The sequence below is a fragment of the Starkeya nomas genome, assembly GCF_902703545.1.
GTDB lineage: Bacteria > Pseudomonadota > Alphaproteobacteria > Rhizobiales > Xanthobacteraceae > Ancylobacter > Ancylobacter moscoviensis.
The window spans coordinates 3345394-3401641 of the sequence record NZ_CACSAS010000001.1; the positions used below are offsets into that span (position 1 = coordinate 3345394).

The following is a 56248-nucleotide window of genomic DNA, read 5'->3' on the forward strand; positions in this document are numbered from 1 at the left end:
GAGACCGAAGTCTCGAAACAAGGCCGAAGCCTCAATTCGCGCATCCGACCCGAAGACCGGACGTCAGGGACTTGCGCCCCTCACCCTATGGGTTACACCCTTAGGGCAACCGACACCTCTTCGTCCGGCGACTTGCCGGTCGCTTGAACGACCATCTCGTCGAGAAGAACATCAGAGGAGCGCCGAACCCGCCGTTGCGGTGGCGCCGCGTCGATGGGCGCACACCCTTAGGGCAACCGACACCTCTTCGTCCGGCGACTTGCCGGTCGCTTGAACGACCATCTCGTCGAGAAGAACATCAGAGGAGCGCCGAACCCGCCGTTGCGGTGGCGCCGCGTCGATGGGCGCTTTATAGGGGGAGCCCCTCGGATCTGTCAACGGGCTTTTTTCAGAAAAATGACAGATCGGCGACGCTGTTCATAACTCGGCCAAGAACGAGAATAATAACTTACCTATCAATAGGTTAGAAGCACTGACCCAATTTCCGGGCTCGTTCGGGCGGTCTCTTTTCGCCGGTCGCGGGCGACATTCCTGAGCCGCCCCGCATCCCCTCCCGGAAGGCCCCGCGAACCGCCCGAACGCCCCGAAACCCTTGCTCCCGCTCGCCTTACGGTCGCTCGTCCGTCAGTGGTCGGACAGCACCACCTCATCCGACCACTCGCCTTCCACCTCCTTCACGATGGCCTGGCCGCAGATCACACGCGCCTTGACCGGGTCGAAAGTGAGCGTCGGATCGCCGTGCAGCTGCCAGCCCTTGTTCAGTGCGGCCGACACCCGCTTGCAGAAGGACACGTCGTCCGGTCCGGTCAGATAACGATAGAGCTTCATCCGCGTTCTTCCTCTTCAACCACGCGCCGCGATCGCATCCGCGAGCGCCACCGTCCTGCGGGCGATGTCGGCATGCATGCGCTCGACCATCCGCCCCTCGATCTGCACCACGCCCTTGCCGGCATTCTCCGGCCGGTCGAACAGCGCGATCAGCGCCCGCGCGGCCTCGACCTCCCCCGGGGGCGGCGTGAAAGCCGCGTTGCACGGCTCGATCTGGCCGGGATGGATCAGCGTCTTGCCGTCGAACCCCATCTCCGCTGCCTGCGCGCATTCGCGTGCGAAGCCGTCCAGGTCGCGGAACGCATTCCACACCGCGTCGAGCACCTCGACGCCGCCGGCCCGCGCCGCCAGCACGCAATGCGACAGCCATCCCATCATCGGCGCCCGCCCGGGCACGACACGCGCGCCAGTCTCCTTGGAGAGATCGTTCGTGCCGAGCACCAGCACCGCGAGCCGCGTCACCGGGTTGCGCGCGGCCAGCGCGATGTCGAGCGCCCGCAACACGGCGAGCGGCGTCTCGATCATCGCCCACACCCGGAGCGCGGGCGCGGCGCCGAGCGCATCGAGCCGCCGCCCGATCGTCACCAACGTCTCCGCGTCGCTCACCTTCGGGATCAGCACCGCGTCCGGGCCCGCGCCTTCCGCGCTCGCCCGCGCCACCACGGCGAGATCCTCCTCGAACCACGGCGTGTCGACCGCGTTGGTGCGCACCACCACCTCGCGCGGGGCGAATCCGCCGGCGCGCAACGTCGCCGCCACCTGCGCGCGCGCATCCGCCTTGGCGTCAGGGGCCACCGCGTCCTCGAGATCGATGACCACGCCGTCGGCCGGCAGCGTGCGCGCCTTCTCCAGCGCGCGGGCATTCGAGCCGGGCATGAACAGCACGCTGCGGCGCGGTCGGACGATTGTGGACATGATTCGCTCGGCTAATTGGCAGGAAAGGGCGATGAGCCTATCCCGCTGAAGGATGGGCTGCCAATCGGGCACGCGCGTCCCTCGGGGCGGCGCTTCAGCGTGGAAGAGATCATGGACGAGACTTTCGATGTGCTCATCGTCGGCGGGGCGATCATGGGCGCGACGGCGGCCTATTTCCTCACCCTCGATCCGGCCTTCCGCGGCCGCGTCGCCGTCGTCGAGCGCGACCCGACCTTCACCTACTCCTCCACAACCCTCTCCGCCGCCTCGCTGCGCCAGCAGTTCTCCATCCCCGAGAACATCCGCATGTCGCTGTTCGGGCTGGAGTTCCTGAAGAGCGCGAAGGAGCGCTTCGGCGACGTCGACCTCGCCTGGCACGAGGGTGGCTATCTCATCCTCGCATCCGAGGCCGGCCTGCCGGTGCTCCAGGCCAATCACCGCGTGCAGAAGGCCGAGGGGGCCGATATCGACCTGCTCGATCCCGCGGCGCTGAAGGCCACCTTCCCCTGGCTCAATGTCGAGGATCTCGCCGCCGGCGCCTATGGCCGCTCCGGCGAAGGCTGGTTCGACGCCCATGCGTTCCTGCAGGCCGTGCGCACGGCGGCGAAGGCGCAGGGCGCGCATTTCATCACCGGCGAAGTGGTGGCGATCACCCGCGAAGGGAATCGCGTCACCGGCGCCACGCTGGCGGACGGGCGGCGCATCGGCTGCGGTGTCCTCGTCAACGCCGCCGGCCCGCGCGGCGGCCGCGTCGCCGCCATGGCGGGGATCGAGCTGCCGGTGGAGGGGAAGAAGCGCTGCGTCTTCGTCGTGCATTGCCGCACACCGCTGCCGAAGCTGCCGCTGCTGGTCGACCCCAGCGGCTTCTACATCCGCCCCGAAGGCGCCTACCAGATCTGCGGCGCCCCGCCGGCGGAAGACAACGATCCCGACGCGGACGGGGATTTCGAGGTCGACTGGTCGATCTTCGAGGAAGGCATCTGGCCGCACCTCGCCCACCGCATCCCGGCGATGGAGGAACTCAAGGTCGTCCGCGCCTGGGCCGGGCATTACGAGATGAACCTCCTGGACCACAACGCGGTCATCGGCCCGCATCCCGAAGTGACGAACTTCTATTTCATGAACGGCTTCTCCGGCCACGGCCTGCAACAGGCCCCCGCCGCCGGCCGCGCCATCGCCGAATGGATCGTGCACGGCCGCTCCGTCTCGCTCGACCTCGGCGTGTTCTCCTATGAACGCATCGCCGCCGGCCGGCCGCATGCCGAACTCAACATCATCTGATCCCGCGTCCGTCACCGCCCCCCTGCGCGTCGCGGGCGTCGATGGCTGCAAAGGGGGCTGGGTGGCGGTGATCGTCGAGCCGGACGGCGCCATGCGTGCCGAACGGGTCGCCGCCATCGCGGCGCTGTTCGAGCGCCCCCTCGCCCCTGATATCGTTGCCGTCGACATGCCGATCGGCCTGCCCGAGCGCGTGGAGGCAAGAGGCCGCGCGCCGGAGCGACTGGTGCGCCCGCTGCTCGGCGGGCGGCAGTCGAGCGTCTTCTCCATCCCCTCGCGCGCGGCGGTGCATGCCGGCGTCGATGCGGCAATGCCCGAGGAGGAGCGCTATCGCCACGCCTGCGCGGTCGCGCGAGGGACCTCGCTGCCGCCCAAAGCCGTCGCCAAGCAGGCGTTCCACATCTTCCCGAAGATCGTCGAGATCGATCGGCTGCTGCGGGGCGATCCCGCGCTTCAGTCGCGCCTCTACGAGTGCCACCCCGAGGTAGCCTTTTGGGCGATGAACGGCCGGACCGCGCTGGACCAGCCGAAGAAGGTGAAGAACGCCCCTCACCCGCCTGGCCTCGCCCTGCGGCGCCGTCTGCTCGAAGACGCCGGCTTCCCGCCCGAGCTGATGTCGCCGTCCAGGGCGCGCGAGCTGCGGGTCGGCGAGGACGACCTGATCGACGCCTGCGCCGCCGCCTGGACGGCACGCCGCATCGCCGCTCACGCGGCGGTCAGCTTCCCCTCCCCGCCCGAGCGCGACGCCCACGGCCTGCCCATCGCCATCTGGGCGTAAGAATGAAATGGCCGGGACGAGCCCGGCCATGACGTCGTTCTGGGTGTGCAGGCGCGGTCAAAGCCCCGCGCCGTCCGCCACCGCCGTCTCCGGACGGTGGAACACGCCGGCCTGCGCCAGCATGGCCTCCAGCCGGTCGACGCCGGCCGCCGGGTCGAGCTTGTCGTTCTCGATCACCAGCTCCGGCGCAGAGGGCGCCTCATAGGGCGCGTCGACGCCGGTGAAGCCACGGATCTCGCCGGCCCGCGCCTTGGCGTAGAGCCCCTTGGGGTCGCGCGCCTCGCACACGTCGAGCGGCGTGGCGACGTGCACCTCGAAGAAACGGTCGCCGACGATGGCCCGCACCCGTGCCCGCGCCTGCGCCGAGGGCGACACCGCCGCCACCAGCACGATGTGCCCGAGCCCCTTCAGCAGGTTCGCCACCTCCGCCAGCCGGCGGTTGTTCTCCGCCCGGTCGGCATCCGAGAAGCCGAGATCGCTGTTGAGCCCGGCCCGCAGCGTGTCGCCGTCGAGCAGCGTCGCCATGCCGCCGCGATGGAACAGCCGCCGCTCCAGCGCCCGCGCCAGCGTCGACTTGCCCGAGCCGGAAAGCCCGGTCAGCCACACCACCGCGCCGTCATGGCCGAAGCGGCCGATGCGCTCCTCGCTGGTCATGGCGGAGGAGACCGGGGTGATGTTGCGCGCGGCCGGCGCCGGCCGCGCGGCCTCCTGGTCAAGCACCGAGATGACGAGGCCGCCGCCGGCGATGCGCCCGCCGACTTCCAGCGCCAGGCGCCCGGTCCGCGGGTTCACCCCCTGCGGGTCCACCGCGACCGGCCGCGACAGCACCAGTTCCACCTCGCCGACCTGGTTGCGGCCGATGCGGTTCTCCTGCGACGTCGAGAGATGGCCGGGGTCGACGACCTGATACACCGTGCCGACATGGGCCCGCGCCTCGGAGGTGGCGAGCCGCACGATCACCGGCGTTCCCGTCTCCAGCGGCTCGTCGGCCAGCCAGAAAAGCCGCACCCTCAGGCGCCGCGCCGCGTGCGGGCGCGAGGCCGGCGTCGAGATGATCTCGCCGCGCTCGACGAAGATCTCGCGGTCGAGCGTGATCGCCGCCGCCGCGCCGGCACGGAGCGCCGTCCGCTCCTGCCCGGCCGGAGGCACGGGCCAGCTTTCGATGGTCTTCACCACGGCCGTCTTGCCCGAAGGCTGGAAGACGATCTCCTCGCCGACCTTCAGGCTGCCGGTCTCGATGCGGCCGGCGACGATGCGCCGGTCGTCGAACTTGTAGACCGCCTGCACCGGCAGGCGCAGCGAGAGGTCGCCCGGCGCGCGCGCCGGATCGAAGCCGTCCAGCGCCTCCAGCACGGTCGGGCCGGCGTACCACGGGGTGCGGGCGCCGCGTTCCGACACGCCGTCGCCCTCGCGGGCGGAGATCGGGATCACCGCGCTCGCCCGGACGCCGAGATCGGCGAGATAGGCGGTGATCTCCGCCTCGATGGCGCGGAAGGCCGGCTCGGCAAAGTCGACCCGGTCCATCTTGTTCACCACCACCGCCACCTGCTTCACTCCCAGCAGGTGCAGGAGGTAGCCGTGCCGGCGCGTCTGGTCGCGCACGCCCTCGGCGGCGTCGATCAGCAGCAGCGCGGCGTCGGCCTGCGCCGCGCCGGTGATCATGTTGCGCAGGAACTCCGCATGGCCCGGCGCGTCGATCAGGACGATGTCGCGCGAGGCGGTGCGAAAGCGGATCTGGCTGGTGTCGATGGTGATGCCCTGGTCGCGCTCGGCCTGCAGGCTGTCGAGCAGGAAGGACCATTCGAAGGGCATGCCGCGCCGGGCGGAGATCGCCTTGAGCTGGTCGAGCTTCTGCTGGGGGATCCCACCGGTCTCGTGCAGCAGGCGGCCGATCAGGGTCGACTTGCCGTGGTCGACATGGCCGACGATGACGATGCGCACCAGCGGGCGGTCGGCGGCCGCCACCGGCAGCGGCGTGACGTTGGAGGCGGTCGCTATACTAAGAGACATGGCGCGCTCTCACAGATAGCCGGCGACGCGCAGTCGCTCGAAGGAATCCTCGGATTCATGGTCCATGGCGCGACCGGAGCGCTCCGGCACCTTTGTCGTCGCCAGTTCGACGAGGATGTCGTCGATCGTCGCCGCCTCGGACGTCACCGGGAAGGTGATGTCCTCGTCGCCCAGCGAGCGGTAGCGCTTGCCGTTCTTCGAGAAATACAGCGGAATGACGGGAATATTCTCGCGCTGGGTGTAGGCCCAGATGTCGAGCTCGGTCCAGTGCAGGATCGGGTGCACACGCAGATGCGCGCCCTGCGGCAGCGTCGCGTTGAAGTGATCCCAGAACTCGGGCGGCTGCTCGCGCACGTTCCAGTCGCCTTCCAGCCCGCGCGGGGAGAAGACGCGCTCCTTGGCGCGGGTGGCTTCCTCGTCGCGGCGGATGCCGGCGACCAGCGCGTCGAAGCCGTATTTCTCCAGCGCCAGCTTCAGCCCTTCCGTCTTGCGCGCCGCCGAGCGGGTGGCGGGCGGCAGGGTCGGGTCCATCTGCTCCAGCGGCGGGCACGGGTCGACCCGCAGATCCAGCCCCCACTCGACCGCGTAATGGTCGCGGAAGGCATACATTTCCTTGAACTTCTTGCCGGTGTCGACGTGAAGCACGGGGAAAGGTACATGGCCGAGGAACGCCTTCCTCGCCAGCCAGATCATGACGTTCGAATCCTTGCCCAGCGACCAGAGCAGCGCCATCCGCTTCATCCGCGCGAAGGCCTCGCGGAAGATGTAGATGCTCTGGGCCTCGAGCTCGTCGAGCCGTTCGTCGGCAGTGGACATTGGTGAGAGACCCGTTCTGACCTCCCCGAGTATCGTCCGGGGACTAATTACACGTCAAATCCGTGCATTTATTTCTTTTGCACGTTCTAAATTGGTGTTATGCAGGCTCAACCCATCCGTCAACAGGAATTTGAGGACCCATGGCGGCCCCCCAGCAGCAGAAACTGAAGGTCAACGGCCCCGTCGCCGTCACCGCCAACCGCTTGACGGACGGCGCGGTGGTGTGGCGCACCAGCGGCGAAGGCTGGTCGGTCGACCTCGCCGAAGCCGCCATCGTCACCACGGCGGATGACGCCATCGCCCTGCTGGCGGCGGCACAGAAACGTGATCTCGACGCCGTGGGCGCCTATGTCGCCCCGGTGGTGATCGAGGCCGACGGCTCGGTGAAGCCGGGAAACCTGCGCGAGCGCATCCGCGTCGCCGGCCCCACTTTCGAGCTGCCGCACTGAACTGACGACATACAAGGCCAAGTTCGACGATGTATGCCTACGATGAATTCGACCGTGCCTTCCTGGCCGAACGTGTCGACGAATTCCGCGACCAGGTGGTGCGACGCCTCTCCGGTGCCCTGACCGAGGACGAGTTCAAGCCGCTCCGGCTGATGAACGGCGTCTACCTGCAGCTGCACGCCTACATGCTGCGCATCGCCATTCCCTATGGCACGCTGAACGCCGATCAACTGCGCCGTATGGCCCATGTCGCGCGCACCTATGACCGCGGCTACGGCCATTTCACCACCCGGCAGAACATCCAGTTCAACTGGATCAAGCTGGAGGAACTGCCGGAGGCCATGGCCGCCCTCGCCGAGGTCGGCGTGCACGGCATCCAGACGTCGGGCAACTGCATCCGCAACGTCACCACCGACCAGTGGTCCGGCGCCACGCCGGAGGAATGCGACGACCCGCGCATCTGGGCGGAGATCCTGCGCCAGTACTCGACGCTGCACCCCGAATTCACCTACCTGCCGCGCAAGTTCAAGATCGCCATCACCGCCGCCGCGCACGACCGCGCCGCGACCAAGGTGCACGATGTCGGCCTGCGCCTGCACCGCAACGCGCAGGGCGAGCTGGGCTTCGAGGTGCTGGTCGGCGGCGGCCTCGGCCGCACGCCCTTCGTCGGCAAGTCGATCCGCCCCTTCCTGCCGGTGCGCGACCTGCTGAGCTACATCGAAGCCATCATGCGCGTGTACAATCAGTACGGGCGCCGCGACAACATCTACAAGGCGCGCATCAAGATCCTCGTCCACGAGATCGGCGCCGAGGCCTTCGCCAAGGCGGTGGAAGCCGAATGGGAAGCGATCCGCGGCGGTGCGCTGCACCTCACCGACGAGATGATCGCCGAGATCCGCGGCCGCTTCATCTATCCCGCCTTCCAGGCGCTGGAGGATGATCCGGCGGAACTCGTCGCGGCGCTGAAGGATGCGCGCTTCGCCACCTGGTACCGCAACTCCGTGCACAAGCATAAGGTACCCGGCCACTCCATCGTCACCATCTCGCTCAAGCCCGTCGGTGCCCCTCCGGGCGACGCGACGGCGGACCAGATGGACGTGGTCGCCGACCTCGCGGACGACTACGGCTTCGGCGAGATCCGCGTCGGCCACGAGCAGAATCTCTGCCTGCCCAACATCGCGCAGAAGGACCTGCCGGAACTCTGGCGGCGGCTCGACGCGGCCGGGCTCGCCACGCCCAACGTCAACCTCGTCAACGACATCATCGCCTGCCCCGGCCTCGACTATTGCGCGCTGGCCAATGCCCGCGCCATTCCGGTCGCGCAGGAGATCGCCAAGCGCTTCTCCGACCTCGACCGCGCCCGCGGCATCGGCCGGCTGCACATCAACATCTCCGGCTGCATCAATGCCTGCGGCCACCACCATGTGGGCCATATCGGCATTCTCGGCGTCGAGAAGAACGGCCAGGAATTCTACCAGATCACGCTGGGCGGACGCGCCGACGAGCATGCCCAGCTCGGCACCCTGCTCGGACCAGCCGTGTCCTACGAGCAGGTCCCGGGCCTCATCGAGGACGTGGTGGATACCTATATGGAACTGCGCGCCGGCCCGCATGAACTCTTCATCGACACCGTGGCCCGGCTTGGCGTCGAACCCTTCAAGGAGCGCGTCTATGCCGCTCATTGAGAACGGAAAGATCATCGAGGACCGCTTCGTCCGCGTCGGCGACGACGAGGCGCTGCCGGAAGGGGCGGCCGTGCTCATCGGCGTCGATCGCTTCCTCAGGGAAGCCGAGACGCTGAAGGGCCGTCAGGCGCCGGTCGGTGTGATCTGGCCGAACGACCGGCCGATCGCCGAGATCGCGCCCTATCTCGACCGCCTCTCGCTGATCGCGCTGGTGTTCCCGATCTTCCGCGACGGGCGCGCCTACAGCCAGGCGCGGCTGCTGCGCGAGCGGCTGGGCTGGCGCGGCCCGCTGCGCGCCACCGGCAATGTGCTGCGCGACCAGTTCCTTCTGATGGAGCGCTCCGGCTTCGACCAGATCGAGGCCGTCAAGGGGGCGGATGCCGACGCCTTCGACGAGGCGGTCCACCGCTACACCGTCTTCTACCAGCCGGCCACCGACGAGCGTCCGAGCCTGCTGCGCCAGCGTCTCGGCCGCACGGTCCGGGGAGTCTGACCATGACCATCGCCCAGCGCGCCGATACCGGCCCCACCCCCATCGTCCCCTGCACGGACGATGTGAGCGGGCTCGCCTGCGCGCTGGCGGATGCCGGCCCGACCGAGATCATCGCCGAGGCGGCCCGCTTCGTCGGTTCGGGCAAGCTGTGCGTCGTCTCCTCCTTCGGTACGGAATCGGCGGTGCTGCTGGCCTTCGCCGCCGAGGTCGACCGTTCCATCCCGGTCGTCTTCCTCGATACCGGCTGGCTGTTCGAGGAAACGCTCGCCTATCGCGACTCCCTCGCCGCCCATCTCGGCCTCACCGATGTGCGCACCATCCAGCCCGACGCCGCCCGTCTTGCCGCGCTCGATGCGGATCGCGACCTCTGGTTCTCCGATCCCGATGCCTGCTGCCGCATCCGCAAGGTGGAACCCCTCGCCCGCGCGCTGGCCGGCTTCGACGGCTGGCTGAACGGGCGCAAGCGCTACCAGGGCGGCCTCAGGGCCAATATCCCGGTGGTCGAACGCGACGGCGCGCGGCTGAAGTTCAACCCGCTCGCCAATCTCGATCTCGCCGAGGTCGAGGAGGCGCGCAGGCGCTTCGCCCTGCCCGACCATCCGCTGGTGGCGAAGGGGTTCAACTCGGTGGGCTGCATGCCCTGCACCAGCCGCGCCGCTCCCGAGGAAGGCGTGCGCGCCGGCCGCTGGCGCGGCAAGGCCAAGACCGAGTGCGGCATCCACACCCTGCTGAACACGATCGACCGCTAAGCCGGCGCGCACCGGATCGGGCCAGGCCCAAAGGCAGGCCCCATCGCCCCTCATCCACGCCGAGTCAACCGGTCGCCCCGCCGCATGCCCGTCGATCGAGCGCGGCGTCATGCCCGGCCCCGAACCGGGCCTCCAGGCCTTCTCCCGGCACCGAAGAAACGCGGATGAGTGGCGCAAGGCCCGCCGCAACGCCGTGCCGTGCCGCGCTCTGTGCCAGCCTGGAACCCCTGCGCCCTCATTCCACACGCCGATAATGTATCGAAACTCTATTTTCTATCTTTAATGTATTTTTATATTGACCACGACATATCGACGTGAAAACCTCCCTCCATGGAATTCATCGGCGCAGGAGCGCCGCCGGGGAGAAGTCGTCATGTCCTTCCATTTCAAACCTGCGGTCACGGCCGCGCTCATTGCCGCCCTCGCCGTGCCGGTCGGTCTGGCGCCCGTCGGCTTCACGCCGGCCGCCCGCGCCGCCGACGTCTCGCTGCTCAACGTGTCCTACGACCCGACCCGCGAGCTCTACCAGCAGTTCAACAAGCTCTTCGCCGACAAGTACAAGGCCGACACCGGCAAGACCATCGAGATCAAGACCTCGCATGGCGGCTCGGGCAAGCAGGCCCGCTCGGTGATCGACGGCCTCGAGGCCGATGTCGTCACGCTGGCGCTCGCCTATGACATCGACGCCATCGCCGACAAGGGCTTCCTCGCCCAGGACTGGCAGAAGCGCCTGCCGGACAACTCGTCGCCCTACACCTCGACCATCGTCTTCCTCGTGCGCAAGGGCAATCCGAAGGGCATCAAGGACTGGGGCGACCTCGTGAAGCCGGGCGTGCAGGTCATCACCCCGAACCCCAAGACCTCGGGCGGCGCGCGCTGGAACTACCTCGCGGCCTGGGCCTATGCACTGAAGAAGGAAGGCTCCGAGGAAAAGGCCAAGGACTTCGTCCGCAACCTCTTCAAGAACGTGCCCGTGCTCGACACCGGTGCGCGCGGCTCGACCGTCACCTTCACCGAGCGCGGCGTCGGCGACGTGCTGCTCGCCTGGGAGAACGAGGCCTTCCTGTCGAAGAAGGAATTCGGCGACGACAAGTTCGACATCGTCGTCCCCTCGCTCTCCATCCTCGCCGAACCGCCGGTCGCCATCGTCGACAAGAATGTCGAGCGCAAGGGCACCCGCGACGTGGCCGAGGCTTATCTCAAGCTGCTCTACAGCAAGGAAGGCCAGAAGCTCGCGGCCGAGAATTTCTACCGCCCGCGCGATCCCGAGGTCGCCAAGGAATATGAGAAGGTGTTCCCGAAGGTCGATCTCGTGACCATCGACGACGCGGCCTTCGGCGGCTGGCGCAAGGCCCAGAAGACCCACTTCTCCGACGGCGGCGTGTTCGACCAGATCTATTCGAACTGACCGCCCCGCCGGTCGCGCCACCCATCGACACTTCCCATCGACACCGCGCCGGGCCTTTCGCGAGGTCCGGCGCTCGCCGTAACATGACGTCTCCGGGAGCCGGGCCTTGAGCGATATGACCTTGGATCGAACCACGCTGGTGGGAGCCGCGCCGCCGACAGCCGCCAGGCGTCAGCACAGCGTCATTCCCGGTTTCGGGCTGACGCTCGGCCTCACCCTGCTGTGGCTCTCGCTCATCGTGCTGATCCCGCTCGCGGCGCTGTTCGTGAAGACCGCCGAACTGTCGCTGGAGCAGATCGCCGCCATCCTCACGGCCCAGCGCACGCTCAACGCGCTGAAGATCTCCTTCGGCCTGTCGCTGGCGGCCGCGGCGATCAACCTCGTCTTCGGCGCCGTCATCGTCTGGGCACTGGTGCGCTACGATTTTCCCGGCCGACGCATCCTCGACGGGCTGATCGACATTCCCTTCGCCCTGCCGACCGCCGTCGCCGGCATCGCCCTGACGACGCTCTACGCCGAAAACGGCTGGATCGGCTCGCTGCTGGCGCCGCTCGGCATCAAGGTGGCCTTCACGCCGCTCGGCATCCTCGTCGCCCTCGTCTTCATCGGCCTGCCCTTCGTGGTGCGTACCGTCCAGCCCGTGCTGGAGGACCTCGACCACGAACTGGAGGAGGCCGCCGCCACGCTCGGCGCCGGCCGCTGGACCACCATCCGCCGCGTCGTGCTGCCCGCCGTGCTGCCCGCCTTCCTCACCGGCTTCGCCCTCGCCTTCGCCCGTGCGGTGGGCGAATACGGCTCGGTGATCTTCATCGCCGGCAATCTGCCGAACATCTCGGAGATCGCGCCGCTGCTGATCGTGATCCGGCTGGAGGAGTTCCGCTACGCGGACGCCACCACCATCGCCGCCACCATGCTCGTCGCCTCCTTCATCTTGCTCTTTATCATCAATGGCTTGCAGCGTTGGTCGCAAAGCCGCACCGGGAGAACCGCATGAGCAACGCCTCGCCCGTGCGGGACGAGCCCGCCGCCGTCAAATGGACGGTCATCGGCCTTGCCATGCTCTTCATCGGCCTGTTCATCGTGCTGCCGCTGGTCAACGTCTTCGCCCAGGCCTTCGTGAAGGGCTGGCAGGCCTATCTCGACGCGCTGGTCGAGCCGGACGCGCTGGCGGCGATCCGCCTGACCCTGCTCGTCACCACCCTCTCGGTCACCGCCAACACGGTGATGGGCCTCGTGACGGCATGGGCGATCACCAAGTTCTCCTTCAAGGGCAAGAGCTTCCTCATCACCCTCATCGACCTGCCCTTCTCGGTGTCGCCGGTGGTCGCGGGCCTCATCTTCGTGCTGCTGTTCGGCGCGCAGGGCTATTTCGGGCCGTGGCTGATCGACAATGGCTGGAAGATCATCTTCGCCTGGCCGGGCATCACGCTGGCGACGGTCTTCGTCACCTTCCCCTTCGTCGCCCGCGAGCTCATTCCGCTGATGCAGGAGCAGGGAACGACGGAGGAGGAGGCGGCGGTCACGCTGGGCGCCGGCGGCTGGCGCGTCTTCTCCCGCGTCACCCTGCCCAACATCAAATGGGCGCTGCTCTACGGCGTGCTGCTCTGCAACGCCCGCGCGATGGGCGAGTTCGGCGCGGTCTCGGTGGTCTCCGGCCATGTGCGCGGCGAGACCAACACCATCCCGCTGCAGGTCGAGATACTCTACAACGAGTACCAGTTCCAGGCGTCCTTCGCGGTCGCCTCGCTGCTGGCCCTGCTCGCCATCGTCACCCTGCTGGCGAAGACCGCTCTGGAGGCCCGGCTGGTCAGCCGCAGCGGGCGGCACTGAGGCGCCCGTTCCTCAGAACAGATAGACCGCCGCGATGAAGCCGCCGACCAGCACGATGGCGAACACGGCGGTCACCAGACCCAGCCGCTCCTCGATGAAGCTTCGCGCCGACGGCCCGATCCAGTAGAGCAGGCCGGCGACCATGAAGAAGCGCAGGCCGCGCGTGATCAGCGACAGCACGACGAACCAGAACAGGCTGTAATGGGCGAAGCCCGAGGTGATCGTCACCACCTTGTAGGGAATCGGCGTCAGGCCCTTGATCAGGATGATCCAGTGTCCGTAGCGCTGATAGGCCTCGGTGAAAGCCTCGACCTTCGATCCGTAGCCATAGAGCTGGATCAGGAACTGCCCGACCGATTCGTACAGCAGCGCGCCGATCGCGTAGCCCGCGAGGCCGCCCACCACGGAAGCGAGGGTGCACAGCGTCGCGTACCACCAGGCGAGCTTGGGCCGCGCCAGGCACATCGGCACCAGCATCACATCCGGCGGTACGGGGAAGAAGGAGCTCTCGGCGAAGGAGACCCCCGCCAGCGCCCACGGCGCCGAGCGCCGCTCGGCAAGGTCGATCACCCATTGATAGAGGCGGCGCAGCATGATGGTCCGGTGGTTTGGTGGGAGATGAAAGGCGTAGCTTAGACAGGCCGATTGCGGCCGCTCAGCGGCGGCGGCCGGCGCCCTGGGCCTTGCCGGGGCTCCCGCCCGGGTCGGCCCCCTCGCGGCGGGCGACCGAAAGGAAATCGGCCGGCAGGTCGGTGTGCGACCGGCTGTCGCGCGAGCGGCTGTCCTGGAAGAGATCGCCGTTGAGGACGCCGGGGCCGTGCTTGCCGCCGCGCTTGGGCAGCTTCTCGGCCATGCCCATCAGTTCCTCGCGCCGGCGCATCTCCGCCCACACATCCTCCGGATCGATGTCCAGTTCCACCCACAGCACGACGAGATTGTAGAGAAGGTCCGCACTCTCGCGCACCGTGCCGGCCGTGTCGCCGGTCACCCCGTCGAGCGCGACCTCGACGGCCTCCTCGGCCACCTTCTTGGCGATGAACGACCGCCCCTTGGCAAACAGCCGCGCGGTCCGCGGCGAGGGGTTCCGACCTCGGCGCGTCGCGACCACGGCAGCATGGAGGCGGCGAATCGAATCACTCATGCTGCGATCTTAAATCCACATTCATGAAGAGCTTGTAGCGAAAGTCGCCCCCGCGCCCGTCCCCCGGAGGATGGGCCGGCGCGGCCTTCGGGAAGCCCTTCCGCACCGGTGGTATCCGGTGCCGGTGCGGGTATTACGGATGGCTTTGCCTTTTGCGCCGCCGGGGGGATCGGAGTAAGTAGGGAGGTGATGAGGGGGGCTCATCGCCGGCCCATGCTGGAAACGGATGCTCGAAGCGTGTTGAACCTTCCCCTGTTCCGCACCCGCAATTGCCTTGCCTGGCTTACCGCGGGTCTCGTTGCGACCGCCTTGCTGGTTCCCGCCGCGGCGCGGGCCACGCCGTCGCTCGTCATCGAGGTCGAAAGCGGCAAGGTTCTGCTGGCCGACGACGCCACCAAGCCGTGGTACCCGGCCTCCGTCACCAAGCTGATGACAGCCTATGTGACCTTCAAGGCGCTCCGCAGCGGCCGCCTCACGCCGCAGACTCTGATCACGGTGTCGGAGAACGCGGCGGCGCAGAAGCCCTCCAAGATGGGCTTCCGGGTCGGCACGCAGGTGACGGTCGACAACGCCCTCAAGATGATGCTGGTGAAGTCGGCCAACGACATGGCCGTGGTGCTCGCCGAGGGCGTCAGCGGCTCGCTGCCGGCCTTCATCGCGGAGATGAACGCCACCGCCGCCGAGCTCGGCATGACCGGCTCGCACTTCGCCAATCCCAACGGCCTGCCGGACCCGGACAACGTCTCCACCGCGCGCGACCTCGCGGTGCTCGCCCGGCACATCCTGCTCGACTTCCCCGATCAGTCCGACCTGTTCCGCATCCCGGCGATGAAGCTCGGGCCGTCGGTGATCCGCAGCTACAACAAGCTGATCGACCGCTATCCCGGCGCGGACGGCATGAAGACCGGCTTCATCTGCGCCTCCGGCTTCAACCTCGTCGCCAGCGCCAAGCGCGGCAACCGGCACCTCATCGCCGTGGTTCTGGGCACCAATTCCGGCCGCGACCGCACCGAGCAGGCCGCCCTGCTGCTGGAGCGCGGCTTCCAGCAGTCCTGGAACATTTTCGGCAACATGTCGCCGACGGTCGATTCGCTGCGCAACGAGGGCGGCGCCCCGGTCGACATGCGCAAGCTGGTCTGCGGCCCGCAGCGCAAGACGGTCGCCTCCGAGGCCGATGACGACAGCGGGCCCGCCGCGAGCGGCTATGTCGCCGCCGGCATGGCCAGCCTTGGCGACGGCGTGACCGGCGCCAGCCTGCTGCAGCAGCTTCCGCCCTCCATGGCCCCGGTCGAGGTCTGGGTCGGCCCGGTGCCGAGCGCCGAGGCGCTCGCCGCCGCCTATCCCCCGCCGCCGGAGAAGAAGAAGCCCGCCGGCACGAAGACGACGGTCAAGAAGAACGCCAAGGGGCAGACCACGGCGGTGATCGATCCGAACGATCCGGCGGCGAAGCCGACGCCGAAGCCTGCCGCCAAGCCGGCCAAGCCCGCCCAGAAGCCGGCCAAGCCGAGTGCCAAATCGGCGAGCGCGCAGCCCGCGCCATTGCCGAAGCCGGCTCCGGCGCCTAGCTATCCACTCGTTCCCCCGCCCCCGCAGTAGCGCCACCGGCGCGCGGCACGGCGACCATTCTCTCTCGCGCGGCACGGCTGTTCCGCGCGACGGCCAGGATTTCGACCATGAGCGAGGAGCCCCGCCTCCCGCCGGAGCCCATTCCGGTCACGCTGCTCACCGGCTTTCTCGGCGCCGGCAAGACGACGCTGTTGAACGAGCTGCTCCAGCAGCCCGGCCTCGCCGACACCGCCGTGCTGATCAACGAGTTCGGCGAGATCGGCCTCGACCATCTGCTGGTCCAGCATTTCGACGACGCCACCGTGCTGCTCGCCTCGGGCTGCCTGTGCTGCACGGTGCGGGGCGATCTGGTCGAGGGGCTGGAGCAGCTCCTGCGGCGCATGGACAACGGCGTCATTCCGCCCTTCCGCCGCGTGGTGATCGAGACCACCGGCCTGGCGGATCCCGCGCCGATCCTGCACGTGCTGATGATGCACCCCTATCTGGTGATGCGCTTCCGGCTGGACGGCGTGGTGACGGTGGTCGATGCGGTGAACGGCGCCGCGACGCTGGACGAGCATCCCGAATCCGTGCGCCAGGCGGCGATCGCCGACCGCATCGTGCTGACCAAGACCGATCTCGTCGACACGCCGGAGCGCCGGGCCGGACTCGATGCGCTGCTGGCGCGCCTCTCCCGCCTGGCCCCCGGCGCCCCGGTGCTCGACGCGGCGAAGGGCGAGGCCACGCCGGCCGCCCTGTTCGAGGCCGGGCTCTACGATCCCTCGACGAAGATCCCCGACGTCTCGCGCTGGCTGGCCGACGAGGCGGTGGCGGCGGCCGAGGAAGCCTCCCGCACCCACGCCCATGACGAGAACCGCCACGACGAGCGCATCCGCGCCTTCACCGTGGCGACGGACGCCCCGGTCTCCGCCGCGGCCATCGACATGTTCCTGGAGCTGGTGCGCGGCACCCATGGCTCCAAGCTGCTGCGCCTGAAGGGCATCGTGAAGCTCGCCGAGGACCCCGAGCACCCGCTCGTGCTGCACGGCGTCCAGCACGTCCTGCACCCGCCGAGCCAGCTTCCCGCCTGGCCGGACGACGACCGGCGCACCCGTCTGGTGATGATCGTGCGCGATGTCGAGCCGGCGGTGATCAAGCGCCTGTTCGACGCCTTCATGGGCCTGCCGGCCCCGGACCAGCCGGACGGCCGGGTGCTGGCCGACAACCCGCTGGCGCCAGCCACGATGCGGCGCTGAGACGCCGCCCGCGTGCCGCCGGCCGGGTCACTGGCCCGGCGCGGGCGCCCCGTTGATCAGCACCTGCGTCTCGCCGGAGGCGGGCGCTCCCGCCGGTGCGGCCGCGGTCGTCGAGGCCGCGGCCTCCGCCTTCGGGTCCGGCACGGCGAGCACCATCGCCCAGTAGACGCCGTACTTGCTGCGCGGCGCGCGCGCCGCCGCGATGCCGAGCCGGGTCGCGCCGGGCATCAGCATGTTCTTGTTGTGCGAGGGCGAATCCCGCCAGCCGGAGAAGGCTTCGGCCAGCGTGTGATAGCCGGCGCCGACATTCTCCGAGGCGCGCAGCCCGCTGAAGCCGGCCGCCTTCAGCCGCGCGGTCAGGCCGCGCCCGCCGATATTGTGGGAGAGCTGGTCGGCCGCCGCCATCGACTTCGCCTGCCGTTCCGCCACCGCCATCAATACCGGATCGATCGTCACCGCCGGCAGGCCGCGCCCGCGCCGGTAGTCGCTCAGCAGCGAGGCCGCCGCCTGCGGATCGAGCGCGCCGCCCTTCGCGATATTGGCATAGAAGGTCTCGTCGACCGGCCCGCCGGAAGGCGGCGCCGCCGCGCAGCCGGCGAGCAGCACGGGCACCAGCAGGAGACCGGCGAGACGCTTCAGCAGGAAGGACTTCATGGGGTTTCTCGACTGAGAGGAGAGCGCCGGCGCCGCGCCGGACGCTACGAATCGGCGGGAGCGTCGTCGTCCTTGCTGTCGGCCGCGCCGATCGGGCCGCCGCGATAGATGCTCCACGGCGTGTAGGGAATGCCGATCTTCGCCGCCTTGAGCCGGTCCAGCACGGCGAAATGCAGGTCGCTCTTCACGGTGAGCGCATAGTCGACATTGGCCACCACGCAGCGCAGCTCGAACTGCAGATAGCTGTCGCCGAACCCCATGAGGAAGACGCGCGGCGGCGGGCTGCGCAGCACCTGCGGATGATCGCAGGCGCAGCCGATCAGGATGTCCCGGATCTCGTCCGCGTCGGCGTCATAGGCGACGTTGACCTTCACGATCACCCGGCCGGTGGTGTTGGCGTGGGTGAAGTTCTTCACCATGCCGGTGATCAGGTCCGAATTGGGGATCAGCACCGCCGCGCGGTCGAAGGTCTCGATCTCGGTGGCGCGCACGCTGATGCGCCGGACATAGCCTTCCTCACCCTTCACCGAGATGGTGTCGCCGACGCGGATCGGCCGCTCGGCCAGCAGGATCAGCCCCGAGACGAAGTTCGAGACGATGGACTGCAGGCCGAAACCGATACCGACCGAGAGCGCACCGGCGACCAGCGCGATGTTTTCGAGGTTGAGCCCGATCTGTCCCATCGCCATAGCGATCACGGCGATGGAGCCGATATAGCCGATGATGGTGGCGATGGAGTTCTGCAGGCCCTGGTCGAACGCCGTCTTGGGCAGGATCGCCACCGCGAACCAGCGCTGCACCGCGCGGGCGATGACGATGCCGACCACCAGGAACAGCACGGCGCTCAGCACGTCGCCGATGGCGATGGTGGAGTTGCCGATGGTGAAGCCGAAGGTGACGCGGCTCACCAGGTCGCGCAGGTCCGCCGTCGAGGTGCCGAAGGTTCCCACGACGACGACGACGATCACGATCACCGCCATCGCCTTCAGCACGCCGGCGACCAGCACCGACAGCAGTTCGAGGCTGGCCGGGCGCACGCCGAGCGTCTTGGCGACGCTGCGCGCCCGTGGGCCGCTGGCGATGGCGTCGATGAAGAAGGCGTTGATCAGCGCGATGACGAGATAGAGCGTTCCCGCCATCACCACCGCGATGAGCGAGCGGGAGGACAGAAAGGCGGCGAAGCTCACATAGCCGCCGATCAGGGCGCCGGCGATGGTCAGGTTCAGCACCCAGAAGGGGAACCGGATCCATTGCAGCGCCGTGGAAGGCGCACCCGTACCCGCCTCCTTGGCCTCCGGCTTGCTCTCCGACACGGCGGGCGCGCCGTCGCGGGCGGCCGCGCCGTCGCCGTCATCGCCGTCCCCGTCGCCCATCTCGGCGTTGAGGGCGCGCATGGCGCGGGCGGCGACGAGAACGAGACCGATGGACATGGCGGCGCTGGTCGCCACCGTCAGCGGAACGGGCGCCACCAGCACCCGGTGCAGCGTGTTGAGCAGCGCCCCGGCGGCGAGGATCCACAGGCCGGTCGCGGCATGGCCGTAGATCAGCCGCGCCATGTTCTCCGACAGCGGCACCGCCCGGCGCCGCGCCTCGCCCGGCGCCAGGGCGCCGGCGAGCAGGCCCCGGCCGATGGCGACGATGGAAACCGCCAGCAGCACGCCCTGCGCCAGCTCGTTGATGCGTTCGGGGACGAGATCGAAGGCATTGAACAGCGTCAGCACCGCGAAGGTCGCCACCGGCGCCGCGGCCATGCGCAGGATCGCGACCAGCGCCGACAGCGAGCAGGCCCTCAGCCGGGGCAGCGGTTCATCGTCGCCGCCGAGATCGGCGCGGCGCAGCGGCCGCGAGAACATGTTCTGCGCGGCGACGACCAGCCCGATGATGACGAGCGCGCCGAAGGCCACGCCGAGCTGGCCCCAGATCGACATGCGCGCGCCCGCATAGGCGTTCCAGTCGTTCATCAGATAGCGGACGCCGCGCCACTCCACCGGCACGGCCGCCGCCGCCTGAAGCCAGAGCGTGGGGTCGAGCGCGCTGTAGGAGCGCGCGAACAGCGTGTCGGTGAACATCGCCCGCCGGCGGCCGGTGATGCGATCGGAGAGCTGGTCGGCGCGCACGTTCAGCAGCTTGGCCTGCTTCAGCACCGCATCGAGCTCGCTCGCCCGCGCCGCCAGCGCCTCGCGCTCGCGGGTGATGGAGGCGTCCTCCGGCGGCGCGTCGTCCGCCGGCTTGGGGCCGATCTCCTTCACGCGATTGGTCATGTTGGCGAGCAGCGGCTCCAGCAGCGTGATCGCCGCGCCGAGCTCGGTGCGCACCGGGTCCAGCCGGTTGCGCAGCTCGTCCAGATCCACCGACCGCAGGCCGTCCCGGCCCAGCGCCGCCTCGACGCCGTCGACGATCGCCCGCTGGCCCTCCAGCTTCTCCTGTACCTGCGATTGCTCGGGGGGCGCCTGCGCATGGCCGGCTCCGGCCGGCAGCAGCACCATGAAGGCAATGAGAAGCGCGGCGAACCACGAGAACAGGGCGCGCGCCGGCATCATCGCGCGGCCCCCTGCGGCGACGCCTGCGCGCCGCGCATCAAGGGGTTCGCCGATGGCAATATCGGTGACAATGGAATGAGAAAGCATCATCAGGAGGCGGATTCGAACCCGGACCCCCCCTGTCTCAGGCCCGATAAAGGCCAAGTCAAGGCGCATCCGCCGCTTGCACCGGGCGAATGCCGCCTCAGTTGCCGCGCATGGTCGGCGGCAGCAGGCGCTCCTGCAGGTCGAATGCCGAGGAGAAGATGGCGAAGACGTCGCCGAGGAATTCGCGCGTCTGCGAAAACAGCGTGGCGCGAGGAGCGCGCATCCGGCCGATCATCTCCTCGTCGTCCAGCGACAGCTCGGCCGCGTGGTGGACGGCGAGGTTCTTCATCGGGCCGTTATTGGGCAGGAAGACCACCTGCAGTTCCTCGATGCCGCGGTTCTGCGCCAGCAGCACGAGATGGCGCATCAGCGCCGAGCCGATGCCCTTGCCCTGCCACGGCCGCTCGACGCTGAACGCCGCCTCGGCGGCGACCGGCTTGCCGGGCCTGCGGGTCAGCGGGTGCAGCTCGGCGACGGCACGCAGCTCGCCCTCGACGAAATAGCCGAGCGCGCTCGCCTCGCTGGAGACGACACGCGTAGCGTGGCGCGTCAGGGCGGCATCGGAAACGACACCGCCGAAACGCATGAAGCGGCTCAGCGGATCGAGACGCAGAAGATGATCGACGACAAGCTGCCGTTCCGCCGGCACCAGCTTGCGGATATGGCCCTCCAGCCGCTCGCCCGCATGCTCATGCGGAGCCGCTGCGGCGGGGGCAAGGTCCTCCTTCACGGAGGTGGATACGGAATCGGTCATGGCGTCGGCCTCGTCTGGACCGCCCCTGTTGCGCTGCAGCAGAAATATGCGCACCGCAAAACAATACAACTCCCGCGACTGCATGGCTCGCATGCGGCGCGCGAGCCGGATGCCCGATGACTGCCCGACAACGCTCTTTTCTACGCCGCAATCGGCCGCCGGCCAATGCGTATCATCGCCGAGGAGCGCCCTCGTTCAGCGGCTCACGCTCGCCGACTGGTTGCGGCCTACCATCTCGGTGATCGCCTGCCGCAGCGAGCCCTCGGCGGTGACGCCGAAATTGTAGTGGCTCATCGAGAACGGCCCCACCTTGCCCGGATGCGCCGACCGGAAGCCGACATAGACGCCGAGGAAGCCGCCATTCGGCGCCAGCAGCGCCGCGCCGGACACGCCGCCCTCCGCGTCGCAGTCGATCGCCACCTCGCGCAGGCCGCTCGGCGTCGTCGCCGTCACCTGCCGCGCGCGGCAGCCCTGCAGCGAGTAATTCTCCTCGCCTCCCGCGCGGGCTGCGGCGGCCAGCACGATCTCGCCCGGCACGCTCATCGCCTTGGCGGGCATATAGGGCTTGGCGCCGATGACGGCGTTCGCCAGCGGCACCACCGCCCAGTCCTTCACCGCCGGCTCGGCATAAGGCTCGCGGGCGCCGCAGATCACCTCGTCGACGTCGATGGGCACCACCTGCCGGCTGCCGCCCGCCTCGATCTCGAAGGTGCAGCTATCCCCCGTGCCGCGCGGCTCGCCGCCGGGCGCGAACAGCACATGGGCGGCGGTCACCAGCACGTTGCTGGCGCCGACGAGTTGGCCGGTCCCCACCGCCGAGCCGCAGCGCACCAGCCCGGTGGCGCCGAAACGGGTGGAAACCGTAGACGCGGAGAGACCTTTCGACCGGGCATATTCATCCCGCGTCTGGCGTCCGTCCTCGTCGATGATGATGGCGGAGGAGGGAAGATCGCCGGCCGCCGCATTCTTGCGCTCCAGCGCACCGGCGGGCGTGGCGAGGTTGCAGGCGGCGACAAGGGTCAGGCACAGCGCCGGGAGTGCCCGGCTACTCTGGAACACACGCTGCAACTGCATACGGTCCCCGCTCCCGCTCGTGAGAGGGGAAACATTGCGGGAACGACTGAGGCCGCGTCAAGGCGGAAGACGGGTCGCGCGATGGCGGGTGGCGAATCGCGGCCTCGCGCGCCGCAGCCCTGCCATGCGAATCCCTCATCCGGCGCGCCGGCCTTGCGGGAACGTCGCCTCCCCGCCCCTTACGTTTCGGCAGATTCCGGCCTTTTCCGGCACCTTCCGCGGCCTCGGCCGCCGGCCCGGCACCCGGCCCCGACCTTCGCATGAGAAGGCCCCGTCGCGCTTGCTGCCGCGCGCCGCTCCCGCTAAGCGTGCGCTGCAATATGGCAGGAGTGGTCCGAGATGGCGGACATGGTGACGGCGGAAGCCGGCGGCTCGGTGCTCGCGGCGCGGTATGTCGCCCGCATGGCGGTCGGCGATCTGACGCCGGATTCCGGGCAGGCCCGGGTCGTCGCCGCGTTGGCGGCGCTGGAACAGCGCATCGCCGCCCGCCGCCTCGCCCGCAAGACCTCGGCGCTGGGCTGGCTCTTCGCCCGCCGCGAGGACACCGTGCCCCGCGTGCGCGGTCTCTACATCCACGGCGCGGTCGGCCGCGGCAAGACCATGCTGGTCGACCTGTTCTACGAATGCGTCGCGGTGCGCAAGCGCAAGCGCCGCGCCCATTTCCACGAGTTCATGGCCGACGTTCACGCCCGCATCTTCCAGGTGCGCGCCGACATGAAGACCGGCAAGATCAAGGATGGCGACCCCATCGCCCTGGTCGCCGCCGCCCTCTACGAGGAGGCCTGGCTCCTCTGCTTCGACGAGTTCCACGTCACCGACATCGCCGACGCGATGATCCTCGGCCGCCTGTTCGAGAAGCTGTTCGACCTTGGCGTCGTCATCGTCGCCACCTCCAACGTCGCACCGCAGGATCTCTACAAGGGCGGCCTCAACCGCGCTCTGTTCCTCCCGTTCATCGGCATGATCGAGGAGCACATGGAGGTGGTGCGCATCGATTCCCCCACTGACTACCGCATGGAGAAGCTCGGCGGCGCGCGCATCTGGTACGTGCCCGCCGCGTACGAGAGCATGGCGGATGTCGACCGGGAGATGGACAAGGTCTGGCACCGCATCGCCGGCATCGACGGCGGCGCCCCGGCGACGCTGGTTTCCGCCGGGCGCACCATCCCGGTGCCGCGCGCGGGCGGCGGCGCGGCGCGCTTCTCCTTCCACGACCTGTGCGGCGTGCCGCTCGGCGCTTCCGACTATCTGCGCCTCGCCCGCGCCTATCATACGCTGGTCATCGACCACATCCCCCGGCTCGACCAGGACCGCCGCAACGAGGCCAAGCGCTTCATCACGCTGATCGACGAGCTCTACGAGAAGGGCGTGAAGCTGGTCGCCTCGGCCGAGGCGGAGCCCGAGACGCTCTACACCGGCACCGAGGGGGCGGAAGCCTTCGAATGGGCGCGTACTGTCTCGCGCCTGCACGAGATGCGCTCGGAAGAGTATATTGCACGTCCGCATGGACGCGGTGATTCCGAGGCCAGCGGCGACACGACGGGCCTTGTCGAAACCTGATCGGGCGAAAGCGTGCCCAACGCCGTTTTCGGGGTTGATCGGCCGGGCGCGACGCCCAAATCTGGAGCCTGCCCCCCCTCTCACGGACGCTCCCGGCATGAGCAGCCGCCTTCACAAGAACGACGCGCCGACACACACCTGCGCCCTCACCGGCCGCATCGTCTCCTCCCGCGACGGCGTGCGGCTCGACATGCTCCGCCCGGCGCTGGCGGACCACATCCGGGCGCTGCATCCAGCCATCCCGGCGGACGCCTATATTTCCCGCGCCGCGCTGGCCAAGGAGCGGGCCGCCTACATCGCCGCCACGCTTCAGGCCGAGCGCGGCGACCTGAGCCAGCTCGACCACGAGGTCATCGACAGCCTCGCGGCCAACGACATCCTGACCGAGAATGTCGAGCTGTCGATCGAGGGCAACCGCACCTTCGGCGAACGCGCGGCGGACACCATCGCCTCCTTCGGCGGCAGCTGGACCTTCATCATCTCCTTCATGGTGTTCATCAGCATCTGGATGGCGCTGAACATCGCCGGCCTGCTCGGGGCCTTCGATCCCTACCCGTTCATCCTGCTGAACCTGGTGCTGTCCTGCATTGCCGCCCTTCAAGCGCCCGTCATCATGATGAGCCAGAAACGGCAGGAGGCGAAGGACAGGCTGCGCTCGGAGAACGACTATCGCATCAACCTGAAGGCCGAACTCGAGATCCGCCATCTTCACGAGAAGATCGACCACATGCTCACGCGCCAGTGGGAGCGGCTGGCGGAGATTCAATCGATACAGATCGATCTCATGGAAGATCTCGCGCAGAGAAGGCGCTAGGCATCTTGTATTTCGTATACCAATACAGTGTCCGAAAGTCGTAGTGGCGGGGAAATACGCACGTGACCTTCATCGCTTGAACCCCACGACGATAAGGTTTATCGGAAGCCGCGCGCGGCGGACCGCCGCACCCTCCCCCTCGGAAAGTCAGGAAATCTCATGGCTCGAGCAAAGATTGCACTGATCGGGGCCGGTCAGATCGGCGGTACTCTCGCCCTTCTCGCAGGCCTCAAGGAACTCGGCGACGTCGTTCTCTTCGACGTGGCGGAGGGTGTTCCGCAGGGCAAGAGCCTCGACATCGCGGAAGCCGCGCCGGTTCTTGGCTTCGACGCCAAGCTGGTCGGCACCAACGGCTATGAGGCCATCGAGGGCGCGGATGTGGTGATCGTCACCGCCGGCGTGCCGCGCAAGCCGGGCATGAGCCGCTCCGACCTTCTCGGCATCAACCTGAAGGTGATGGAGCAGGTCGGCGCCGGCATCGCCAAGTTCGCCCCCGACGCCTTCGTCATCTGCATCACCAACCCGCTCGACGCGATGGTGTGGGCGCTGCAGAAGGCCTCCGGCCTGCCCACCCACAAGGTGGTCGGCATGGCCGGCGTGCTGGACTCCGCGCGCTTCCGCTACTTCCTCGCGGACGAGTTCAACGTCTCGGTCGAGGACGTCACCGCCTTCGTGCTGGGCGGCCACGGCGACGACATGGTGCCGCTGGTGCGCTATTCCGGCGTCGCCGGCATCCCGCTGCCGGACCTCGTCAAGATGGGCTGGACCACGCAGGAGAAGGTCGACGCCATCGTCGAGCGCACCCGCAAGGGCGGCGGCGAGATCGTCAACCTGCTCAAGACCGGCTCGGCCTTCTACGCGCCGGCCGCCTCGGCCATCGAGATGGCGACCTCCTATCTGCGCGACAAGAAGCGCCTGCTGCCGGCCGCCGCCTATCTCGCCGGTCAGTACGGCGTGGACAAGCTGTATCTCGGCGTGCCGGTGATCATCGGCGCCGGCGGCGTCGAGCGGATCGTCGAGATCAGCCTCGACGGTGCCGAGCAGGCCATGCTCGACAAGTCGATCGCCTCCGTCCAGGAGCTGGTCGCCGAGTGCCGGAAGATCGCTCCCGACCTCGGCAAGTGAGGCGGGGCCTCGCGCCGGCGGGCCGCCGAGGCGGTCCGCAAGGTCGCGAGGACGTGATGGCCTCCGGGCCGAAGAAAGACCGGCGGGGCTCGCCCCGCCGCCTGCGATGCCCGACAGTGGCGTCGATATTGCTTTGCGTATCCAGCGATGCGTTTTCGCATCCCGGTGCCGCATTCCTGCGGCATTCCTGACGTGAATACGGGACCCTATATAGAAGCCTACCGACTTTCGCTCCCGATCCCGGAGCACCGCAGGCAGCCCGACCCGCAGGTTTCGGGCGATCTACGGCAAGAAAGCACTGCCACCGGACCGCAACGGTCCCCCAGGAGCCGACTATGTCGCGCGCGGACGTGAACGAAGCTTTCCTCAACACCTCCTTCCTCTACGGCGCCAATGCGGCCTGGATCGAGGACCTCTATGCCCGCTACGAGGCCGACCCGGCCTCCGTCGATGCCGAATGGCAGGCCTTCTTCGCCGGGCTGAAGGACGTCCCGGCCGATGTGGAGAAGAGCGCCCGCGGCGCCTCGTGGAAGAAGCAGGGCTGGCCGATCCACGCCAATGGCGAGTTGGTCTCGGCGCTGGACGGCAACTGGATCGAGGTCGAGAAGGCGGTCGGCGACAAGCTCAAGGCCAAGGCTGCCGAGAAGGCACAGAAGGCCGGCATCGAGCTGACCAGCGCCGACGTGCAGCAGGCCACCCGCGATTCCGTCAAGGCGCTGATGATGATCCGCGCCTACCGCATGCGCGGCCACCTGCATGCCAAGCTCGACCCGCTCGGCCTGGAGCCGGTGCGCGCCGCGCCGGAGCTCGACCCCGCCTCCTACGGCTTCCGCGAGGCCGATCTCGACCGGCCGATCTTCATCGACCACGTGCTCGGCATGGAGTTCGCCACCGTCCGCCAGATGGTCGCGATCCTCCAGCGCACCTATTGCGAGACGCTGGGCGTCGAATTCATGCACATCTCCTCGCCCGAGGAGAAGGCCTGGATCCAGGAGCGCATCGAAGGGCCCGACAAGGAGATCACCTTCACCCGCGAAGGCAAGCGCGCCATCCTCAACAAGCTGGTGGAGGCCGAGGGCTTCGAGAAGTTCCTCGACGTGCGCTACACCGGCACCAAGCGCTTCGGCCTCGACGGCGGCGAGAGCCTGATCCCGGCGCTGGAGCAGATCATCAAGCGCGGCGGCAATCTCGGCGTGAAGGAGATCGTGTTCGGCATGGCCCATCGTGGCCGCCTGAACGTGCTCACGCAGGTCATGGGCAAGCCCCACCGCGCGCTGTTCCACGAGTTCAAGGGCGGCTCCTGGGCCCCCGACGAGGTGGAAGGCTCCGGCGACGTGAAGTACCACCTCGGCGCCTCGTCGGACCGCGAGTTCGACGGCAACCAGGTGCACCTGTCGCTCACCGCCAACCCCTCGCACCTCGAAATCGTCGACCCGGTGGTGCTCGGCAAGTCCCGCGCCAAGCAGGACCTGCTGCACGACAGCGAGCGCACGCAGGTGCTGCCGCTGCTGCTGCACGGCGACGCCGCCTTCGCCGGCCAGGGCGTGGTGGCCGAATGCCTCGGCCTGTCCGGCCTGAAGGGTCACCGCACCGGCGGCTCGATCCACTTCATCATCAACAACCAGATCGGCTTCACCACCTATCCGCGCTTCTCGCGCTCATCGCCCTATCCGTCGGATGTGGCGAAGACCATCGAGGCGCCGATCTTCCACGTGAACGGCGACGATCCGGAGGCCGTGACCTTCGCGGCCAAGATCGCCACCGAGTTCCGCCAGCGCTTCAAGAAGCCGGTGGTGGTGGACATGTTCTGCTATCGCCGCTTCGGCCATAACGAGGGCGACGAGCCGGCCTTCACCCAGCCCTTGATGTACAAGGCCATCAAGCAGCACCCGACGACGCTGGAGCTCTACGCGAAGAAGCTCGAGGCCGAGGGCGTCATCGAGGCGGGCGAGATCGACGCGATGCGCGCCGACTGGCGCTCGAAGCTCGACACCGAATACGAGGCGGGCCAGGCCTACAAGCCGAACAAGGCCGACTGGCTGGACGGCCGCTGGGCCGGGCTCAAGGCCGCCGCCGGCGAGGACGATCCGCGCCGCGGCAACACCGGCGTCGAGATCGACACGCTGCGCGAGATCGGCGACCGGATCACCTCCGTGCCGGAGGGCTTCCACGTCCACCGCACCATCCAGCGCTTCCTCGACGCGCGCCGCAAGGCGATCCTCGAGGACGGCGCCGGCCTCGACTGGTCGACGGCGGAGGCGCTGGCCTTCTCCACCCTGCTGCTCGATGGCCATCCCGTGCGCCTGTCCGGCCAGGACAGCGAGCGCGGCACCTTCTCGCAGCGCCATTCCGTGCTGATCGACCAGGAAAACGAGGACCGCTACACCCCGTTCAACCATGTCCGCGAGGGGCAGGCCCATTACGAGGTCATCAACTCGATGCTCTCGGAAGAGGCGGTGCTGGGCTTCGAGTACGGCTACTCGCTGTCCGAGCCCAACGCCCTCACCCTCTGGGAGGCGCAGTTCGGCGACTTCGCCAACGGCGCGCAGGTGGTGTTCGACCAGTTCCTCTCCTCGGGCGAGCGCAAGTGGCTGCGCATGTCCGGCCTCGTCTGCCTGCTGCCGCACGGCTATGAGGGCCAGGGCCCCGAGCACTCCTCCGCCCGTCTGGAGCGCTACCTGCAGATGTGCGCAGAGGACAACATGCAGGTCGCCAACCTGACGACGCCGGCGAACTACTTCCACGCCCTGCGCCGCCAGCTCAAGCGCGACTTCCGCAAGCCGCTCATCCTGATGACGCCGAAGAGCCTGCTGCGCCACAAGCGCGCCGTCTCCAGGCTCGACGAGATGGCCGCCGGCACCTCGTTCCACCGCGTGCTGTGGGACGATGCGGACGCCACCTCCGGCCACCGCACGCCCGAGGCCATCAACCTGAAGGCCGACGACAAGATCCGCCGCGTCGTCCTGTGCTCGGGCAAGGTCTATTATGACCTCTACGAGGAGCGCGAGCGCCGGGGCATCGACGACATCTACATCCTGCGCGTCGAGCAGCTCTTCCCGTTCCCGCTGAAGACGCTGGTGCAGGAGCTCTCGCGCTTCAAGCAGGCGGAGATCGTCTGGTGCCAGGAGGAGCCGAAGAACCAGGGCGCCTGGGCCTTCGTGCAGCCCTATCTGGAATGGGTGCTGGAACAGACCGGCTCCGCCTCCAGCCGGCCGCGCTACACCGGCCGCCCGGCCTCCGCGGCGACCGCGACCGGCCTGATGTCGAAGCATCTCGCACAGCTCAAGGCGTTCCTCGCGGACGCGCTGGGCTGACGTTTCACGAAACTCGAGGGAGTGCCGGCCACGAGGGTCGGCGAACGGTGAGGAAAAACGAGCATGGCCACCGAGATCCGCGTTCCGACGCTGGGCGAATCGGTCACCGAGGCGACGATCGGCAAGTGGTTCAAGAAGGCGGGCGAAGCGGTCGCCGCCGATGAGCCCATCGTCGAGCTGGAGACCGACAAGGTCACCATCGAGGTGCCCGCTCCGGCGGCCGGCGTGCTCTCCGAGATCATCGCCAAGGACGGTGAGACGGTCGGTGTCGGTGCCCTGCTCGGCTCCATCGGCGAAGGCGCCGGCGCGGCAAAGGCGGCTCCGGCCGCCGTCCCCGCCGCAGCCAAGGCGGAAGCGCCCAAGGCCGAGGCCCCGAAGCCGGCTCCGGCTCCGGCGGCTCCCGCCGCTGCCCCGGCCGGCGCCAACGGCCCGGCGGTGGCCAAGCTCGCCGCTGAATCCGGCCTCAACCCGGCCATGCTCGCCGGTTCCGGTAAGGACGGCCGCGTGACCAAGGGCGACATGCTCGCCGCCATCGCCACCGGCGCCGCTGCGGCTCCCGCCCCGGCCCCGGTGGTCGCCCGCGCGCCCTCCGCGCCGGACGATGCCGCCCGCGAGGAGCGGGTGAAGATGACCAAGCTGCGCCAGACCATCGCCAAGCGGCTGAAGGACGCGCAGAACACCGCCGCCATGCTCACCACCTTCAACGACGTCGACATGACGGCGGTGATGAGCCTGCGCGCGCAGTACAAGGACGTGTTCGAGAAGAAGCACGGCGTGAAGCTGGGCTTCATGGGCTTCTTCACCAAGGCGGTGATCCAGGCCCTGAAGGACGTGCCGGAGGTCAATGCCGAGATCGACGGCCAGGACCTCGTCTACAAGAACTTCTACCACATCGGCATCGCCGTCGGCACCGACAAGGGCCTCGTCGTGCCGGTGGTGCGCGACGCCGACCAGCTCTCGGTCGCCGGCATCGAGAAGGCCATCGCCGGCCTCGGCCGCAAGGCGCGCGACGGCAAGCTCGGCATCGAGGACATGCAGGGCGGCACCTTCACCATCACCAATGGCGGCATCTACGGCTCGCTGATGTCGACGCCGATCCTCAACGCGCCGCAGTCGGGCATCCTCGGCATGCACCGCATCGAGGAGCGTCCCGTCGTGGTGAAGGGCCAGATCGTCGCCCGCCCGATGATGTATCTGGCGCTGAGCTATGATCACCGCATCGTCGACGGCAAGGGCGCCGTGACTTTCCTCGTCCGCGTCAAGGAAGCGCTGGAAGACCCGACCCGCCTCGTGCTGGACCTGTGATCCGGGGGTCTTCCCGGCGGAGGACGCAATGACCTATCTGAGCGAATTCGCGGCCCTGATGGCCGTATTCGCGGTGGTGATCGTGGCGCCGGGGGCGGATTTCGCCCTCGTCGTCCGCCAGAGCGTGGTCCATGGCCGACGCGCCGCGCTGGTCACCAGCTTCGGCATCGGCGCGTCGCTCCTGTTCCACATCAGCTACACGCTGCTGGGCATCGGCCTCATCGTCTCGCAGTCGCTGGCGCTGTTCGCGCTCATCAAGTGGCTGGGCGTCGCCTATCTCGTCTATCTCGGCGTGAAATCGTTCTTCGAGAAGCCGCTGGAGATCGACGAGGGCGAACTCGCGGCCGGCGCGCATTCCCGCCGACCGCTCTCCCTGCCGGCCTGCTTCGGCATGGGCTTCCTCACCAACGCGCTGAACCCGAAGCCCGTCCTGTTCTTCCTGTCCCTGTTCACCGCTCTGGTGAGCCATGAAACCCCGGCGGCCGTGTCGTTCCTCTACGGCATCGGCATGGCCACCGCGCTCGTCGCATGGTTCGCCGGCGTCACGCTGTTCTTCACCAATCCGGTCGTGCGCGCCCGTTTCAAGGCGTGCGGGCGCTGGTTCAACCGGGTGACCGGGGCGACCTTCGTGCTGCTCGGCCTGCGCCTCGCCGTCCAGAAGGTCGGCTGACGATCCCCGACATTTCCCGGAAGTCTCCAAGGAACCGCCCATGTCCTCCTACGATCTCGTCGTCATCGGCACCGGCCCCGGCGGCTATGTGTGCGCCATCCGCGCCTCCCAGCTCGGCCTCAAGGTCGCGGTGGTCGAGAAGCGCGCGACCTTCGGCGGGACCTGCCTGAACATCGGCTGCATTCCCTCCAAGGCGCTGCTGCATGCTTCGCACCTGTTTGAGGAGGCTGGCCACGGCTTCGCCAAGATGGGCATCGGCGTGGGCACGCCCAAGCTCGACCTCAAGGCCCTGCTCGGCTTCAAGGATCAGGCGGTGGAAGGCAACACCAAGGGCGTCGCCTTCCTGATGAAGAAGAACAAGATCGACACCTATCACGGCACCGCGTCGATCCCCGCGCCCGGCAAGGTCGACGTCGCCATGGCGGACGGCTCGCAGAAGGCGCTGGAGACCAAGGCCATCGTCATCGCCACCGGCTCGGACGTGGCCAAGCTCCCCGGCATCGAGATCGACGAGCAGCGCATCGTCTCCTCCACCGGCGCCATCGCGCTGGAGAAGGTGCCGGGCAAGCTGCTCGTGGTCGGCGCCGGCGTCATCGGGCTGGAGCTCGGCAGCGTGTGGCGGCGCCTCGGCGCCGAGGTGACGGTGGTCGAGTATCTCGACCGCATCCTGCCCGGCATGGACCTCGACGTGGCGAAGTCCTTCCAGCGCATCCTCGAAAAGCAGGGCATCGCCTTCAAGCTCGGCTCGAAAGTCACCGGCGTCGACGGCAAGGGCAAGACCCTCAAGGTCTCGGTCCAGCCCGCCGCCGGCGGTACCGCCGAGGTGCTGGAGGCCGACGTCGTGCTCGTCGCCATCGGCCGCGTGCCCTACACGGAAGGGCTGGGGCTGGAAGCGCTCGGCGTCGAGAAGGACAAGCGTGGCCGCGTCGTCACCGACCATTACTACCGCACCAGCGTACCCGGCATCTTCGCCATCGGCGACGCCATCGTCGGCCCGATGCTCGCCCACAAGGCCGAGGACGAGGGCGTGGCGCTGGCCGAGCTGCTCGCCGGTCAGGCCGGACATGTGAATTACGACGTGATCCCGGCGGTCGTGTACACCTCGCCGGAGGTCGCTTCGGTCGGCAAGACCGAGGAAGAGCTGAAGGAAGCCGGCATCGCCTACAAGGTCGGCAAGTTCCCCTTCCTCGCCAACGGTCGCGCCAAGGCGAACGACGAGACCGACGGCTTCGTGAAGATCCTCGCCGACGCGGCCACCGACAAGGTGCTCGGCGCCCACATCGTCGGCGTCGAGGCCGGCGAGATGATCCACGAATGCGCCGTGCTGATGGAGTTCGGCGGCTCGTCCGAGGACCTCGCCCGTACCTGCCACGCCCACCCCACCCGCTCCGAGGCGGTGAAGGAGGCGGCGATGGCGGTGGAGAAGCGCGCCATCCACATGTGAGGCGGCGGCAGAACCGCTGGTTCGCCGTCATGGCCGGGCTTGGCCCGGCCATCCACGCCCTCTCCTGCACAAGCCGGGCACGTCATGCCCGGCCCAAGGTCGGTATGACGTAGCCCCGGCATGACGTAGCCTTGGACGCCAAACCTGAGATCTCAAATGAAACGGCCCGGAAGTCGCCTTCCGGGCCGTCGTCATGTTCGGGGGAAGAAAGCCTGCGAGCTCCGGGCGTCAGGTACCCTTGGAATCGGTCTGCGTGGTCGGCTGCGCCGAGGCATGGCCCGGCGAGCAATCCGCGAGCGCGGCGCCGGAAAGTGCGGCGGCGAAGGACAGGGCACAGAGAGCGGTCACGATACGCTTCATCGAACGGTCTCCTCTCAGGGTGGATTCCCAAGGGGAAGTGTGTCCCAGCCCGGCCATGGTGAAAACCCCGGCAGCGGTTCCCCGGTGCCTCAATAGGCGGCAATCCCGGCGATCTCACGCACCCGTGTAGGTGAGGGCCTCGATCTTCCACCCGTCCGGATCGGACAGGAACGCCGCGTAATAGCCCTCGCCGTAATGCGGGCGCAGGCCCGGCGCGCCCTCGTCCCGGCCGCCCGTCCCAAGCCCGGCGGCATGGAACGCCTGCACGGCCCGACGGTCGGGCGCCATGAAGCAGAAATGGCAACCGGCGGGCGCAACGACGGTATCGGCGCGGTGCTGGATCCAGAACGGCGCGGCGCCCGGCGTCCCCTCGGGCGAGGGCTTCTCTCCGGCCGGGCCCCAGCACGCGGACCCTTCCGGTTCCTCGAAGGACGCCACCCGCACGAGGCCCAGCGGCGCCAGCACCGCGTCGTAGAAGGCGACCGAACGGGCGAAGTCCGAGACCCCGATCGACATATGCTCGATCACCGGGCGAATGAGCGTCATCGCGTTCCCCTTGGCGGCGGCGGGATCATCGGGCGCGCGGATGCGCCGCCTTCCAGGCGGCCATCAGCGCGCCCGAATCAACGGCCGCATAGATCTGCGTGGTGGAAAGCGAGGCGTGGCCGAGAAGTTCCTGGATCGAGCGCAGGTCGCCGCCGCGCCCGAGCAGATGGGTGGCGAAGGAATGGCGCAGCGCGTGCGGCGTCGCGCTGTCCGGCAGGCCGAGCCCGCCGCGCATGCGCTCCACCGCGAGCTGCACGATCCGCGGCGAAAGCGGCCCGCCCTTCGCCCCACGGAACAGCGGCGCCGCCTGCTCCAGCTCGTAGGGGCAGGCGCGGGCGTAGTCGTCGATCATCTCCAGCACCGGGCGGAGCACCGGCACCATGCGGGTCTTGCCGCCCTTGCCGTGAACGACGATCTGGTCGCCCCGTCCGGGTTCGGGCATGTCGCGGCGCGTCAGGCCCAGCGCCTCGGAAATGCGCAGGCCGGAGCCGTAGAGCAGCGCGAGCACCGCCGCGTCGCGGGCGAGGATCCACGGCTCGCGCGCCTCCCCCGCCCGCGTGGCCGGATCGGCGAGAGCGCGCGCGTCGCCCGGCGTCAGCGGGCGCGGCAGGGTGCGGGGAATGCGCGGCGCGCGCACCGCCGTCAGCGCCCCGACCTTGCCCAGCCCCTCGCGTTCCAGATGCCGGCCGAAGGAGCGCGCGGCAGCGAGGAAGCGCATCTGCGTGCGCGCCTCGATGCCCTCCGCCCGCCGCGCGGCGATCACCGCCCGCACGTCGCGCGGCTGAAGGGCGGCGATGTCGGCGACGCCGGGCTGCCGGCCGAGCTGGCGGGCGAGCAGGCCGAGAAAGCCCGCCACGTCGCGCGCATAGGCCTCGCGGGTCTTGGGCGAGAGCCGGCGCTCATGGCCGAGCCGGGCCAGCCAGTCGGCCAGCGCCTGCGCGACATCCGGCGCTGCCCCGGCGAGCAGCGCTATCTCCGCCCGCGCCGCCTTCTGCGCATCCGTGCTGGCCATGGCCGTGCTCCCGTCCCGCAATGACGCGCAATCGTGCCGCATCTTCCTTAAGTTTCGTAGACCGATGCTACCCCTTGCGCCGTCATGCCCCGGGCTTGGCCCGGCCATGACGTTGTCTTGCTCAACGAGCCGTCATCCCGCAAGGCGCCCCGATGCGCTATGAAGCCTCCCATGCCGGATACTCGCCCCGCCGATTCCCCCTCCCTCTTCCCGTCGCACGCGCGCGTCGTCGACGTCCTGCTGCCCGTGGCGGTGGGCTCGGCCTATTCCTACCGGGTGCCGGAGGGCATGGAGGTGGCGGTCGGCGATATCGTGGTGGTGCCGCTCGGCACCCGCCACATGCTCGGCTGCGTGTGGCCGCGGACGGAGGACTCCAGGGAAAGCCCGAAGCCCGTCGACCCGGCCAGGCTCAAGCCGATCCAGCGCAAATACGACGTCGCCCCGCTCCGGCCCGCGATGATCGACTTCATCCGCTGGATCGCCGATTACACCGTGACGCCGCCCGGCATGGTGCTGCGCCTCGCCCTGCGCCATGACGAGAGCGCCGGCGTCGCCCGCGAGCGCACCGGCGTGCGCCTCACCGAGCGTCGCCCGGAGCGCCGCACCAGCGCGCGCGAGAGGGTCATCGCCGCGCTGCTCGACGGCTTCGTGCGCTCCAAGAGCGACGCCGCGCGCGAGGCCGGCGTGTCGCCCTCGGTGGTGGACGGGCTCGTCGACGACGGCGTGCTGGAGACCGTCGTGCTGCCCCCCGAGCCCGCCGCCGAAGCTCCCGATCCCGATCATTCCCGCCCCGAGCTGCTGCCCGCGCAGGCCGAGGCCGCCACCCGCCTCGTCGCGGCGGTGAAGGCCCGCGCCTTCCAGCCCTTCCTGATCGACGGCGTCACCGGCTCCGGCAAGACCGAGACCTATTTCGAGGCGGTGGCCGAGGCCATCCGCCAGGGCCGGCAGACCCTGATCCTGATGCCGGAAATCGCCCTCACCCAGGCGTTCCTCGACCGCTTCGCCCGCCGCTTCGGCGTGCGCCCGGCGGAATGGCATTCGGCGGTGTCGACCAAGCGGCGCGGGCGCGTCTTCAAGGGCGTCGCCTCCGGCGAGGTCCGCGTGGTGGCGGGCGCCCGCTCGGCGCTGTTCCTGCCCTTCGCCGATCTCGGCCTCATCCTCGTCGACGAGGAGCACGACAACGCCTACAAGCAGGAAGACGGCGTGCACTACCATGCCCGCGACATGGCGGTGGTGCGCGCGCGGCTGGAGGCGGCGACTGTCGCCCTCGTCTCCGCCACCCCTTCCATCGAGACCGAGGTGAACGCCCGGCGCGGCCGCTACACCCGCCTCGCTTTGCCCGAACGCTTCGCCGGCACGAAGGTGCCCCGCCTCGAACCCATCGACCTGCGCCGCGAAGGGCCGCCGCGCGGCCAGTGGATCGCCCCTCGCCTCGCGCAGGAGATGGAGCGCACCATCGAGGCCGGCGGGCAGGCGCTGCTGTTCCTCAACCGGCGCGGCTATGCCCCGCTCACCCTGTGCCGCGCCTGCGGCCACCGCATCAAATGCCCCTCCTGCTCGTCCTGGCTGGTCGAACACCGCTTCCGCCGCCGGCTCGAATGCCACCAGTGCGGCTACGCCACGCCCGTTCCCACCGAATGCCCGAACTGCCACGAGCCCAATTCGCTCATTCCCTGCGGCCCCGGCGTCGAGCGGCTGCACGAGGAGGCGGCGAAGCTCATGCCCGACGCCCGCCTGCAGGTGCTCTCCTCGGACCTCGCCGGCGGGGTGGAGCGGCTGCGCGCCGAGCTGAAGGCGATCGAGGATGGCGAGGTCGACATCATCATCGGCACCCAGCTCGTCGCCAAGGGCCACAACTTCCCCGGCCTCGCGCTGGTCGGCGTCATCGACGCCGATGTCGGGCTGGGGCACGGAGACCCGCGCGCGGCCGAGCGCACCTTCCAGCTCCTGCATCAGGTCGCCGGCCGCGCCGGCCGCCATGAGATGGAGGGCCGGGCCTTCCTGCAGACCTACATGCCGGAGCATCCGGTGATGCAGGCGCTGGTGGCGGGTGACCGCGACGCCTTCTACGACCGCGAGATCGGCGTGCGCGAGGAGGCGCATCTGCCGCCCTTCGCCCGCTTCGCCGCCCTCATCGTCTCCGGCACCGATCCGCACGCCGCGCAGGCGCACGCCCGCGCGCTCGCCGCCTGCTCGCCCTTCACCGGGGAGGTGCGGGTGCTCGGCCCGGCCGAGGCGCCTCTGGCGCTGGTGCGCGGGCGCCATCGCTACCGCCTGCTGGCGCGCTCGGCCCGCCAGTTCGACCTTTCCGCCTATGTCCGGGCGTGGATGGCGGGCGCGCCGCGCGCGACGGGAAATCTGCGCGTCGAGATCGACATCGATCCGCAGAGCTTCCTCTAGCCGGTGCCCGCCCTGCTGCGTACCCGCCTAACCCCCTCCCCCTGCCCGAAGCCATTGACGAACCGGCGGCCGGCGCCTAGCTTCCCCCTCCATGATGAAGGTCACGAACGAGAGCGCGCTCATTCGCGCGGGACGGCGAATTCGTCGCCCGGCCGACAGGCTCGGCCGGGATTTCTGAACGCACGCCTTCCCAAATTCTCGTCATCGGACGCTAGCCATGAACGCCGGCCTTTATCGCCATCGCCTCGTCGTCGAGGCCGATGCCCATCCCAATCTCATGCTCCGCCTGCTCGAACCCTTCGCCGTCCACGACGTCCAGCCGACCCGCATCCGGCTCGACGGTCCGCCGGACGGCAGGATCGACCCGGCCGATCTCGGCGACATGCGGGCGGAGATCGCCTTCGTCGCCTCCCCCGAAATCGCCGAGCGCCTGTGGGCGCGCATCGACGTGATGGTGCCGGTGCGCACCTCCCATCTCGTCTCGAGCGCCATTGTGGAAGCGGCAGCCTGAACCATGCTGACCCAGCTCGGCGCCATCGCCCTCGTCGTGGCGCCGGTCTTCGGGCTCATCGGCCTCGGCTTCGTCGCCTCGCTCTCCGGCCACCTGCGTGAACGCGCGGCGGAGGGGCTGTCCGAATACGTGTTCGGGCTGGCCGTGCCGGTGCTCATCTTCAAGACGCTGGCCGAGGCGCGGCTGCCCGAGGAAGGCCAGCCCTGGGGCTACTGGATCGCCTATTTCACCGGCGCCTTCATCGTCTTCGCCATCGGCATGACGGTGGCGCGGCGCGTCTTCGGGCGCGCCCACACCGAAGCGGTGATCCACGGCTTCACCTCGGGCCAGGCGAACACCGTGTTCGTCGGCGTGCCGCTGATCCTCCAGGCCTTCGGGCCGGAGGGCGCGGTGCCGCTCTTCCTGCTCATCGCCATCCACCTCCCGATCATGATGGTGGTGGCGACCGTGCTGGCGGAAGGCGCCGCGGCGGGCGTCTCGCTCGCCACGCTGCGCCGGCTCGGCCGGATGCTCGCCTTCAATCCCATCCTCATCGGCATCTATGCCGGCGGCATCGCCAAAGTCGTCGGCTATGTGCCCGGCGGCGTGCTCAAGCAGACGCTGGACATGCTCGCCGCCTCGGCGGTGCCCTGCGCGCTGGTCTCGCTCGGCCTCGCCCTGCACCGCTACCCGATCCGCGGCGACATCGGCCCCGCCGTGGTCATCACCGCGCTGAAGCTCGTGGTGCACCCCACCATCGTCTATGTGCTGACACGCCTGCTGCCCATGCCGCCGGTCTGGGCGGACGTGGCGGTGGTCTTCGCCGCCATGCCCTGCGGCATCAACGCCTATCTGCTGGCGCAGCGCTACAAGGCCGGCGTCACCGCCTCGGCCAGCGCCGTCTCGCTGTCCACTGCCGCGAGCCTGTTCACCGTGACGGTCTGGTTCCTGATTCTCGGGGTGAGCTAGGTCGCGGAATCGTCGCGCAGGGGCGTGGCCGCCGTGAGCGCATCGTCCGGCTGCGGCCAGCGCGCCAGCGCCTCATGTCCCGCCGGCGTAAGGGCATAGACGCCCCGCTCGGTGCGCGCGAACCAGCCATAGACGTTGTCAAGCAGGATTTTCCCGGCATCCGGCGCCTGCGCGCGCAGCTCACGCGGACGCCGCGGCCCCGCCGCCATGGCCGCCGCGCAGGCCAGCGCCTGCTGCCGGTAGGCGGTCATGATCGGCGCGCGCGAGCCGCCGCCGGCAGCCGGATCCCCCCGCCGCCGCCGATGCTCCTCCACCAGCCGCGAGCGGCGGCGCGGATCCTTGCGCGGCATCGGTGCGACCGGGCTGACGACGATCTCCACCTCGCCGGCGGGCGATACGGCGAGCATGCCGAACCCCAGCCGGCGGCACAGGTTGCGGAATCGCGAGTCGCTCTCGCGCCCCTTTCCGCGCAACGAGGCCCGCGCCGCCAGCCACACCTCGTCGCAGGCGGCGGCCCGATCGACCGCCTGAAGCACCAGCTCCAGATTGAAGCTGAGCTTCATCTCGCCGATGACCACGAGCGGCGTGCCGTCCTGCGGGAGCGCGACCAGATCGCAACTGCCGATCTCCCCCTTGACGGAGAAGCCGAGCCCTTCGAGGAACCGTTTGACCGGCAGATAGAGAGAGGTCTCCAGGATCGGAACTCCGCTCGGGCCGGCCGGCAATCCGGCCGACAAGGATGAAGAGGCGTCAGCCGTGGGTCGGGGAGGATCTTCCGCCGCCCGCCGATGCGGTCTTCCGGGTGGCGAGCCAGATCACATGGCGCGCGCCACCGCCCCGGCCATTGGCCCGCACGCGCGCCTCCTCCACGCCGAACCCCGCCCGCCGAAGCCGCGCGGTGAAATCATGGTCCGGTGCCGAGGACCAGACCGCCAGCACGCCGCCGGGGCGCAGCGCAGCGCGCGCCGCCGCCAGCCCGGCCGGGCTGTAGAGACCGTCATTGGCCGCGCGCGTCAGCCCGCCCGGCCCATTGTCGACATCGAGCAGGATCGCGTCATAGGTCGCGCGGCCGTCGCCGATCAGGCCGGCGACATCGCCCTCGAACAGGCTGACGCGCGGATCGCTCAGACTTGTCCCGAAAATCTCCGCCATCGGCCCGCGCGCCCAGGCGACGACCGCCGGTACCAGTTCCGCGACCACGACCTGCGCATCGCCGCCGACCTCGTTCAGGGCGGCACGCAGCGTGAAGCCCATGCCGAGCCCGCCGATCAGCAGCCGCAACGCCGGGCGCGGCCCCAGCCGCGCGCAGACCAGCGTGGCGAGCGCCTGTTCCGAGCCGCTGAGGCGGCTGTTCATCAGCTCCGTGGCGCCGGCCATGATGGAGAATTCGGCGCCGCGCCGCTTCAGGCGCAGCTCGCCGAACCCGTCCGGTACTTTCGCGGTATCGAGCAGGGTCCAGGGAATCATCGGGCAACCCGTTGCGGCATGGCCCGTCTGGGTAGCGCCGATCGGGGCGACCGGACAAGTCCATCCCACCCGCTTCCGGCCGCGCCGCCGCTACCCGGAGCGAGAACCGGCGCCGCCCGGGCAGACGTCCGCCAGCCGGCGCACCTCGTCCGGCGTCATCCCGCCCTCCCGCAGCGCGCGCAGCGATTGCGAGCCGATCGACTTGGACAGCTTGCGCCCCTCGCCGTCGAGCAGCAGCCCATGATGGGTGTAGAACGGCGCGGGCAGGCCGAGCAGGCTCTGCAGCAGCCGGTGCACGGACGTCGCCGCCCTCAGATCCGCGCCGCGCACCACATGGGTCACGCCCTGCAGCGCGTCGTCCACCACCACGGCGAGGTGATAGCTGGTCAGCATCTCCTTGCGAGCGATGACCACGTCGCCCCAGGCCAGCGGATCGGCCGCGACCGTCGTCTCACCCGATTCCGGCCAGCCGATCTCCCGCCAGTCCAGCGGCCCGGCCAGCGCCGCCGCCCGCTTCATGTCGAGCCGCAGCGCATAGGGCTCCCCCGCCGCCTGCCGCCGCGCCCGTTCCTCCTCGCTCATCGTCGCGCGGGAGAACGGAAACAGCGGCGCCTCGTCCGGGTCGCGCGGCCAGCCCGGCCGCTCCGCCACCGCGCGGCGGATCGCGCCCCGGCTCTCGAAGCTCGCATAGACGAGGCCCATGCCGGCGAGCCTCTCCAGCGCCGCCCGGTAGTCCGCCATGTGCTCGGACTGCCGGCGCACCGGCGCCTCCCAGGCGAGGCCCAGCCAGGCAAGATCCTCAAGGATCGCCGCCTCGTATTCCGGCCGGCAGCGCGCGGCATCGATGTCCTCGATGCGCAGCAGCAGCCGCCCCCCGGAGGCGCGCGCCATCGCGTCGTTGATCAGCGCCGAGCGCGCATGGCCGAGATGCAGCAGCCCGTTCGGGCTCGGCGCGAAGCGGAAGGTGGGGCGGATGCTGTCGTTCATCGCCCGCTGGTGTAACGCCTCAGAACTGGCGCGCCACCATCATCTTCTTGATCTCGGCGATCGCCTTGGCCGGGTTCAGCCCCTTCGGGCAGGCCTTGGCGCAGTTCATGATGGTGTGGCAGCGATAGAGCCGGAACGGGTCTTCCAGGTCGTCCAGCCGGTCGCCGGTCGCCTCGTCGCGGCTGTCGATCAGCCAGCGATAGGCCTGCAGCAGCGCCGCCGGACCGAGATAGCGGTCGCCGTTCCACCAGTAGCTCGGACAGGAGGTCGAGCAGCAGGCGCACAGGATGCACTCGTAGAGCCCGTCGAGCTTCTCGCGGTCGCCGCGCCCCTGCCGCCATTCCTTCTCCGGGGCCGGCGTCTCGGTGTGCAGCCAGGGCTCCACCGAGGCGTGCTGGGCGTAGAACTGGGTGAGGTCCGGCACCAGGTCCTTCACGACGGGCATGTGCGGCAGCGGATAGATCTTCACCGCCGAGGCGTCCACGTCGTCCATGCTCTTGAGGCAGGCGAGCGTGTTGGTGCCGTCGATGTTCATCGCGCAGGAGCCGCAGATGCCCTCGCGGCAGGAGCGGCGGAAGGTCAGGGTCGGATCGACCTTGTTCTTGATGTAGATGAGGCCGTCCAGCACCATCGGGCCGCAATCGTCGCGGTCGACGTAATAGGTGTCGACGCTCGGGTTTTTCCCGTCGTCGGGGTTCCAGCGATAGATGCGGTACTCGGTCAGCCGGTTGGCGCCGGCGGGCTTGGGCCACACCTTGCCTTCGGTGATCTGCGAGTTCTTCGGCAGGGTCAGCTGGACCATGGCGGAAGGTGTCCTTCGAAGACGGCTCTCGAAAAGCGAAGTCCCGCCCGCGCCGGATGCGCGGGCGCTCGGGTCAGTAAACGCGCTTGCGCGGCTCGATGTACTGGATGTCGTTCGACAGCGTGTAGGTGTGCACCGGGCGCTCGTCGAGCGTCACCGCCTGCTTGTCGAAATCGACGAAGGCCAGCGTGTGCTTCATCCAGTTGGCGTCGTCGCGCTCGGGGAAGTCCTCGCGCGCATGGGCGCCGCGGCTTTCCGTGCGGGCGGCCGCGCTTTCCATCGTCACCGTCGCCAGCGCGATCAGGTTATCGTACTCCAGCGTCTCGATGAGGTCGGAGTTCCAGATCAGCGAGCGGTCGGTCACGTCGATGTCGCTCGTGCCGGCGAACACCTCGGCGATCAGCTTGCGGCCTTCCTGCAGCACATCGCCGGTGCGGTAGACGGCGCAGTTGTTCTGCATCACCTTCTGCATGGAGAGGCGCAGCTCGGCCGTCGGCGTGCCGCCATGGGCATTGCGGAAATGGTCGAGGCGCGAAAGCGCCAGCTCGGCGGAGTTCGCCGGCAGCTCGGGCTGCTTGTCGCCGGGGGTGAGGATGTCGGCGCAGCGCAGCGCCGCCGCGCGGCCGAACACCACGAGGTCGGTCAGCGAATTCGAGCCGAGCCGGTTGGCGCCGTGGATCGACACGCAGGCGCATTCGCCTACCGCCATCAGGCCGGGCACCACATGGTCCGGGTTGCCGTCCTTCTTGGTGACGACCTCGCCGTGGAAGTTCGTGGGAATGCCGCCCATGTTGTAGTGCACGGTTGGCAGGACCGGGATCGGCTCCTTGGTCACGTCGACGCCGGCAAAGATCTTCGCGCTCTCGGAAATGCCCGGCAGGCGCTCGTGCAGGATCGCCGGGTCGAGATGGTCGAGGTGCAGGTAGATGTGGTCCTTGTTCTTGCCGACGCCGCGTCCCTCGCGGATTTCCATGGTCATGGAGCGGGAGACGACGTCGCGCGAGGCGAGGTCCTTGGCGGAGGGGGCGTAGCGCTCCATGAAGCGCTCGCCCTCGGCATTGGTGAGGTAGCCGCCCTCGCCGCGCGCGCCCTCGGTGATCAGGCAGCCCGAGCCGTAGATGCCGGTCGGGTGGAACTGCACGAACTCCATGTCCTGCAGCGGCAGGCCGGCGCGCAGCACCATGGCGTTGCCGTCGCCGGTACAGGTGTGCGCCGAAGTGGCGGAGAAATAGGCGCGGCCATAGCCGCCGGTGGCGAGGATCACCGTCTGCGCGCGGAAGCGGTGCAGGGTGCCGTCGTCCATCTTCAGGGCGACGAGGCCGCGGCAGCGGCCGTCATCGTCCATGATCAGGTCGAGCGCGAAATACTCGATGAAGAATTCGGCCGAATGCTTCAGCGCCGCGCCGTAGAGCGTGTGCAGGATGGCGTGGCCGGTGCGGTCGGCGGCGGCGCAGGTGCGCTGCGCCGGGCTCTTGCCGTAGTCGATCGTCATGCCGCCGAAGGGGCGCTGGTAGATCTTGCCTTCCTCGGTGCGCGAGAACGGCACGCCCCAGTGCTCCAGCTCGTAAACGGCGGCCGGCGCGTGGCGCACGAGATATTCGATGGCGTCCTGGTCGCCCAGCCAGTCCGACCCCTTCACGGTGTCGTACATGTGGTAGCGCCAGTCGTCGGTGCCCATGTTGCCGAGCGAGGCGGCGATGCCGCCCTGCGCCGCCACCGTGTGCGAGCGGGTCGGGAAGACCTTGGTCACGCAGGCGGTGCGCAGCCCGGCTTCCGAGCAGCCCACCACGGCGCGCAAGCCCGCGCCGCCAGCGCCCACCACCACGACGTCATAGGTGTGATCGGTGATCGGATAGGCGGCGCCGTTCACCGAGGCGCCGTCGGCGGCGCCATTGGCGGAGATGGTCTCGGCCATCGGTCCCTCAGCCTCCGAAACTGATCTTGAGGATGGCGAACGCCCCGGCGCTGCCAACCGCGATGGTGAAGAAGGTATTGGCGATGAGCGCGAGCACCTTCACGCCCTCGGAATGCACGTAGTCCTCGATCACCACCTGCATGCCGATGCGCATGTGGAACGTCACCGAGAACAGCAGCAGCAGCAGCACGATCGCGACCAGCGGGTGGCCGAGCGTCGCGACGGTCGCCGCGTGCCCCTGCCCCGCCACGCAGATGACGATCGGCAGCGCGATGAGGATCAGGATGAGGTTGGACAGCGCGGTCACGCGCTGCAGCCAGAAATGGCCGGTGCCGGAGCGCGCCGAACCGAGGCCGGCAACCCGCCGGCGCGGGGTGCGCATGGAAGAACCGGAAGAGGTACTCATGCTTCAGCCCTTCACCAGCCAGATGGCGATCCAGAGCAGCACGGTCAGCCCGATCGAACCGCCGATCGTCAGCTTGGCCATCAGCTCGCGCGCCTCCGGGCCGAAGCCCGCGCCGGTGTCCCAGATGAAATGACGTATGCCGCCGATCGCGTGATGGATCAGCGCCCAGCTGTAGCCGACCAGCACGATGAGGCCGATCCAGCTGCCGTAGATTCCGTTCACGAGGTCGAATGCCTCGGGAGAGCTCGCGGCGGCGATGAGCCAGATCACGAGCAACAAGGTGCCAAAATACAGCGCCACGCCGGTGATGCGGTGCACGATGGACATCATCATCGTCAGCATCGGGCGGTAGATTTGCAGATGCGGGGAAAGAGGCCGCTCGGCCGCTCCTGCCATGTCGGTGTCCCAGATCACTCAGGAATATGTTGTGTGCGTAGCGGAAACGATTGCAGTTCGCAATCATTCCAAAGGTGGCGTCTATCGTTCCTCCCGCAGCGCCCATTGTCCCGGTTGCGCCGCAGCAACCCACCCTAGCCCAACGGCCGGGTGCCGCGCATCCCCCTATCGTCGGTATTCGGACGCCGGGCCGGACCGGCGCCAACCGGTGCGATGACGGGGCGTTAACCATCTTCGCCATTTAATTGGCGAAAATCCGCCGTCTGAATGGGTTTCCGCGAAACCCGCCGTGTCGAGGTTGCGTAGCTTATGCATTTCGCGAAACCCAGCTTCCTGATCGGCGCATTGTTCGCGGCCTCCCTCGCGCTCGTCTGCGCCATCGCCCCGGCGCGGGCCGCCGACACGGTGCGCACCGTCGTCTCCGGCGGCATCAAGCGCGAATACATTCTGCACATCCCCAAGGGCGCGCCGGAGGGGCCGAAGCCGCTGGTGATCGCCCTGCACGGCGCCCTCCAGCCGGCCGGCATGATGCAGCGCTACCTCGACCTCGACGCGGTGGCCGACCGCGAGGGCTTCGTCGTCGCCTATCCCAAGGGCCTCAATCTCCTGTGGAACGACGGGCGCAGCTCCATCGCCGGCTTCCTGCCGCTGCTGCACCGGCGCGACGACGGCCGCTTCGTGCTCGACGTGCTGGACCGGCTCGCCGCCGAGGGCATCGCCGATCCCGGCCGCGCCTATCTCATGGGCTTCTCGAATGGCGGCTTCCTCACCGCCTTCGTCGCCTGCCGCTATGCCGAGCGATTCGCCGCCTATGCCGCGCTGATGATGACCGTGCCGGTCGGCTACGCACAGTCCTGCAAGCCCTCGAAGCCGGTGCCGATCCTGCTGATGAACGGCACCTACGACCCCATCGTGCCGATGTTCGGCCGTCCGACGCCCGGCGCCCGGCTGATGTCGGCCTCGTCCACCGCCTCGCTGTTCGCCCGGCTCGACGGCTGCGCCGCCCCCCAGCAGACCAGCGCGCCGCATGCCCGCATCTGGCGCTGGGAGCGCTGCGCGCCGGGCGCGGCGGTCGCCTATTACGAGATCGCCGGCGGTCACCAGCCGCCCTCGCAGTCGACCGGCGCGGTCGACGCCCTCGCCAGCGTGCTGCTCGGCCCGCGCCGCAGCGGCCTCGACGCGCCGCAGGAGATCTGGGCCTTCTTCAAGCGCTTCGGCGGCCCGAAGCCCGTGCCCGGCCGCATGCCCGAGGCCGCCGAGCCGCTGGTCGCCGCCGCTTCCCTGTCGCCCACTCCATTGGCGTCCCGCTCCACCACCGCCCTCGCCATGGCGCCGACGCCGGCTCCCGCCGCCGATGCCGCGCCCATCCTGCGCAACCCGGATTCGCCCGCCACCGCCTGGCAGGGCATCGCGCCGCAGGATGGCGACGCGCCGGCCGGCAATGGGCAGGCCGCCTCCCACACCTCTGCCGCCTCCCGCGTCGCCACCGCGGTACCGCTGCCGCCCCCTTCGCCCCTGCGCGAGCGCGCCGCGATCCCCCGGTAAAACCCCGCACGCCCCGCCAATCGCCCGTCCCGCCATGCTTTTGCCGTGAGCCGCGGTCTAGATCGCCGTCCCGTCACCGGCGCCGGGCGATTCGTCGTGCCGGCGGGTTGACGGCATCGGCCGTGGACGGCATCGTCGCCGCCCTGCCCCGCCCGGGGGTAAGACCGAACCACACATCGTCGCGTCCGCCCCGGCGGACGCCAAGTCGCACAGGCGCCCGGAGCCGGCATCGGCCGCCACCGGGACGTTGGGGAACGCGGGGAAGCTTGTTGGAGACCAGACGCGGACCAGCAGGCGGAAGACATTCGCATGTCGCGGCGTTCGACCTCGGCGACGAGCCCCCGCTCGGCGTCGACGGCGATGCCGAGGAGCCGATCAACCGCCGCCGCATCTCGATCCGCTGGCTGATGGCCACGCTGCTGACCGGCATCTGCGGCGCCGCCCTGATGGGTGGCGCGGTCTATGCCGCGCTCGACGGCGAGTACCGTTTCGCCCAGACGCCGGAAACCGTGCGCTCCGCCCTGCGTGGCGCGCTGGCCGCGGGCGAGCGCCCCTCCAACGTCGCCCGCAAGGGCGACCGCATGTCGATCCTCTCCGAGAGCTTCAGCGCCCGCCAGACGCTGCGCCTCGCCACCACGGCGAAGGACGGCGACCGCGAGGTGATCAAGGTCCGCGCCGTCACCAAGGTGGCGAGCAACCTCGCCCAGTCGGTCACCTCCGCCTCGGTCGACGTGCCGCGCTTCAACCCGGCCAAGCTGATCGCCGAATCCTCCGATGCCGGAGACGCCGATGCCGGGCAGGCCGAGCCGACCGGCGACCTGACCATCGTCGTGCGCGACATCTCCGACCTGCCGCCGAGCACCCGCTTCGCCGCCGAGCTGCCGATGGAAGACGTGCTGATGAAGGTGCGCGAGAGCGCCGAATTCAGCCTGCCGGCCGCCGACAGCCGGGCGCCCGTCCTGCCCGGCCTCGGCGCCATGGCCTACGCTCCCTCGGGCGCCGCCGATCCGCTCAACGCGCTGCAGCAGCCCGAGAACGTCTCCTCGGTCGGCAAGTCGGCGGAGGACGCCTCCGGCGGCAATGACTGGTCCGAGCGCACCGTCGTCGCCAAGGCGGGCGACACCGTCGCCTCCATCCTCGCCGATCTCGGCGTCTCCCGCGACAACGCCCGCGCCGCCGCCGCCGCCTTCGGCCCGCGCGAATTGCAGGGCCGCCTCGCCGCCGGGCTGCGCCTGAAGGTGCTGCTCGACAACACCAGCGGCGAAATTATGCCGGCGCGCATCGCCGTGTTCGGCGACAGCGGACACCAGGGCACGGTCGCGCTCTCCGATCTCGGCCGCTACCTGCCGGTGCAGGAAACCGCCGACATGCAGGTCGCCGACGTCGCCCCGGACGACGCCGACGAGGAAGGCGGCGGGCGCATCACCCTCTATGACAGCATCTGGGAGACCGCGCTGCGCCACGAGGTGCCGCGTCCCGTCATCGAGAGCATGATCCGCGTCTATTCCTTCGACGTGGATTTCGAGCGCCCCGTGCGCGCCGGCGATTCGTTCGAGGTGATCTACGAGCCGGACGAGGCGGGCGGCGCCGGCGGCGTGCTGTTCGCCGGCCTCACCGTGGGCGGCGAGGAGCGGCGCTATTACCGCTATCAGACGCCCGACGACGGGCTGATCGACTTCTATGACGAGAACGGCAAGAGCGCGAAGAAATTCCTCGTCCGCAAGCCGCTCTCCGGCGGCATCATGCGCTCGGGCTTCGGCATGCGCCGCCACCCGATCCTCGGCTACAGCCGCCTGCATTCGGGCGTCGACTGGGCCGACCGCACGGGCACGCCGATCTATGCCGCCGGCAACGGCACCATCAAGAAGGCCGCCTGGACCTCCGGCTATGGCCGCCGCATCGAGATCCAGCACGCCAACGGCTACGTCACCACCTATTCGCACCAGTCCGGCTTCGCCAAGGGCATCCGCGAGGGGCTGCGGGTCCGTCAGGGCCAGCTCATCGGCTATGTCGGCTCCACCGGCCTCTCCACCGGCGCCCATCTGCACTACGAGGTGCTGGTGAACGGCCGCTTCGTCGATCCCATGCGCATCCGCCTGCCGCGCGGCCGCGCCCTCGACGGACGGATCCTCGTCGGCTTCGAGGACGAGCGCGAGCGCGTCGACACGCTGCTCAATCACGGCCCCGCCGCCCGCGTCGCTTCCGGCGGCTCGAGCGACGACGGCACCAACTGATCCGGCCGCCGATGCTCGACGGCCCGCGCGTCTCCCCCCGTTCCGGCAAGCCGGCAACGTCCCTCGTCGTGCTGCTGCACGGCTACGGCGCCGACGGGCGCGACCTGATCGATCTCGCGGACTACTGGGGCCCTCTGGTACCCGACGCCGCCTTCGTCTCCCCCCACGCGCCCGAGCCGCTCGCCATCGGGCCGGTCGGCCGGCAATGGTTCGGCTATGTGGAGCGCGACGACCGCGAGCGCTGGATCGGCGTGCAGGCCGCCCACCCCGCGCTCGACGCCTTCCTCGACGCCGAGCTGGCGCGTCTCGGCCTTCCCGGCTCGCGCCTCGCGCTGGTCGGCTTCAGCCAGGGCACGATGATGGCGCTCCACACCGGCCTGCGCCGTAAGGTCGCCCCTGCCGGCATCGTCGGCTTCTCCGGCATCCACGTGCTGGCGCCGGAGCGCGCCATGGCGGAGTTCGACGCGCAGATCACCAGCCGCCCGCCGGTGCTGCTGATCCATGGCGATCTCGATCAGGTCGTGCCGCCGGTGGCGTTGCCCCGGGCGGTGGAAAGCCTTCAGGCGCGGGGCATCACGGTCCGCGCGCACCTGTCCAACGGCCTCGCCCACGGCATCGACCGGACGGGGCTGACGCTCGCCGGCAACTTCCTCGGCGAAATCCTCGCCTGACCGGCGCCGGCGCCCCGCTGCGTCCCGCACGCCTCACCTCGGCGCGCATCGCGACGGAATGCATGCAGGCGCTTCACAAGATTGACACGCTACATATAGACTATCGCCGTGCGTCGAGCGGCGCCGATTCAGCCGTTGGCGGCGCTTCAAGCAGGGAGCGAGCGTTGACGGCGACTTTGTCTCCGGGTGCCTGGCCTGCCCTCGTGCTCAACGCCGATTACCGGCCGTTGAGCTACTACCCGCTGTCGGTCTGGTCCTGGCAGGACGCGATCAAGGCCGTGTTCCTCGACCGGGTGAACATCGTCGAATATTACGAGCGGCAGGTCTCCAGCGCCAATTTCCAGATGCGCCTGCCGAGCGTCGTCTCGCTCAAGGCGTTCATCCGACCGGCGCGCCAGCCCGCCTTCACCCGGTTCAACGTCTTCCTGCGCGACCGCTTCACCTGCCAGTACTGTGATTCGCGCGACGACCTCACCTTCGATCACGTCGTCCCGCGCTCGCGCGGCGGCCAGACCACCTGGGACAACGTCGTCGCCGCCTGCTCGCCCTGCAATCTGCGCAAGGGCAGCCTGATGCCGGCCGAGGCGCACATGATCCCGCGCCAGCGCCCCTTCCAGCCGAGCGTCTTCGACCTGCACCAGAACGGCCGCCACTTCCCGCCGAACTACCTGCACGACAGCTGGGTCGACTATCTCTACTGGGACACCGAGCTGGATCCGTGAGGCTCGCCGAGCCTCCCCGCAAAGGAACAACGTCATGGCCGGGCTCGTCCCGGCCATCCACGTCTTTCAGTCGCTGGCCAGTCCCTGATCGTGGATGCCCGGGACGAGCCCGGGCATGACGGCGAGCCTCAATCGCGCGCGGCGGCGCCCCACATGGCGACCACGGTCAGCGCGGCGGCGATGAAGGCGTTGTAGCCCGCCAGCGACAGGCCGAAGAGCCGCCACGGCGCCTCGTCGCAGCGCACCACGCGCGCCTGCTGGAGCTGCGAGAGCAGGTCGCCGGACTGCAGCGCCGGCCCGGCGCCGGAGCAGGCGGTCGGCCCCGCCCACAGCCCCCATTCGACGCCGGAATGATAGATGGCGAGGAACGTCCCGAGCGCCATCAGCATGCCGGCGAGGCCGAGCGCGACGCGCGCCAGCCCGGCTCGGCCGCCGGCCGCCGCCAGCACGCCGAGCAGCGCGACCGGCACGCCGACATAATAGGGAATGCGCTGTTCGAGGCAGAGCGGGCACGGGGCGAGCCCGACCACGAGCTGGAAATACCAGGCCCCCGCCAGCGTGCCGGCACCCATCACCGCGACGATGAGCCCCGCCGTGACCAGCCGGTTGCGCACCGCGGACGAGGGAGGGGAAATGGCGGACGGCGTGTCGGTCATGGCGGGCCCCGGTCTGGAACATTCGCGCTACAACTAGCCGCTGCCGGCTTCGGCGCAAATGACGAAGATCATCACGTGTGAGCCATCTCCGGCCGGGCGCCGTCCCGGCAGCCGTCAGTCGGCCAGCGCGAAGCGCAGCGCCCGCGCCATCGCCGCCGGTAGGATGGAGGCGTGGTCCTCGCCCGCCATCAGCTCGAAGCGCACCTGCGCTCCCGGCCCCAGTTCCTTCGCCGCCCGCGCGGAATAATCCCGCGCCCGGTCCACCATCGCCCGGCGCGCCCGGCGCGCCGCCATCTCGCCGGCCTCCGGCCGCGCCGCCTGCCAGGGCGAGAGCGCTTGTTCCCATTCGCCGACCATCACCGCGAGACAGGGCGGCGCCGCGCGTTCCGCCGCGAGCCCGGCGACCAGCCGCGCCTCGTCCCACCAGATGGACGGGCTGACCGCGACGTAGTTGCGGAAGGCATGGCCATCGCGCGCCATCACGTCGAGCGTGAACCAGCCCGCCAGCGAATGGCCGAACAGCGTCTGCCGCGCCGGATCGACCGGCAGCTCGCGCGCGATGCGCGGCTTCAGCGTGTCCTCGATGAAGGCGAGGAAGGCGTCGCGCCCGCCGGTCGCCCGCTCGCCGCCCCGTCCGCCCTCGGCCCCCGGCCCGGCCGTGTAATCGAAGCTGCGGCGGGCGCGGTGGTCCTCGCCCTCGGGATAGCCGATGCCGACGATCACCGCCTCGCCGATGCCGGTCGCCTGCGGACGCACCGCGCCGCGCCGCATCACCTCGGTGAAGGTGGCGAAACCCGCATTGGCGTCGAGCATGAAGACGACCGGAAAGCCCGCCGCCGGCGCCGCCCCGCGCGGCCGGGCGAGGAAGATCCGCCACGCCTTCCCGCCGCCCTCCGGCGCAAGGTCGAACCATTCGGCATCGGGCAGGGTGACGGGGTTCATCGGCTCGGGTCGCGCTGGGAGACGGAAGCTTCGGGCGGATCGACAGCAAACAGACGCACGTCATGGCCGGGCTCGCCCCGGCCATCCACGTCTTTGCCCCAATACCGCGCCGCCGCCAAGGCGTGGATGCCCGGAACACGCCCGGGCATGACGGTGTTGATGCAGCTGCGGACCAAAGGACCGCAGCCGGACAGGAGACGTCCGCCAAAATGGAACCGCTCTAAGGAATTTCCTTTCCGTGGCAGGAACTTGACCCCTCCTCCGGGGTCATGCAGAACCCTTGTCATGAGCGAGCTTTCCCCACACGCGCAAGAACTCGCCGCCTATGCGCGGCTGGTGCGTCGGCGGGTCGCCATCGTCGCCGGGCTCGGCGCCCTCATGCTGGTGGCGCTGCTCTTCGACATCGCCACCGGTCCCTCAAACCTGCCGCTCGGCGACGTCGTCACCGGCATCCTCCACCCCGCCGCCCTCGACGCCCCCGCCCGCGTCATCATCTGGGACGTGCGCCTGCCCTATGCGCTGATGGCGGTACTGGTCGGCGCCGCGCTGGCGCTCGCCGGGGCGGAGATGCAGACCATCCTCAACAACCCGCTGGCGAGCCCCTTCACGCTCGGCGTCTCCTCCGCCGCCTCCTTCGGCGCGGCGCTGGCGCTGGTGCTCGGGGTGGGGCTACCGCTGCTGCCGGCGGACTGGAACCTGCCGGCCTTCGCCTTCCTCTTCGCCTTCGGCTCGGTGCTGCTGCTGCAGTCGCTGGCCGGCCTGCGCGGCACCGGGGTGGAGACGCTGGTGCTGTTCGGCATCGCGCTGGTCTTCACCTTCAACGCGCTGGTGGCGCTGGTGCAGTTCGTCGCCAGCCAGGAGGCGCTGCAGCAGCTGGTCTTCTGGAGCATGGGCAGCCTGTCGCGGGCGAGCTGGGGCAAGCTCGGCGTGCTCGGCCTCGTCACGCTCGCCGTGGTGCCCTTCTCGCTCAAGGCCTCCTGGCGGATGACGGCGCTGCGCCTCGGCGAGGACCGGGCCCGTTCGTTCGGCATCTCGGTGGCGCGGCTGCGCTTCTTCTCGCTGCTGCGGGTGAGCCTGCTGGCGGCGACCTCCGTCGCCTTCGTCGGCACCATCGGCTTCATCGGGCTGGTGGCCCCGCACATCGCCCGCCTGCTGGTCGGGGAGGACCACCGCTTCTTCCTGCCGGCCTCGATGCTGGCCGGCGCGGTGATCATGTCGCTCGCCTCGGTGGCGTCGAAGACCCTCGTGCCCGGCGCGCTGCTGCCGGTGGGCATCGTCACCGCGCTGATCGGCGTGCCCTTCTTCATGGCCCTCATCTTCTCCCGGCGGGAGCGTCTGTGATGCAAGGAACTGGTGAAACCTTGCTGCAGCTCCACATCGGCAGGCTCTCGGTCGGCTATGGCCGCCGCCGGATCATCGAGGCGCTCGACCTCCCCGCCCTGGAAGGCGGCACGGTGACGGCGCTGATCGGCCCCAACGCCGCCGGCAAGACCACGCTGCTGCGCGCGCTCGCCGGCCTCGTGCCGGCGAAGGGCTCGATCCGCCTCGACGACGTCGAGCTCACCGGCCTCTCGGTCGCCGGCCATGCCCGCCACGTCACCTACATGCCGCAGGCGCTGCCCCAGCGCGTGGCGCTCACCGTGTTCGAGGCGACGCTTTCGGCGCTGATGTCCTCGCGCGGCGACGCACTGTCGGCCGCCGGGGCCCATGCACGCGCGCTCGACGCGCTGGCGCGGCTCGGCATCTCCGATCTCGCCATGCGCGGCCTCGACGAGCTGTCCGGCGGCCAGCGCCAGCTCGCCAGCCTCGCCCAGTCCATCGTCCGCGAGCCGGCCGTGCTGCTGCTGGACGAGCCGACCAGCGCGCTCGACATCCATCACCAGCTGCGCGTCATGCAGCTCGTGGCGGAGCTGGTGCGCGAGCGTTCGATCATCGTCGTCATCGTGCTGCACGACATCGCCCAGGCCGCCCGCTACGCCCAGCGCGTCGTCGTCCTGCAGAACGGCGCCGTCGCCGCCGACGGTACGCCGGAAGCGGCCATCACCCCGGAGACGCTGGCCCGCGTCTACCGGGTGGAGGCCCGCGTCGAGCGCTGCTCGCACGGCTTCCTGCAGGTGATCGTGGATCGCGCGGTGTAGGCGAACCTCAAAGGATGGTCAGTACAGCGCGCCCGGATGAGCATCCTTCGAGGCCCGGCAAAACGCCGGGCACCTCGGGATGACGGCGCTCGAGAAAGCCCTGTCAGCCCTCTTCTTCCCCTCTCCCCGACGGGGAGAGGGCCGATCACCCCCGCAACGTCGCGCCGCCGTCGATATAGAGGTCGGCCATGGTGACGTGGCCGGCCCGGTCGGACAGCAGGAACACCACCGCGTCGGCGATGTCGTCGGGTGTCGCCAGCTTGGCCAGCGGGATGCCCGCCTTGAAGGTCTCCGGCGAGCCGGCGATCACCCTTGCCGCGCCGTTCCCGTCCGCCCACATGCCGGTCTGCATGGGCGTCAGCGTCGAGCCGGGGGCGACGATGTTGCAGCGTATGCCGAGCGGCGCCAGCTCCAGCCCGAGGCAGCGGGTGAACATGGTCGCCGCCGCCTTGGAGGCCGCATAGGCCGACATGGCGTGGCGCGGAATGCCCGCCGCGTTGGAGCTCACCGTCACCATGGCACCGCGCTTGCGTGCCTGCATCGCCCGCGCCACCGCGCGGCTCACCCGGAAGACGCCGGCGGCGTTGATGTCGAACACCCGCTCCCACTCGGCGTCGGAGAGCCCCACCACCGGCTCGTAGGAGAGCACGCCGGCGACATTGGCGAGCAGGTCGATCGGCCCCACCTCGCGCTCGACGCGCGCCACCAGAGCGTCGACCGCCTCGGTCGAGCGCACGTCGAGAAAGGCCGGGACGACGGCATCGCCGAGTTCCGCGGCGAGCGCGCTCACGCCCGCCTCCTCCACGTCGCCGGCCACCACCCGCACGCCCTCGGCGTGGAGCTGGCGCACCACCGCGGCGCCGATGCCGCCCGCGGCTCCCGTCACCAGCGCAACCTTGCCGCTCAGACCGCTGTCGCGCATGTCGCGTCTTCCTTCCTGTCGGCGTCGTCGAGCAGGTTCGAGACGACCGGCGCGATGAGCGCCGTCGCCTCCGGCCCGGTGAGATAGGCGTGCAGCGCCGGCACCTCGACCACCTCGACGCGCCCCGCATAGGGCCGCCACTGGTCGGGCGTCAGGTCGCGCCCCTGATGGTCCAGCGCCGCGCGGAAATGGGTGAGCGTGCCGTCAAAGCGCCGGTGGAAATGCCCGCGCACCAGCCGGTTGTTGCCGGCCACCACCCGCACCACGCCGTCGAGCGCGGCATCCGGCAGCCGGCCGAGCGGGCTGTCGGAGGCGCGCAGGAAGGCGAGCACGGAGGCCCGGTTCAGCGCCAGCGCCGGCAGCCGGTCGGGGTCGTGGCCGGCAATGGCGAGCAGCGCCTTCAGCGCGCCGTCCTCGCCGGGGTCCGGCTCGCCCCGCCAGACGTCGGCGGGGTAGGAATCCAGCATCGCTACCACCCCGACCGCCGCGCCGAGCTCGCGCAGGCGCACCGCCATCGCCTGCGCGATGATGCCGCCGACCGACCAGCCGAGAAGGTGATAGGGGCCGTGCGGCCGCACCGCCCGGATGCGCTCCACATAGTCGGCGGCCAGCGCCTCCAGGCTTTCCGGCGTCGCGACATCGGGCGCCAGTGCCGGCGCCTGCAGGCCGTGAACCGCGCGCCGGGGATCCAGCGCCCGCGCCAGCCGTCCATAGCACCAGGCGATGCCGCCCGCCGGATGGATGACGAAGAGCGGGGGCCGCGAAACATCGCCCTCCGCCAGCGTGATGAACGGCCCGAGGCCGGCATCGCCGGCCCCCTCCTCGGCGTCGATCAGCCGGGCGAATCCGGCCAGCGTCGGCTGGGCGAACAGCGCCCCGAGCCCGGGGTCGCGACCCCATTCCTCGCGCACCCGCAGCAGCAGAGCGACCGCCGCCAGCGAATCCCCGCCGAGGGAGAAGAAATCGTCCTCGGCGAAGACCGGCGCGGCGAGGCCGAGCTGCTCGGCGAACAGTGCGGCGAGCCGCGTCTCGGTCGGCGTCTGCGGCACGCGCGCGCCGGTGCCGGAAAAATCCGGTGCCGGCAGGGCGGCGCGGTCGAGCTTGCCATTGGCGTTCACCGGCAGCGCCTCAAGGCTCACGAAGGCCGCCGGCACCATGTAGTCCGGGACGCGCGCGGCCACATGCGCCTTCAGCGCGGAAAGGTCGGCGCCCGGCTCGGGCACGACATAGGCGACGATGCGCTTGGCACCCCCATCCTCGCGCGCGAGGATGCCCGCCTGCCGCACGAGGCCGGAGGACATCACCGCCGCCTCGATCTCGCCCAGCTCGATGCGCAGGCCGCGGATCTTCACCTGATGGTCGGAGCGGCCGAGGAACACCACCGCCCCGTCCGGTCGCCACAAAGCGAGGTCGCCCGTCGCATAGATGCGCTCGCCCGGCCGGAAGGGATCGGGAAGGAAGCGCTCGGCGGTCAGGTCCGCCCGGCCGAGATAGCCGCGCGCGAGCTGCATCCCGCCGAGATGGAGATGGCCGGGCACGCCCGGCGGCTGCGGTCGGTTCCGCTCATCGAGCACATAGAGCCGCGTGTTCCACACCGGGAATCCGATCGGCACCGGCAGCGAGCGGTCCCCCTCGCCCGCCGGCCAGTAGCTCACATCCACCGCCGCCTCGGTCGGCCCGTAAAGATTGTGCAGCTCAGCCGTGAGGGTGCGGTGGAAGCGGTCGCGCAGGTCCGCCGGCAGTTCCTCGCCCGAGCAGAAGACGCGTTTGAGCGACAGGCCCTGCACGCTCGGCTCGGTGAGGAAGGCGGCGAGCATGGACGGCACGAAATGCGCGGTGGTGATCGCCTCCTCGCGGATGATCCGTGCCAGCGCCACCGGGTCGCGATGCGCCTGCGGCGGCGCGACGACAAGGCAGGCCCCAGTGAGCAAGGGCAGGAAGAACTCCCACACCGAGACGTCGAAGGTGGCGGGCGTCTTCTGCAGGATGCGGTCGGCGGGGGAGAAGCCGTAATGCACCCGCATCCATTCCAGCCGGTTGACGATGGCCCGGTGCTCGATCACCACGCCCTTCGGCTCGCCGGTCGAGCCGGAGGTGTAGATCACATAGGCCGCGTCTTCCGGCGCGGGACCGGCGAGCGGCGTGC

51 protein-coding genes (1 of these 51 cut by a window edge) are annotated in these 56248 nt (G+C 69.5%); 27 read left to right on the forward strand and 24 right to left on the reverse strand.

Features of this window, described 5'->3' with window-relative positions; translation table 11 throughout:
- Positions 1-624: 624 nt before the first annotated feature.
- Positions 625-828: a DUF1737 domain-containing protein gene (locus tag STARVERO_RS15945; protein WP_159599980.1), complete on the reverse strand. Its 204-nt coding sequence runs from the start codon at positions 826-828 to the stop codon at positions 625-627.
- Between the two features lie 15 nt (positions 829-843).
- The gene (locus tag STARVERO_RS15950) at positions 844-1743 is read right to left on the reverse strand and encodes an HpcH/HpaI aldolase/citrate lyase family protein (RefSeq protein WP_159599982.1); all 900 of its coding nucleotides are present in this window, start codon (positions 1741-1743) and stop codon (positions 844-846) included.
- Positions 1744-1854: 111 nt separating this feature from the next.
- On the opposite strand from STARVERO_RS15950, the gene STARVERO_RS15955 reads away from it, so the two are divergent.
- Positions 1855-3024, forward strand: a complete 1170-nt coding sequence (locus STARVERO_RS15955; RefSeq protein ID WP_159599984.1) for an NAD(P)/FAD-dependent oxidoreductase — start codon at positions 1855-1857, stop codon at positions 3022-3024.
- Positions 2975-3799, forward strand: coding sequence for a DUF429 domain-containing protein (locus tag STARVERO_RS15960; protein ID WP_308677856.1), 825 nt, complete (start codon positions 2975-2977; stop codon positions 3797-3799). Before STARVERO_RS15955 ends, STARVERO_RS15960 begins: the two co-directional genes overlap by 50 nt.
- Before the next feature lie 57 nt (positions 3800-3856).
- Here STARVERO_RS15960 and cysC read toward each other — a convergent pair whose 3' ends face one another.
- Complete coding sequence (cysC, locus tag STARVERO_RS15965) at positions 3857-5809, reverse strand: adenylyl-sulfate kinase (protein WP_159599986.1); 1953 nt, start codon at positions 5807-5809, stop codon at positions 3857-3859.
- 9 nt (positions 5810-5818) lie between these two features.
- Positions 5819-6625: a sulfate adenylyltransferase subunit CysD gene (cysD, locus tag STARVERO_RS15970; protein WP_144340895.1), complete on the reverse strand. Its 807-nt coding sequence runs from the start codon at positions 6623-6625 to the stop codon at positions 5819-5821.
- A gap of 140 nt (positions 6626-6765) precedes the next feature.
- Between cysD and STARVERO_RS15975 the strand changes: the two genes are divergently transcribed.
- The 7 genes from STARVERO_RS15975 to cysW all read left to right on the forward strand — a co-directional run bounded on the left by STARVERO_RS15975 (position 6766) and on the right by cysW (position 13239).
- Entirely contained in the window at positions 6766-7074 is a 309-nt protein-coding gene (locus STARVERO_RS15975; protein WP_144340896.1) for a DUF2849 domain-containing protein, read from the forward strand.
- Between the two features lie 29 nt (positions 7075-7103).
- The gene (locus tag STARVERO_RS15980) at positions 7104-8759 is read left to right on the forward strand and encodes a nitrite/sulfite reductase (protein ID WP_159599988.1); all 1656 of its coding nucleotides are present in this window, start codon (positions 7104-7106) and stop codon (positions 8757-8759) included.
- Positions 8746-9252, forward strand: a complete 507-nt coding sequence (locus tag STARVERO_RS15985; RefSeq protein ID WP_144340898.1) for a DUF934 domain-containing protein — start codon at positions 8746-8748, stop codon at positions 9250-9252. The genes STARVERO_RS15980 and STARVERO_RS15985 overlap by 14 nt, the downstream gene beginning before the upstream one ends.
- Before the next feature lie 2 nt (positions 9253-9254).
- Positions 9255-10001 carry a phosphoadenylyl-sulfate reductase gene (locus STARVERO_RS15990; protein WP_159599990.1) on the forward strand — a complete coding sequence of 249 codons (747 nt, stop codon included), beginning with the start codon at positions 9255-9257 and terminating at the stop codon, positions 9999-10001.
- 373 nt (positions 10002-10374) lie between these two features.
- Entirely contained in the window at positions 10375-11409 is a 1035-nt protein-coding gene (locus STARVERO_RS15995; protein WP_159599992.1) for a sulfate ABC transporter substrate-binding protein, read from the forward strand.
- 115 nt (positions 11410-11524) lie between these two features.
- Positions 11525-12403, forward strand: coding sequence for a sulfate ABC transporter permease subunit CysT (gene cysT, locus STARVERO_RS16000; RefSeq protein WP_200837920.1), 879 nt, complete (start codon positions 11525-11527; stop codon positions 12401-12403).
- Entirely contained in the window at positions 12400-13239 is an 840-nt protein-coding gene (gene cysW, locus STARVERO_RS16005) for a sulfate ABC transporter permease subunit CysW (RefSeq protein ID WP_159599994.1), read from the forward strand. Before cysT ends, cysW begins: the two co-directional genes overlap by 4 nt.
- Positions 13240-13251: 12 nt before the next feature.
- On the opposite strand, the gene STARVERO_RS16010 is transcribed toward cysW, so the two are convergent.
- On the reverse strand, positions 13252-13833 hold the full coding sequence (locus STARVERO_RS16010) for a YqaA family protein (RefSeq protein WP_159599996.1): 582 nt from the start codon (positions 13831-13833) through the stop codon (positions 13252-13254).
- Between the two features lie 61 nt (positions 13834-13894).
- Positions 13895-14380 carry a phosphoribosyl-ATP diphosphatase gene (gene hisE, locus STARVERO_RS16015; protein ID WP_159599998.1) on the reverse strand — a complete coding sequence of 162 codons (486 nt, stop codon included), beginning with the start codon at positions 14378-14380 and terminating at the stop codon, positions 13895-13897.
- Between the two features lie 237 nt (positions 14381-14617).
- On the opposite strand from hisE, the gene STARVERO_RS16020 reads away from it, so the two are divergent.
- Positions 14618-15976: a D-alanyl-D-alanine carboxypeptidase family protein gene (locus STARVERO_RS16020; protein WP_244616786.1), complete on the forward strand. Its 1359-nt coding sequence runs from the start codon at positions 14618-14620 to the stop codon at positions 15974-15976.
- A gap of 77 nt (positions 15977-16053) precedes the next feature.
- Positions 16054-17181, forward strand: a complete 1128-nt coding sequence (locus STARVERO_RS16025) for a CobW family GTP-binding protein (RefSeq protein WP_159600000.1) — start codon at positions 16054-16056, stop codon at positions 17179-17181.
- A gap of 27 nt (positions 17182-17208) precedes the next feature.
- Here STARVERO_RS16025 and STARVERO_RS16030 read toward each other — a convergent pair whose 3' ends face one another.
- The 4 genes from STARVERO_RS16030 to STARVERO_RS16045 form a co-directional block, all read right to left on the reverse strand.
- Positions 17209-17835, reverse strand: coding sequence for a CAP domain-containing protein (locus STARVERO_RS16030; RefSeq protein WP_144340905.1), 627 nt, complete (start codon positions 17833-17835; stop codon positions 17209-17211).
- Between the two features lie 44 nt (positions 17836-17879).
- Positions 17880-20375 carry a DUF3772 domain-containing protein gene (locus STARVERO_RS16035; RefSeq protein WP_244616787.1) on the reverse strand — a complete coding sequence of 832 codons (2496 nt, stop codon included), beginning with the start codon at positions 20373-20375 and terminating at the stop codon, positions 17880-17882.
- Positions 20376-20559: 184 nt separating this feature from the next.
- The gene (locus STARVERO_RS16040; RefSeq protein WP_244616788.1) at positions 20560-21216 is read right to left on the reverse strand and encodes a GNAT family N-acetyltransferase; all 657 of its coding nucleotides are present in this window, start codon (positions 21214-21216) and stop codon (positions 20560-20562) included.
- A 195-nt stretch (positions 21217-21411) separates the two neighbouring features.
- Positions 21412-22290, reverse strand: coding sequence for a trypsin-like peptidase domain-containing protein (locus STARVERO_RS16045; protein ID WP_159600002.1), 879 nt, complete (start codon positions 22288-22290; stop codon positions 21412-21414).
- A gap of 339 nt (positions 22291-22629) precedes the next feature.
- Between STARVERO_RS16045 and zapE the strand changes: the two genes are divergently transcribed.
- The 7 genes from zapE (at position 22630) to lpdA (ending at position 32522) form a co-directional block, all read left to right on the forward strand.
- Positions 22630-23850 carry a cell division protein ZapE gene (gene zapE / locus STARVERO_RS16050; protein ID WP_144340908.1) on the forward strand — a complete coding sequence of 407 codons (1221 nt, stop codon included), beginning with the start codon at positions 22630-22632 and terminating at the stop codon, positions 23848-23850.
- Between the two features lie 97 nt (positions 23851-23947).
- A complete protein-coding gene (locus tag STARVERO_RS16055; protein WP_144340909.1) occupies positions 23948-24664 on the forward strand; it encodes a DUF1003 domain-containing protein in 717 nt (238 codons plus the stop codon).
- A gap of 159 nt (positions 24665-24823) precedes the next feature.
- Positions 24824-25789, forward strand: a complete 966-nt coding sequence (gene mdh / locus STARVERO_RS16060) for a malate dehydrogenase (RefSeq protein WP_144340910.1) — start codon at positions 24824-24826, stop codon at positions 25787-25789.
- A gap of 335 nt (positions 25790-26124) precedes the next feature.
- Positions 26125-29103: a 2-oxoglutarate dehydrogenase E1 component gene (locus STARVERO_RS16065; RefSeq protein ID WP_159600004.1), complete on the forward strand. Its 2979-nt coding sequence runs from the start codon at positions 26125-26127 to the stop codon at positions 29101-29103.
- Between the two features lie 63 nt (positions 29104-29166).
- The gene (odhB, locus tag STARVERO_RS16070; protein ID WP_159600006.1) at positions 29167-30408 is read left to right on the forward strand and encodes a 2-oxoglutarate dehydrogenase complex dihydrolipoyllysine-residue succinyltransferase; all 1242 of its coding nucleotides are present in this window, start codon (positions 29167-29169) and stop codon (positions 30406-30408) included.
- A gap of 28 nt (positions 30409-30436) precedes the next feature.
- Positions 30437-31078, forward strand: coding sequence for a LysE family translocator (locus tag STARVERO_RS16075; protein ID WP_159600008.1), 642 nt, complete (start codon positions 30437-30439; stop codon positions 31076-31078).
- Between the two features lie 40 nt (positions 31079-31118).
- The gene (gene lpdA / locus STARVERO_RS16080) at positions 31119-32522 is read left to right on the forward strand and encodes a dihydrolipoyl dehydrogenase (protein ID WP_159600010.1); all 1404 of its coding nucleotides are present in this window, start codon (positions 31119-31121) and stop codon (positions 32520-32522) included.
- A 228-nt stretch (positions 32523-32750) separates the two neighbouring features.
- On the opposite strand, the gene STARVERO_RS23720 is transcribed toward lpdA, so the two are convergent.
- The 3 genes from STARVERO_RS23720 to STARVERO_RS16090 all read right to left on the reverse strand — a co-directional run bounded on the left by STARVERO_RS23720 (position 32751) and on the right by STARVERO_RS16090 (position 34440).
- The gene (locus STARVERO_RS23720; protein WP_272482958.1) at positions 32751-32882 is read right to left on the reverse strand and encodes a hypothetical protein; all 132 of its coding nucleotides are present in this window, start codon (positions 32880-32882) and stop codon (positions 32751-32753) included.
- A gap of 114 nt (positions 32883-32996) precedes the next feature.
- On the reverse strand, positions 32997-33428 hold the full coding sequence (locus tag STARVERO_RS16085) for a VOC family protein (protein WP_159600012.1): 432 nt from the start codon (positions 33426-33428) through the stop codon (positions 32997-32999).
- A 25-nt stretch (positions 33429-33453) separates the two neighbouring features.
- On the reverse strand, positions 33454-34440 hold the full coding sequence (locus STARVERO_RS16090) for a tyrosine recombinase XerC (protein WP_159600014.1): 987 nt from the start codon (positions 34438-34440) through the stop codon (positions 33454-33456).
- Between the two features lie 171 nt (positions 34441-34611).
- Between STARVERO_RS16090 and STARVERO_RS16095 the strand changes: the two genes are divergently transcribed.
- The 3 genes from STARVERO_RS16095 to STARVERO_RS16105 all read left to right on the forward strand — a co-directional run bounded on the left by STARVERO_RS16095 (position 34612) and on the right by STARVERO_RS16105 (position 38299).
- Positions 34612-36840, forward strand: coding sequence for a primosomal protein N' (locus tag STARVERO_RS16095; RefSeq protein WP_159600016.1), 2229 nt, complete (start codon positions 34612-34614; stop codon positions 36838-36840).
- Between the two features lie 217 nt (positions 36841-37057).
- Complete coding sequence (locus STARVERO_RS16100; RefSeq protein ID WP_144340918.1) at positions 37058-37351, forward strand: hypothetical protein; 294 nt, start codon at positions 37058-37060, stop codon at positions 37349-37351.
- A 3-nt stretch (positions 37352-37354) separates the two neighbouring features.
- A complete protein-coding gene (locus tag STARVERO_RS16105; RefSeq protein WP_159600018.1) occupies positions 37355-38299 on the forward strand; it encodes an AEC family transporter in 945 nt (314 codons plus the stop codon).
- On the opposite strand, the gene STARVERO_RS16110 is transcribed toward STARVERO_RS16105, so the two are convergent.
- The 7 genes from STARVERO_RS16110 to sdhC all read right to left on the reverse strand — a co-directional run bounded on the left by STARVERO_RS16110 (position 38296) and on the right by sdhC (position 44272).
- Positions 38296-38994, reverse strand: a complete 699-nt coding sequence (locus STARVERO_RS16110) for a DUF2161 domain-containing phosphodiesterase (protein ID WP_200837922.1) — start codon at positions 38992-38994, stop codon at positions 38296-38298. The genes STARVERO_RS16105 and STARVERO_RS16110 overlap by 4 nt on opposite strands.
- A gap of 55 nt (positions 38995-39049) precedes the next feature.
- The gene (locus STARVERO_RS16115; protein WP_159600022.1) at positions 39050-39766 is read right to left on the reverse strand and encodes a spermidine synthase family protein; all 717 of its coding nucleotides are present in this window, start codon (positions 39764-39766) and stop codon (positions 39050-39052) included.
- A gap of 90 nt (positions 39767-39856) precedes the next feature.
- Positions 39857-40753, reverse strand: a complete 897-nt coding sequence (gene gluQRS / locus STARVERO_RS16120) for a tRNA glutamyl-Q(34) synthetase GluQRS (protein ID WP_159600024.1) — start codon at positions 40751-40753, stop codon at positions 39857-39859.
- A gap of 19 nt (positions 40754-40772) precedes the next feature.
- A complete protein-coding gene (locus tag STARVERO_RS16125; RefSeq protein ID WP_144340923.1) occupies positions 40773-41555 on the reverse strand; it encodes a succinate dehydrogenase iron-sulfur subunit in 783 nt (260 codons plus the stop codon).
- A gap of 73 nt (positions 41556-41628) precedes the next feature.
- Positions 41629-43470 carry a succinate dehydrogenase flavoprotein subunit gene (gene sdhA / locus STARVERO_RS16130; RefSeq protein ID WP_144340924.1) on the reverse strand — a complete coding sequence of 614 codons (1842 nt, stop codon included), beginning with the start codon at positions 43468-43470 and terminating at the stop codon, positions 41629-41631.
- A 7-nt stretch (positions 43471-43477) separates the two neighbouring features.
- Positions 43478-43876: a succinate dehydrogenase, hydrophobic membrane anchor protein gene (sdhD, locus tag STARVERO_RS16135; RefSeq protein ID WP_144340925.1), complete on the reverse strand. Its 399-nt coding sequence runs from the start codon at positions 43874-43876 to the stop codon at positions 43478-43480.
- A gap of 3 nt (positions 43877-43879) precedes the next feature.
- On the reverse strand, positions 43880-44272 hold the full coding sequence (sdhC, locus tag STARVERO_RS16140) for a succinate dehydrogenase, cytochrome b556 subunit (RefSeq protein ID WP_144340926.1): 393 nt from the start codon (positions 44270-44272) through the stop codon (positions 43880-43882).
- 309 nt (positions 44273-44581) lie between these two features.
- On the opposite strand from sdhC, the gene STARVERO_RS16145 reads away from it, so the two are divergent.
- The 4 genes from STARVERO_RS16145 to STARVERO_RS16160 all read left to right on the forward strand — a co-directional run bounded on the left by STARVERO_RS16145 (position 44582) and on the right by STARVERO_RS16160 (position 49444).
- Positions 44582-45817, forward strand: a complete 1236-nt coding sequence (locus tag STARVERO_RS16145) for a CE1 family esterase (protein ID WP_159600026.1) — start codon at positions 44582-44584, stop codon at positions 45815-45817.
- Positions 45818-46086: 269 nt separating this feature from the next.
- Positions 46087-48051 carry a M23 family metallopeptidase gene (locus STARVERO_RS16150; RefSeq protein WP_159600028.1) on the forward strand — a complete coding sequence of 655 codons (1965 nt, stop codon included), beginning with the start codon at positions 46087-46089 and terminating at the stop codon, positions 48049-48051.
- An 11-nt stretch (positions 48052-48062) separates the two neighbouring features.
- Positions 48063-48722 (forward strand): alpha/beta hydrolase, encoded by a 660-nt coding sequence (locus STARVERO_RS16155; protein ID WP_159600030.1) that lies wholly within the window; start codon positions 48063-48065, stop codon positions 48720-48722.
- Between the two features lie 164 nt (positions 48723-48886).
- Complete coding sequence (locus STARVERO_RS16160; RefSeq protein WP_186291783.1) at positions 48887-49444, forward strand: HNH endonuclease; 558 nt, start codon at positions 48887-48889, stop codon at positions 49442-49444.
- Between the two features lie 128 nt (positions 49445-49572).
- On the opposite strand, the gene STARVERO_RS16165 is transcribed toward STARVERO_RS16160, so the two are convergent.
- Together STARVERO_RS16165 and STARVERO_RS16170 are read right to left on the reverse strand one after the other, a co-directional pair.
- Positions 49573-50100, reverse strand: coding sequence for a disulfide bond formation protein B (locus STARVERO_RS16165; RefSeq protein WP_200837840.1), 528 nt, complete (start codon positions 50098-50100; stop codon positions 49573-49575).
- 114 nt (positions 50101-50214) lie between these two features.
- Positions 50215-51042: an alpha/beta hydrolase gene (locus STARVERO_RS16170; protein WP_159600032.1), complete on the reverse strand. Its 828-nt coding sequence runs from the start codon at positions 51040-51042 to the stop codon at positions 50215-50217.
- Between the two features lie 285 nt (positions 51043-51327).
- On the opposite strand from STARVERO_RS16170, the gene STARVERO_RS16175 reads away from it, so the two are divergent.
- Positions 51328-52383 carry a FecCD family ABC transporter permease gene (locus STARVERO_RS16175; protein ID WP_144340932.1) on the forward strand — a complete coding sequence of 352 codons (1056 nt, stop codon included), beginning with the start codon at positions 51328-51330 and terminating at the stop codon, positions 52381-52383.
- Between the two features lie 20 nt (positions 52384-52403).
- Positions 52404-53180: an ABC transporter ATP-binding protein gene (locus STARVERO_RS16180; RefSeq protein WP_244616789.1), complete on the forward strand. Its 777-nt coding sequence runs from the start codon at positions 52404-52406 to the stop codon at positions 53178-53180.
- Between the two features lie 145 nt (positions 53181-53325).
- Here STARVERO_RS16180 and STARVERO_RS16185 read toward each other — a convergent pair whose 3' ends face one another.
- The gene (locus STARVERO_RS16185) at positions 53326-54102 is read right to left on the reverse strand and encodes a 2,3-dihydro-2,3-dihydroxybenzoate dehydrogenase (RefSeq protein WP_159600036.1); all 777 of its coding nucleotides are present in this window, start codon (positions 54100-54102) and stop codon (positions 53326-53328) included.
- Positions 54084-56248: the 3' portion of a non-ribosomal peptide synthetase gene (locus STARVERO_RS16190; protein ID WP_159600038.1), read on the reverse strand. It continues 1798 nt past the right edge of the window; only the last 2165 of its 3963 coding nucleotides appear in the window; its start codon lies off the right edge, out of view — the gene reads right to left on this strand; its stop codon occupies positions 54084-54086. The genes STARVERO_RS16185 and STARVERO_RS16190 overlap by 19 nt, the downstream gene beginning before the upstream one ends.

What these genes read in the sequence shown, in the direction of transcription:
- STARVERO_RS16075 (WP_159600008.1), top strand. Translation starts at nt 30,437, where the DNA reads ATGACCTATCTGAGCGAATTCGCGGCCCTGATGGCCGTATTCGCGGTG.
- STARVERO_RS15945 (WP_159599980.1), bottom strand. Translation starts at nt 828, where the DNA reads ATGAAGCTCTATCGTTATCTGACCGGACCGGACGACGTGTCCTTCTGC.
- STARVERO_RS15960 (WP_308677856.1), top strand. Translation starts at nt 2,975, where the DNA reads ATGAACGCATCGCCGCCGGCCGGCCGCATGCCGAACTCAACATCATCT.
- gluQRS (WP_159600024.1), bottom strand. Translation starts at nt 40,753, where the DNA reads ATGAACGACAGCATCCGCCCCACCTTCCGCTTCGCGCCGAGCCCGAAC.
- cysC (WP_159599986.1), bottom strand. Translation starts at nt 5,809, where the DNA reads ATGTCTCTTAGTATAGCGACCGCCTCCAACGTCACGCCGCTGCCGGTG.
- cysD (WP_144340895.1), bottom strand. Translation starts at nt 6,625, where the DNA reads ATGTCCACTGCCGACGAACGGCTCGACGAGCTCGAGGCCCAGAGCATC.
- sdhA (WP_144340924.1), bottom strand. Translation starts at nt 43,470, where the DNA reads ATGGCCGAGACCATCTCCGCCAATGGCGCCGCCGACGGCGCCTCGGTG.
- STARVERO_RS16170 (WP_159600032.1), bottom strand. Translation starts at nt 51,042, where the DNA reads ATGAACCCCGTCACCCTGCCCGATGCCGAATGGTTCGACCTTGCGCCG.
- STARVERO_RS16055 (WP_144340909.1), top strand. Translation starts at nt 23,948, where the DNA reads ATGAGCAGCCGCCTTCACAAGAACGACGCGCCGACACACACCTGCGCC.
- STARVERO_RS15990 (WP_159599990.1), top strand. Translation starts at nt 9,255, where the DNA reads ATGACCATCGCCCAGCGCGCCGATACCGGCCCCACCCCCATCGTCCCC.
- STARVERO_RS23720 (WP_272482958.1), bottom strand. Translation starts at nt 32,882, where the DNA reads ATGAAGCGTATCGTGACCGCTCTCTGTGCCCTGTCCTTCGCCGCCGCA.
- STARVERO_RS16165 (WP_200837840.1), bottom strand. Translation starts at nt 50,100, where the DNA reads ATGACCGACACGCCGTCCGCCATTTCCCCTCCCTCGTCCGCGGTGCGC.
- STARVERO_RS16010 (WP_159599996.1), bottom strand. Translation starts at nt 13,833, where the DNA reads ATGCTGCGCCGCCTCTATCAATGGGTGATCGACCTTGCCGAGCGGCGC.
- sdhD (WP_144340925.1), bottom strand. Translation starts at nt 43,876, where the DNA reads ATGAGTACCTCTTCCGGTTCTTCCATGCGCACCCCGCGCCGGCGGGTT.
- cysT (WP_200837920.1), top strand. Translation starts at nt 11,525, where the DNA reads ATGACCTTGGATCGAACCACGCTGGTGGGAGCCGCGCCGCCGACAGCC.
- cysW (WP_159599994.1), top strand. Translation starts at nt 12,400, where the DNA reads ATGAGCAACGCCTCGCCCGTGCGGGACGAGCCCGCCGCCGTCAAATGG.
- STARVERO_RS16030 (WP_144340905.1), bottom strand. Translation starts at nt 17,835, where the DNA reads ATGAAGTCCTTCCTGCTGAAGCGTCTCGCCGGTCTCCTGCTGGTGCCC.
- sdhC (WP_144340926.1), bottom strand. Translation starts at nt 44,272, where the DNA reads ATGGCAGGAGCGGCCGAGCGGCCTCTTTCCCCGCATCTGCAAATCTAC.
- STARVERO_RS16025 (WP_159600000.1), top strand. Translation starts at nt 16,054, where the DNA reads ATGAGCGAGGAGCCCCGCCTCCCGCCGGAGCCCATTCCGGTCACGCTG.
- STARVERO_RS16100 (WP_144340918.1), top strand. Translation starts at nt 37,058, where the DNA reads ATGAACGCCGGCCTTTATCGCCATCGCCTCGTCGTCGAGGCCGATGCC.
- STARVERO_RS15985 (WP_144340898.1), top strand. Translation starts at nt 8,746, where the DNA reads ATGCCGCTCATTGAGAACGGAAAGATCATCGAGGACCGCTTCGTCCGC.
- STARVERO_RS16155 (WP_159600030.1), top strand. Translation starts at nt 48,063, where the DNA reads ATGCTCGACGGCCCGCGCGTCTCCCCCCGTTCCGGCAAGCCGGCAACG.
- STARVERO_RS16105 (WP_159600018.1), top strand. Translation starts at nt 37,355, where the DNA reads ATGCTGACCCAGCTCGGCGCCATCGCCCTCGTCGTGGCGCCGGTCTTC.
- STARVERO_RS15950 (WP_159599982.1), bottom strand. Translation starts at nt 1,743, where the DNA reads ATGTCCACAATCGTCCGACCGCGCCGCAGCGTGCTGTTCATGCCCGGC.
- STARVERO_RS15980 (WP_159599988.1), top strand. Translation starts at nt 7,104, where the DNA reads ATGTATGCCTACGATGAATTCGACCGTGCCTTCCTGGCCGAACGTGTC.
- STARVERO_RS16040 (WP_244616788.1), bottom strand. Translation starts at nt 21,216, where the DNA reads ATGACCGATTCCGTATCCACCTCCGTGAAGGAGGACCTTGCCCCCGCC.
- odhB (WP_159600006.1), top strand. Translation starts at nt 29,167, where the DNA reads ATGGCCACCGAGATCCGCGTTCCGACGCTGGGCGAATCGGTCACCGAG.
- STARVERO_RS16125 (WP_144340923.1), bottom strand. Translation starts at nt 41,555, where the DNA reads ATGGTCCAGCTGACCCTGCCGAAGAACTCGCAGATCACCGAAGGCAAG.
- STARVERO_RS15975 (WP_144340896.1), top strand. Translation starts at nt 6,766, where the DNA reads ATGGCGGCCCCCCAGCAGCAGAAACTGAAGGTCAACGGCCCCGTCGCC.
- lpdA (WP_159600010.1), top strand. Translation starts at nt 31,119, where the DNA reads ATGTCCTCCTACGATCTCGTCGTCATCGGCACCGGCCCCGGCGGCTAT.
- STARVERO_RS15955 (WP_159599984.1), top strand. Translation starts at nt 1,855, where the DNA reads ATGGACGAGACTTTCGATGTGCTCATCGTCGGCGGGGCGATCATGGGC.
- STARVERO_RS16145 (WP_159600026.1), top strand. Translation starts at nt 44,582, where the DNA reads ATGCATTTCGCGAAACCCAGCTTCCTGATCGGCGCATTGTTCGCGGCC.
- STARVERO_RS16185 (WP_159600036.1), bottom strand. Translation starts at nt 54,102, where the DNA reads ATGCGCGACAGCGGTCTGAGCGGCAAGGTTGCGCTGGTGACGGGAGCC.
- STARVERO_RS16175 (WP_144340932.1), top strand. Translation starts at nt 51,328, where the DNA reads ATGAGCGAGCTTTCCCCACACGCGCAAGAACTCGCCGCCTATGCGCGG.
- STARVERO_RS16115 (WP_159600022.1), bottom strand. Translation starts at nt 39,766, where the DNA reads ATGATTCCCTGGACCCTGCTCGATACCGCGAAAGTACCGGACGGGTTC.
- hisE (WP_159599998.1), bottom strand. Translation starts at nt 14,380, where the DNA reads ATGAGTGATTCGATTCGCCGCCTCCATGCTGCCGTGGTCGCGACGCGC.
- STARVERO_RS16045 (WP_159600002.1), bottom strand. Translation starts at nt 22,290, where the DNA reads ATGCAGTTGCAGCGTGTGTTCCAGAGTAGCCGGGCACTCCCGGCGCTG.
- STARVERO_RS16065 (WP_159600004.1), top strand. Translation starts at nt 26,125, where the DNA reads ATGTCGCGCGCGGACGTGAACGAAGCTTTCCTCAACACCTCCTTCCTC.
- zapE (WP_144340908.1), top strand. Translation starts at nt 22,630, where the DNA reads ATGGCGGACATGGTGACGGCGGAAGCCGGCGGCTCGGTGCTCGCGGCG.
- STARVERO_RS16085 (WP_159600012.1), bottom strand. Translation starts at nt 33,428, where the DNA reads ATGACGCTCATTCGCCCGGTGATCGAGCATATGTCGATCGGGGTCTCG.
- STARVERO_RS16035 (WP_244616787.1), bottom strand. Translation starts at nt 20,375, where the DNA reads ATGATGCCGGCGCGCGCCCTGTTCTCGTGGTTCGCCGCGCTTCTCATT.
- STARVERO_RS16095 (WP_159600016.1), top strand. Translation starts at nt 34,612, where the DNA reads ATGCCGGATACTCGCCCCGCCGATTCCCCCTCCCTCTTCCCGTCGCAC.
- STARVERO_RS15995 (WP_159599992.1), top strand. Translation starts at nt 10,375, where the DNA reads ATGTCCTTCCATTTCAAACCTGCGGTCACGGCCGCGCTCATTGCCGCC.
- STARVERO_RS16090 (WP_159600014.1), bottom strand. Translation starts at nt 34,440, where the DNA reads ATGGCCAGCACGGATGCGCAGAAGGCGGCGCGGGCGGAGATAGCGCTG.
- mdh (WP_144340910.1), top strand. Translation starts at nt 24,824, where the DNA reads ATGGCTCGAGCAAAGATTGCACTGATCGGGGCCGGTCAGATCGGCGGT.